Source organism: uncultured Gemella sp., from assembly GCF_963529685.1.
In the GTDB taxonomy this organism is placed as follows: Bacteria; Bacillota; Bacilli; order Staphylococcales; family Gemellaceae; genus Gemella.
Window position 1 is genome coordinate 1 of sequence record NZ_CAUSAI010000003.1, and the last position, 57,671, is coordinate 57,671.

The 57,671-nt window shown below is 28.7% G+C and carries 51 protein-coding genes (1 of these 51 running past the window's edge); 35 read left to right on the forward strand and 16 right to left on the reverse strand.

Going from position 1 to position 57,671, the window contains the following annotated elements:
• The 27 genes from RWS90_RS00865 to RWS90_RS00990 all read left to right on the forward strand — a co-directional run.
• A partial coding sequence (locus RWS90_RS00865; RefSeq protein ID WP_314548021.1) for a mucin-binding protein occupies positions 1-1,790 on the forward strand: 1,790 nt, incomplete at its 5' end.
• A gap of 232 nt (positions 1,791-2,022) precedes the next feature.
• Entirely contained in the window at positions 2,023-3,024 is a 1,002-nt protein-coding gene (locus RWS90_RS00870) for a hypothetical protein (protein ID WP_314548022.1), read from the forward strand.
• A 302-nt stretch (positions 3,025-3,326) separates the two neighbouring features.
• Positions 3,327-3,962 carry a hypothetical protein gene (locus tag RWS90_RS00875; RefSeq protein WP_314548024.1) on the forward strand — a complete coding sequence of 212 codons (636 nt, stop codon included), beginning with the start codon at positions 3,327-3,329 and terminating at the stop codon, positions 3,960-3,962.
• Positions 3,963-4,331: 369 nt separating this feature from the next.
• Entirely contained in the window at positions 4,332-5,516 is a 1,185-nt protein-coding gene (locus tag RWS90_RS00880; RefSeq protein WP_314548025.1) for an acetate kinase, read from the forward strand.
• A gap of 60 nt (positions 5,517-5,576) precedes the next feature.
• Positions 5,577-6,737, forward strand: a complete 1,161-nt coding sequence (locus tag RWS90_RS00885; RefSeq protein ID WP_314548026.1) for a CCA tRNA nucleotidyltransferase — start codon at positions 5,577-5,579, stop codon at positions 6,735-6,737.
• Between the two features lie 28 nt (positions 6,738-6,765).
• Positions 6,766-8,616, forward strand: a complete 1,851-nt coding sequence (locus RWS90_RS00890; protein WP_314548028.1) for a 3'-5' exonuclease — start codon at positions 6,766-6,768, stop codon at positions 8,614-8,616.
• A gap of 98 nt (positions 8,617-8,714) precedes the next feature.
• Positions 8,715-10,025: an asparagine--tRNA ligase gene (gene asnS / locus RWS90_RS00895; RefSeq protein WP_314548029.1), complete on the forward strand. Its 1,311-nt coding sequence runs from the start codon at positions 8,715-8,717 to the stop codon at positions 10,023-10,025.
• Between the two features lie 10 nt (positions 10,026-10,035).
• A complete protein-coding gene (locus RWS90_RS00900) occupies positions 10,036-10,557 on the forward strand; it encodes a hypothetical protein (RefSeq protein WP_314548030.1) in 522 nt (173 codons plus the stop codon).
• Positions 10,538-11,182 carry an endonuclease III gene (gene nth, locus RWS90_RS00905; protein ID WP_314548031.1) on the forward strand — a complete coding sequence of 215 codons (645 nt, stop codon included), beginning with the start codon at positions 10,538-10,540 and terminating at the stop codon, positions 11,180-11,182. Before RWS90_RS00900 ends, nth begins: the two co-directional genes overlap by 20 nt.
• 11 nt (positions 11,183-11,193) lie before the next feature.
• A complete protein-coding gene (gene lspA / locus RWS90_RS00910) occupies positions 11,194-11,646 on the forward strand; it encodes a signal peptidase II (protein WP_314548032.1) in 453 nt (150 codons plus the stop codon).
• A 329-nt stretch (positions 11,647-11,975) separates the two neighbouring features.
• Complete coding sequence (locus tag RWS90_RS00915) at positions 11,976-12,500, forward strand: PBECR4 domain-containing protein (protein WP_314548034.1); 525 nt, start codon at positions 11,976-11,978, stop codon at positions 12,498-12,500.
• Positions 12,501-12,654: 154 nt separating this feature from the next.
• Entirely contained in the window at positions 12,655-13,158 is a 504-nt protein-coding gene (locus RWS90_RS00920) for a methylated-DNA--[protein]-cysteine S-methyltransferase (protein ID WP_314548036.1), read from the forward strand.
• 88 nt (positions 13,159-13,246) lie between these two features.
• Entirely contained in the window at positions 13,247-14,209 is a 963-nt protein-coding gene (gene fmt, locus RWS90_RS00925; protein ID WP_314548038.1) for a methionyl-tRNA formyltransferase, read from the forward strand.
• The gene (rsmB, locus tag RWS90_RS00930; RefSeq protein ID WP_314548040.1) at positions 14,202-15,527 is read left to right on the forward strand and encodes a 16S rRNA (cytosine(967)-C(5))-methyltransferase RsmB; all 1,326 of its coding nucleotides are present in this window, start codon (positions 14,202-14,204) and stop codon (positions 15,525-15,527) included. Before fmt ends, rsmB begins: the two co-directional genes overlap by 8 nt.
• Positions 15,521-16,654 carry a 23S rRNA (adenine(2503)-C(2))-methyltransferase RlmN gene (rlmN, locus tag RWS90_RS00935; RefSeq protein WP_314548043.1) on the forward strand — a complete coding sequence of 378 codons (1,134 nt, stop codon included), beginning with the start codon at positions 15,521-15,523 and terminating at the stop codon, positions 16,652-16,654. Before rsmB ends, rlmN begins: the two co-directional genes overlap by 7 nt.
• A complete protein-coding gene (locus tag RWS90_RS00940; protein WP_314548045.1) occupies positions 16,632-17,378 on the forward strand; it encodes a protein phosphatase 2C domain-containing protein in 747 nt (248 codons plus the stop codon). Before rlmN ends, RWS90_RS00940 begins: the two co-directional genes overlap by 23 nt.
• Complete coding sequence (gene pknB / locus RWS90_RS00945; RefSeq protein WP_314548047.1) at positions 17,368-19,287, forward strand: Stk1 family PASTA domain-containing Ser/Thr kinase; 1,920 nt, start codon at positions 17,368-17,370, stop codon at positions 19,285-19,287. Before RWS90_RS00940 ends, pknB begins: the two co-directional genes overlap by 11 nt.
• A gap of 85 nt (positions 19,288-19,372) precedes the next feature.
• Entirely contained in the window at positions 19,373-21,121 is a 1,749-nt protein-coding gene (gene uvrC / locus RWS90_RS00950; RefSeq protein WP_314548049.1) for an excinuclease ABC subunit UvrC, read from the forward strand.
• Positions 21,122-21,252: 131 nt separating this feature from the next.
• Positions 21,253-22,167, forward strand: coding sequence for a fumarylacetoacetate hydrolase family protein (locus tag RWS90_RS00955; RefSeq protein ID WP_314548051.1), 915 nt, complete (start codon positions 21,253-21,255; stop codon positions 22,165-22,167).
• A 16-nt stretch (positions 22,168-22,183) separates the two neighbouring features.
• Positions 22,184-23,323 (forward strand): recombinase RecA, encoded by a 1,140-nt coding sequence (recA, locus tag RWS90_RS00960; RefSeq protein ID WP_314548053.1) that lies wholly within the window; start codon positions 22,184-22,186, stop codon positions 23,321-23,323.
• A 6-nt stretch (positions 23,324-23,329) separates the two neighbouring features.
• Positions 23,330-23,425 carry a stressosome-associated protein Prli42 gene (gene prli42, locus RWS90_RS07835; RefSeq protein WP_399541398.1) on the forward strand — a complete coding sequence of 32 codons (96 nt, stop codon included), beginning with the start codon at positions 23,330-23,332 and terminating at the stop codon, positions 23,423-23,425.
• A 253-nt stretch (positions 23,426-23,678) separates the two neighbouring features.
• On the forward strand, positions 23,679-25,862 hold the full coding sequence (locus RWS90_RS00965) for a UvrD-helicase domain-containing protein (protein WP_314548056.1): 2,184 nt from the start codon (positions 23,679-23,681) through the stop codon (positions 25,860-25,862).
• Positions 25,863-25,868: 6 nt separating this feature from the next.
• Positions 25,869-27,860, forward strand: coding sequence for an NAD-dependent DNA ligase LigA (gene ligA, locus RWS90_RS00970; protein WP_314548057.1), 1,992 nt, complete (start codon positions 25,869-25,871; stop codon positions 27,858-27,860).
• Positions 27,860-28,135: a LapA family protein gene (locus RWS90_RS00975; protein ID WP_314548058.1), complete on the forward strand. Its 276-nt coding sequence runs from the start codon at positions 27,860-27,862 to the stop codon at positions 28,133-28,135. Before ligA ends, RWS90_RS00975 begins: the two co-directional genes overlap by 1 nt.
• Positions 28,136-28,170: 35 nt before the next feature.
• Positions 28,171-30,432 (forward strand): single-stranded-DNA-specific exonuclease RecJ, encoded by a 2,262-nt coding sequence (gene recJ / locus RWS90_RS00980; protein WP_314548060.1) that lies wholly within the window; start codon positions 28,171-28,173, stop codon positions 30,430-30,432.
• An 18-nt stretch (positions 30,433-30,450) separates the two neighbouring features.
• Positions 30,451-31,068 carry a thioredoxin gene (locus RWS90_RS00985; protein WP_314548062.1) on the forward strand — a complete coding sequence of 206 codons (618 nt, stop codon included), beginning with the start codon at positions 30,451-30,453 and terminating at the stop codon, positions 31,066-31,068.
• Positions 31,069-31,287: 219 nt separating this feature from the next.
• Positions 31,288-35,559 (forward strand): NEAT domain-containing protein, encoded by a 4,272-nt coding sequence (locus RWS90_RS00990; RefSeq protein WP_314548063.1) that lies wholly within the window; start codon positions 31,288-31,290, stop codon positions 35,557-35,559.
• Positions 35,560-35,632: 73 nt separating this feature from the next.
• Here the strand turns inward: RWS90_RS00990 and RWS90_RS00995 are convergent, their stop codons facing one another.
• Positions 35,633-36,163, reverse strand: coding sequence for a VanZ family protein (locus tag RWS90_RS00995; protein WP_314548064.1), 531 nt, complete (start codon positions 36,161-36,163; stop codon positions 35,633-35,635).
• 53 nt (positions 36,164-36,216) lie between these two features.
• Positions 36,217-36,588, reverse strand: coding sequence for an iron-sulfur cluster biosynthesis family protein (locus tag RWS90_RS01000; protein WP_314548065.1), 372 nt, complete (start codon positions 36,586-36,588; stop codon positions 36,217-36,219).
• Positions 36,589-36,756: 168 nt separating this feature from the next.
• Between RWS90_RS01000 and RWS90_RS01005 the strand changes: the two genes are divergently transcribed.
• The 8 genes from RWS90_RS01005 to xerS all read left to right on the forward strand — a co-directional run bounded on the left by RWS90_RS01005 (position 36,757) and on the right by xerS (position 45,428).
• The gene (locus RWS90_RS01005) at positions 36,757-37,269 is read left to right on the forward strand and encodes an adenine phosphoribosyltransferase (protein WP_314548067.1); all 513 of its coding nucleotides are present in this window, start codon (positions 36,757-36,759) and stop codon (positions 37,267-37,269) included.
• A gap of 23 nt (positions 37,270-37,292) precedes the next feature.
• A complete protein-coding gene (locus RWS90_RS01010) occupies positions 37,293-40,160 on the forward strand; it encodes an insulinase family protein (protein ID WP_314548068.1) in 2,868 nt (955 codons plus the stop codon).
• Positions 40,161-40,172: 12 nt separating this feature from the next.
• Positions 40,173-40,814: a tRNA (guanosine(46)-N7)-methyltransferase TrmB gene (trmB, locus tag RWS90_RS01015; RefSeq protein WP_314548069.1), complete on the forward strand. Its 642-nt coding sequence runs from the start codon at positions 40,173-40,175 to the stop codon at positions 40,812-40,814.
• Between the two features lie 156 nt (positions 40,815-40,970).
• Positions 40,971-41,528: an elongation factor P gene (efp, locus tag RWS90_RS01020; RefSeq protein WP_314084269.1), complete on the forward strand. Its 558-nt coding sequence runs from the start codon at positions 40,971-40,973 to the stop codon at positions 41,526-41,528.
• A 68-nt stretch (positions 41,529-41,596) separates the two neighbouring features.
• A complete protein-coding gene (locus RWS90_RS01025) occupies positions 41,597-42,133 on the forward strand; it encodes a DUF1697 domain-containing protein (protein WP_314548070.1) in 537 nt (178 codons plus the stop codon).
• Between the two features lie 87 nt (positions 42,134-42,220).
• Complete coding sequence (locus tag RWS90_RS01030; protein ID WP_314548072.1) at positions 42,221-43,621, forward strand: gluconate:H+ symporter; 1,401 nt, start codon at positions 42,221-42,223, stop codon at positions 43,619-43,621.
• 117 nt (positions 43,622-43,738) lie between these two features.
• A complete protein-coding gene (rpmB, locus tag RWS90_RS01035) occupies positions 43,739-43,927 on the forward strand; it encodes a 50S ribosomal protein L28 (RefSeq protein ID WP_003144993.1) in 189 nt (62 codons plus the stop codon).
• Between the two features lie 454 nt (positions 43,928-44,381).
• Entirely contained in the window at positions 44,382-45,428 is a 1,047-nt protein-coding gene (xerS, locus tag RWS90_RS01040; RefSeq protein ID WP_314548074.1) for a tyrosine recombinase XerS, read from the forward strand.
• Between the two features lie 35 nt (positions 45,429-45,463).
• Here the strand turns inward: xerS and RWS90_RS01045 are convergent, their stop codons facing one another.
• The 14 genes from RWS90_RS01045 to priA all read right to left on the reverse strand — a co-directional run.
• The gene (locus tag RWS90_RS01045) at positions 45,464-46,003 is read right to left on the reverse strand and encodes a GrpB family protein (RefSeq protein WP_314548075.1); all 540 of its coding nucleotides are present in this window, start codon (positions 46,001-46,003) and stop codon (positions 45,464-45,466) included.
• Between the two features lie 59 nt (positions 46,004-46,062).
• Positions 46,063-46,632, reverse strand: a complete 570-nt coding sequence (gene pgsA / locus RWS90_RS01050) for a CDP-diacylglycerol--glycerol-3-phosphate 3-phosphatidyltransferase (RefSeq protein WP_314548076.1) — start codon at positions 46,630-46,632, stop codon at positions 46,063-46,065.
• A gap of 294 nt (positions 46,633-46,926) precedes the next feature.
• Complete coding sequence (locus RWS90_RS01055) at positions 46,927-47,838, reverse strand: hypothetical protein (protein WP_314548077.1); 912 nt, start codon at positions 47,836-47,838, stop codon at positions 46,927-46,929.
• 141 nt (positions 47,839-47,979) lie between these two features.
• Entirely contained in the window at positions 47,980-50,088 is a 2,109-nt protein-coding gene (locus RWS90_RS01060) for a DNA translocase FtsK (RefSeq protein ID WP_399541408.1), read from the reverse strand.
• Between the two features lie 202 nt (positions 50,089-50,290).
• Entirely contained in the window at positions 50,291-50,503 is a 213-nt protein-coding gene (locus tag RWS90_RS01065) for a ferredoxin (RefSeq protein ID WP_314548079.1), read from the reverse strand.
• Positions 50,493-51,077 carry an XTP/dITP diphosphatase gene (locus tag RWS90_RS01070; protein ID WP_314548080.1) on the reverse strand — a complete coding sequence of 195 codons (585 nt, stop codon included), beginning with the start codon at positions 51,075-51,077 and terminating at the stop codon, positions 50,493-50,495. The genes RWS90_RS01065 and RWS90_RS01070 overlap by 11 nt, the downstream gene beginning before the upstream one ends.
• Positions 51,078-51,087: 10 nt before the next feature.
• On the reverse strand, positions 51,088-51,882 hold the full coding sequence (gene racE, locus RWS90_RS01075; protein WP_314548082.1) for a glutamate racemase: 795 nt from the start codon (positions 51,880-51,882) through the stop codon (positions 51,088-51,090).
• 14 nt (positions 51,883-51,896) lie between these two features.
• Positions 51,897-52,628: a DNA repair protein RecO gene (recO, locus tag RWS90_RS01080; RefSeq protein ID WP_314548084.1), complete on the reverse strand. Its 732-nt coding sequence runs from the start codon at positions 52,626-52,628 to the stop codon at positions 51,897-51,899.
• Positions 52,612-53,520, reverse strand: a complete 909-nt coding sequence (era, locus tag RWS90_RS01085; RefSeq protein WP_314548085.1) for a GTPase Era — start codon at positions 53,518-53,520, stop codon at positions 52,612-52,614. Before era ends, recO begins: the two co-directional genes overlap by 17 nt.
• Before the next feature lie 2 nt (positions 53,521-53,522).
• On the reverse strand, positions 53,523-53,996 hold the full coding sequence (gene ybeY / locus RWS90_RS01090; RefSeq protein WP_314548087.1) for an rRNA maturation RNase YbeY: 474 nt from the start codon (positions 53,994-53,996) through the stop codon (positions 53,523-53,525).
• A gap of 196 nt (positions 53,997-54,192) precedes the next feature.
• Positions 54,193-54,666, reverse strand: coding sequence for a tRNA (uridine(34)/cytosine(34)/5-carboxymethylaminomethyluridine(34)-2'-O)-methyltransferase TrmL (trmL, locus tag RWS90_RS01095; protein WP_314548088.1), 474 nt, complete (start codon positions 54,664-54,666; stop codon positions 54,193-54,195).
• An 8-nt stretch (positions 54,667-54,674) separates the two neighbouring features.
• Positions 54,675-56,027: a signal recognition particle protein gene (gene ffh, locus RWS90_RS01100; RefSeq protein WP_314548089.1), complete on the reverse strand. Its 1,353-nt coding sequence runs from the start codon at positions 56,025-56,027 to the stop codon at positions 54,675-54,677.
• Positions 56,028-56,037: 10 nt separating this feature from the next.
• The gene (ylxM, locus tag RWS90_RS01105) at positions 56,038-56,361 is read right to left on the reverse strand and encodes a YlxM family DNA-binding protein (protein ID WP_314084238.1); all 324 of its coding nucleotides are present in this window, start codon (positions 56,359-56,361) and stop codon (positions 56,038-56,040) included.
• 187 nt (positions 56,362-56,548) lie between these two features.
• Positions 56,549-57,671, reverse strand: partial view of a primosomal protein N' gene (gene priA / locus RWS90_RS01110; RefSeq protein WP_314548092.1) — the 3' portion only. 1,241 nt of this gene lie beyond the right edge of the window; the window shows 1,123 of its 2,364 coding nt (coding positions 1,242-2,364); its start codon lies beyond the right edge, outside the window; it ends in the stop codon at positions 56,549-56,551.

Genomic DNA, 57,671 nt, shown 5'->3' on the forward strand with positions numbered 1-57,671 from the left:
AACAAGTAACACGTACAATTAATTATGTTGATGAAGAAGGAAACAAAGTTTCTGAGAAATCAACAGACAAAGTTACATTTACACGTGAAGCTAAGATTAACGTAGTAACAGGTGAGATTACTTATGGAGACTGGAAAGCAGTTGGTGGAGATAGTACATTTGATAAAGTATCATCACCAGTAGTTAAAGGTTACATCCTTAAAGACCCAGCTCAAAAAGAAGTTGCTGAAAGAAAAGGAATAACACCAACTGTTGCAAATCAAACGATTGAAGTGGTTTACAAGAAACTTGGTTCATGGATACCAAGAATTCCAGACGGTGTAACGCCACCAACAGGAACAGATATGACACCAAAACCATATCCAAATAATCCAACAGATCCAACGAAACCAGGAACACCGACAGAAACAGTTCCTCATGTACCAGGACATACTCCGGTAGTACCGAAAGACCCAACGAAACCAGTGAGTCCAGAAAACCCACTAGTACCGTTAACTCCAGTAGATCCAAAAGACCCAACGAAAGGTTATAACATTCCACCGGTACCAGAGAATCCAAGTCTGGATATTCCAATCGAGTATGTAAAAGACGGACAACAAAGAGCGATTGTAAACTTCGTAGATGAAAACGGAAATACAGTAGAAGCATCTATTTTACAAACTGGTAAAGCAGGAGATAAATTCATGAAAGATGCATTAGTGAAAGCTACAATTTCTAAGTTAGAATCTAAAGGCTATGAAGTGAAAACAAATGACTATCCTAAAGAAGGAACAGGGGTATTTGATAATGATACTAAAGTAGATCAAATCTTCACAGTAACAGTTCGTAAGATAGAAGTTCTTCCACCAACACCAAGAGTTGTGGAACGTCCAGGAGGAAATACTGTAGTAGAAGTTGGCGTGCCGAATAAGGATGCGGATACGTTGAACATTTGGTATACAAAACGAAATAATCCAAACGCTCCAAGAGAAGAGATTGTTACTAAGAAAGACAAAGATGGAACATGGAAAATTGAAAAAGCTCCAGAAGGAGTTACAATTAATCCAAGTACCGGAATAGTTTCTATCCCAGGTAATAAAATTCAACCGAAGACATGGATTGATACTCAAACGAAACATGAAACTAAGTTTAGTAAGATTGTATCAGTAATGCCGAACATTCATGACTTAAAAGAATTTGTAGGAACAACAGAATGGATTGACGTTGAAGGTAAAGTCTTGAAACCAAGCGAAGAGGGTATTCATGAAAAAGGAAGATTTGATAATCTTGTTTGGTTAGTAACTATCCTTGAAGGAAATAAAATTACACATATTTTCGGACCAGGAACACCAACGGTTGACAAACCTGAATACAAAGTTACAGTATGGTTTGATGAAAATGGAAATCCAATTAAACCGGACAAACCTGGTACTCATGAATCAGGTAAAATTCCTGGATATAGATTTATTACGACTACAACGAAAGATGGTGTTACTGTTCATAAATTTGAAAAAATAACACCAGTAGATCCTAATAAACCTACACCAGTAGATCCTAATAAACCTACACCAGTAGATCCTAATAAACCTACACCGGAAAATCCGACTACTCCAAATCCGGAAAAACCTGGAACGCCTACACCAGGCTCACCAACAATTCCTAATGCTGTACCTGGTAAGGTAACTGAAAAACAACAAGTTAAACGACTTGCAAATACAGGAGAAACAGAAACTAATACTGGTCTAGCAGGTCTAGGATTAGCAATGTTTGGAATGGCATTAGCAGCGATTAAACGTCGTAAAGATAAATAACACTGAAAGAGAAGCAAAATTTGCTTCTCTTTTGGCTTTTTGTGGCTCATTGCCATGTTCAGTATATGAGAATAGTAAGCGTCCAATAAGGAGGTATCTATCATCCAAACATAAATTCCTTTATAATACAAATATAAATAAGAAATGGGTAATATTTTAATAGAAAATGAAAGTAATTTGTGTTAATATTATTATAAATAGAAACATTTTAGGAAGATACAGGGATATTTATATGGATAAAAATAATAACAATCAAAAGTACTATAATCAAAATAATGAGCATAATAATGATTATCAAGTTGAACAATATCAGGATATGAATTATCATAATGATGATATTAACTATGCTAACGGCAATTATGAACAAAATAATTGGAATTATAATAATTATTCTAATCAAAACATAAATGAAAATTATCAAAATTATAATTACGAAAATGCACAGTATCAGTCGAATAACCAAGAATACTATAATCAAAATTATAATAATCAAGAATTTGAATATGAAGAGTATAAAGAACCTAAGAAAAAAACAGGATTAATGTTTCTTATTAGCTTCTTGATAATAGGATTATTAGCGATATCTGGTTACTTTGGCTATACTAAATATTATTTGAATAGCAAAGCGGTAGTAGATTTAAGTCAATATGAAATTGAATTTAAACCTTATGGTACAGATGGTGATGGAACTGCTTCGGCTGATATTAAGAAAATTCCGACAGTTAAATCTGACGACCCAACTGTTGCGAAATTTTTACAAGAGCCGAGTATTACATATAGCAAAACCAATAATTTACGAAATGGTGAAAAAGTTGAGGTTACTATAAGTTTGAGTAAGGCTTCTGCTGAGGCTAAGAAACTTGAATTAAAAGGTGAGTTTAAACGTTCATATACTGTTAGAGGACTAAATGAAAAATCTAAAGATAGTTTTAGAGATGGAAACTCGTCATCAGAAACAAAAGTTTTAAGAGAAGATAGCTCGATTGATACTAAGGGATTATCAGATGCGCAGGTTGCTGATTGGGCAAGAGCAATGTATATTAAAAATTATTCGAGAAATTCTTCGAATTCTGACTTTTCTTATGATATTTGGTTGGGTAGCGATCATTTAGCGTATGTTAATATAAAACGTGATGGTGATGTTGTTGCTAAATATAGAGTTAACGCTCGTGGTCAACTTGAACATAATGAACACGGAAGTTGGTATGTCGTAAGTAATACTTTCACATCATAAAGATGTAGTGACTAAAATATTTTTATATTCGTTAAAAAATAGTAATAATTAAAAGTCTTGACAATAATTTATTTACAATGTTATAATTATATGTAGAATATATTACTTTGTGGGCTAGTGGATATGGTCTGCACCCGCCTGTGGGCTCAACTATTATATATCGTGATGGGTTGAGAAAAAGAATATCAGGACTACCTACCCTTGAGGAATAGATAGGGCATATCTAGCGTGAGGTGAAACTCAATACGTGAAAGAGAAGGAAGTTCTACAGCTTCCTTCTCTTTTTTTAGGAGAAGATAAAAATGACATATACTTTGAAATGGTTAGAAGAATTCGATGGTGATATTGATATTCTTAATATTGATATGTCCTGTTTAGCAAATACAATAGAGAAATATGTTTCTCAATATAAATATACATATACGACAAATATTAAAGATTGTCCTGATTTGGTATTATCAGTTTCAAACTCTTCAATTCCACATTTACTAGGTCTATCAAAAGAGCATCATTTAAACTTACCAACTAATAATGCTGCTAGCATATTTGAAGGTTTAAAAGATGATTGGACTTTGGAAAGACTTAATAAAGCGGATAATGGTTGGTTTAATGAAAATAAATTCAAACTAATCGGAACATTATTGCTGTATCAAATACTAAACTTAAAGGAATGTAAATTTTATACAGTAGAGACAATTTTAAATAAAAAAGTGGGTTCACGTTTTAAAAGAGATAATATTTATTTTGTAGTATTCAAGTCAGCCAATGGTATCAGTTATACTTTAGAACTATCCAAGGAACAGGGAAAATATTATTTTCCAAGGAGTTTAAAAATTAATGATACATCTATAAAATATTGTAAAGAAATCGAACTACAACTTACAAATAAAATAAGGTTAAAAACTAATAAGGTTAGAAAAGTAAAGTGGTCATCTTAACGATACATATTTTATGATAATTATAAAAATAATTTTTGTTTAGATTTTAAAATTTATCTATACATAATGCTATTTTGTAGTGTTTAAAATTATATTAAAATTATTCACGATTAGATATGAAAACAGTACAATGTATGTCGTAAGTAATACTTTCACATCATAAAGATGTAGTGACTAAAATATTTTTATATTAAATAAAAAACTATACAAAGTTGAAAAACCGATAGTAAGAATATAGATAGCGTATTCTAATTATCGATTTTGTTGTAAATTTTTTTACAAAAAAATATATTTACCTCTTGTAATTAATTATAATTAATGAGATAATAGAGTATATAATGCAAATAGAGTAAGAGGAGATTTATACTTATGACAAAGATATTAGCTATTAACTCAGGAAGTTCATCATTAAAATTTCAATTGTTTGAAATGCCTGAAGAAACAGTTATTACAAAAGGACTAGTTGAAAGAATCGGTATTGATAACAGTGTGTTCACTATCGAGTTCAACGGTGAAAAAAATAAAGAAACATTGGATATTCCTAACCATGATATCGCAATTGAAATGTTACTAGAAAAATTAACTAAATTAGGAATTGTAAAAGATGTTAAAGAAATCGAAGGTGTTGGACACCGTGTAGTTCACGGTGGAGAATTCTACGATGCATCTGTTTTAGTAAATGACGAAGAATTAGCAAAAGTTGATTCAATAGAAGACTTAGCGCCTTTACACAACCCAGCAAATATTAAAGGTGTTCGTTCATTCCAAAAAGAATTACCAGGAGTTCCTAACGTATTAACATTTGATACTGCGTTCCACCAAAGTATGCCTAAATCAACATACATGTACGCTGTACCAAGAGAATTCTATGAAAAATACGGAGTTCGTAAATATGGTGCTCACGGAACAAGTCACAGATATATTGGTGAGAAAGTTGCTGAAATTCTAGGTAAAGATCCAAAAGAATTAAAAACTATTTCTTGTCACATCGGTAACGGTGCTTCAATCTGTGCAATTAAAAATGGAAAATCATTCGATACTTCAATGGGATTCACTCCATTATCTGGATTAGTAATGGGTACTAGAACTGGTGATATCGATCCGGCTACTATTCCTTATATTGCTCAAAAAACTGGACTATCTCTTGAAGAAATCGTTCGTATTTTCAACTTTGAATCTGGACTTAAAGGTGTATCTGCCCTTTCTTCTGACTTACGTGATGTAGAAGGAGCTAGAGATACTAATCCACACTGTGCAGAAGCTATTGATGTTTATATCAACAGAATTAAACAATACGTTGGTGCGTATGCTGCAGCTATGAACGGAGTAGATGCTATCGTATTTACTGCTGGTGTAGGTGAAAATGCTACATGGGTACGTGAAGAAGTATTAGAAGGTTTAACATTCTTAGGTGTACAAGTTGATAAAGAGAAAAATAATGTACGCGGAAAAGTTGCTGAAATTTCAACAGCTGATTCTAAAGTTAAAGCATTTGTAATCCCAACTGACGAAGAGGTTATGATTGCTAGAGATACTTATAACTTATCTAAATAATATCAAAAAACTTTAAAGGGCTGGGTATTGTACCAGTCCTTTTCTATTTGAAAGGATAATATGAATTTAGAAAACTTTAATAATAAATTTAAAGATGCTATAAATATTCTTAAGACTTTTAATAAAAATGGATTTGAGGCTTATTTTGTTGGTGGTTGTGTAAGAGATTTCCTTTTAGATAAAGATTTTTCTGACATCGATATAACAACGAACGCCTTACCTGAACAAGTAAAAAATATATTTCCAAAAAGTATTGATACTGGAATTCAGCATGGAACAGTTACAATATTAGTTAATGGTGAAAGCTACGAAGTCACAACATTTAGAAAAGAAGACGAATATGTCAATCATAGAGCACCGGATAAGGTTGAATTTGTTAGTGATTTAAAAGAGGATCTAGATAGGCGAGATTTCACTATAAATGCTATGGCACTAGATTATAAGGGTAAGTTATTTGATTTCCATAATGGCGAAGTAGATTTAAAAAATAAAATTATTAAAACAGTTAATGATCCAAATGAAAGGTTTTTTGAAGATGCTTTAAGAATGTTAAGGGCTTTTCGTTTTTCTTCAAGATTAGGATTTGACATCGATAGCAATACTTTAGTAGCAATTAAAAGAAATGCCAAACTAATTGAATACGTCTCTATTGAACGTATTGTTAATGAATTTAGAAAGTTATTAGAGGGGAAGGGAAATATAAATAGTATACAACTAATGTTAGATAGTACGCTTAATAGTTATATTCCGTTCTTAAAAGATATCGAAGTGATTGAAGATTTTTCTGAATATACTTTTTGTCAAAGTTTGTATATTTTATCAAAAACGAATAATATTTCTTTTGACGATTTAAAATCATTAAAGTTATCTAATAAGGAACTTAAACAAATAAAAGAATATGAGAAAATTAATACTGATTTTAAGAATGATATACAATTAGAACTTATTTTATATAAGTATGATATTGAAGATGTTAGATTTATTTGCAGTTATTTTAAATATGAAGATGAATCTGAAATTGAGAAAATTAAATTACCTATTACATCATTTAATGATATTGATATTGAGTCTGAAGAAATCATAGCATTTATTAATAGAAAACCTGGGCCATGGATTAAAGAGATTATTGTTTTATTAGAATATGAGATTTTACTAAATGGCTTAGTTAATAATAAGAAAAACATACTAGATTTTTTAACAAAAATGAGAGATAATATATAAATAAGTTGAAAGTGAGGTGAGAGAATTTATGAATAGATTATTTTGTATAGTTGATATTGAGTTAACTGAGGATAAGGAGATTATTCAATTTTCAGCAGTAAAACTTGATGATACATTGAAAGAATTAGAGTCAATTAATTATTATATAAAACCAAAAAAGCAAGTATCTTCTTTTGTAACGGAGCTTACTGGAATAAGTAATGAAATGCTTGCTGATAAGATGCATTTTGAGGATGTAGCTGTAGAACTCTATAATTTTATTAAAGATGATATACTTGTTTGTCATGGATTGCCATCAGATTATGTTATTTTAAAGAAGAGATTTCATGATGTTGGAATTATGTATAAAGCAAAGATGTCTTTAGATACTGTTGAACTTGCTAGATTGTTTATGCCGTCACAAATAAGTTACAAATTATCTGATTTATCAAATTCTCTTAACCTCTATTCAGGAGAAGGATTTCATAATGCGGCTATCGATGTAAAAGTAACAGTTAAATTATTAGAAGCAATCGCATATAAAATAGCAAGTTTAAATGATTTAAATTATAAAAAGATAGAAGAACTTCTTGAAAAAATTGATTTTAATACATATAGCTTTGTAAAATTTTGTCAGGATAATTTTAAATGTAATTTTGTAGAAAATGATGATTTCTTAATTTTTCAAGGTACTTCCTTTAAAAAGGTAGATTATTCTACTAGAATGGAAAATTATAGTAAAAAATATATAATGTTTTCTTCTATCGATGAGACAGAGTATATACGTAATTTTAAGATTTCTAATTATGAAATTCTTAAGAAAAAAAGTGACTATGTTCCTTTGAATATCTTTTCTCTGTTTCCTAAAAAAGAAGATATAAACTTAGATAAATTATTAATTAAATTATATGTTTGGGTATTAGAAACAAAAACCGGAGATTTTTCTGAACTAAACTTGTTGTATTTAGAGAAACAATACATAGAAAGTATAACAAATGCTTTGCTGATAAGTTCAAAATCTTATTACTTTGATGAAAAGAATAAAGTTGCATTAAGTTCAGAAAATATAGTTACCAATTATGATTCTATAGAGTATTTGATGGAAAATGATAATTTTCAAAAACATATTTATATCTTTGAAAATAAGAAAATTTTAGGACGTGAATTAGATTCTAAAAATACTAAAGACTATTTTTATAAAAATGTTATTGTTGAATTAAATATTGCTGTTTCGAAAAATTTAAAAGACAAAAACATAAAAATGTTAAGAAATAACATAGATGGTCTTGTGAAATTTTTACATGAAATGTATATTTCCGAAAGTTTGTTTTTATACAATGATAGTTTATCTTTTATTATTCAAGATGTGGATGTAATTTTAAATGATATTAAAATTTATCATAAAGAATTACCGATTTCATACAAATTTATAAAAAAATTACGTAGTGTATTGACTAATTCTAAAAACACTTATAAGTTTGTAGTTTTAGATCAAGAAAATAGTTTGAAATTAACTGTTGTTGATGATAAAAAGGTGAAAGCATTGATTAATGTAATTCATTCTAAGAAATACCGTTATTTAAATTTGAAATCAAAAACAAAATATATTTATTGTAATGGTGATGAAGAATTGCTTAATACAAAAACTTTTGGGACTGTTTTATATATATTTGAAAGTAATAAATATAAAGATTTATACTTTAATAAACGAGAGAAGAAAAGTTATATTAAATTCTTTAATTTTTCTATAAAAGATAATTTTAAAGAATTATATAACGAGGTTATAAAAAATAATAAGCTATCTTGTAGATGTTATGCAACAAAAGATATACTAGAGTATAGATATTATTTAAAAAATATTTTCGATAATATTGTGATATTTCGTGATTTAGAACATTAACTTTAAAAATAAGTATAGTTAATTAAAAAATTAACAAAATTATGGTATAATATAAGTAGTTTTTATATATAACTATGAACATACCGAATATAATAATTATGAAAATTAGGAGGGACTTCAAGTTGAACATTAACAATTTAAAAGAACAACTAGGTCAAAAAGTAACTCTTGGTGCATGGATTGCTAACAAGAGAAGTAGTGGTAAAATCGCATTTTTCCAATTAAGATATGGGGCTGGCTTTATCCAAGCAATAGCTCTAAAAGAAGCATTAGGTGAAGATAAGTATCAACAATTACGTCATTTACCACAAGAAACTTCATTAAAAGTAACAGGTTTAATTAAAGAAAATGATAGAGAATTATCAGGTATTGAATTAGAAATTGAAGACTTCGAAGTAATTTCTGAAGCAATCGATTATCCAATAACTCCAAAAGAACATGGAGTAGAATTTTTAGCTGATAATCGTCATATATGGATTCGTTCTAAAAAGCAACATGCTATTTTAACAGTTAGAAATCAGATTATCAAATCAACATATGATTTCTTTGAAAAAGAAGGCTTCTTAAAAACAGATCCGCCAATTTTAACGTCATCAGCTCCAGAAGGAACTACAGAATTATTTAATACTAAATATTTCGATGAAGAGGCGTATCTTTCACAATCTGGACAATTGTACTTAGAAGCTACGGCGATGGCTTTTGGAAAAGTATTTTCATTTGGTCCTACATTCAGAGCTGAAAAATCTAAGACTCGTCGTCACTTAATCGAATTCTGGATGATTGAAGCTGAGATGGCTTTTTGTAATCATGATGAAAGTTTAGCTTTACAAGAAGCATTCGTAAATCATTTATTAACTGATGTACTAGAAAAATGTCAAGAACAACTTAAAGTTCTAGGGCGTGATGTAGAAGCTTTAAACAATGCAAGAGGAGAGTTCCCTCGTATTAAATATAAAGATGCTATTAAATTATTAAAAGAAAATGGTTTTGATGATATTGAATATGGGGATGATTTCGGTTCACCGCATGAAACTTTCATCGCTAACAGCTATAATAAACCTGTATTTATTACACACTGGCCGTTAGATATTAAACCGTTTTACATGATTGAAGATCCAAATGAACCTGGTGTTGTATTATGTGCTGACTTAATAGCGCCTGAAGGATATGGAGAAATTATCGGTGGTTCTCAACGTATTGATGATTACGATAAATTATTAGAAAATCTTAAAAAACATGAGCTAAATCTTGATGCATATGGTTGGTATTTAGATTTACGTAAATATGGTTCTGTTGAGCATGCTGGATTCGGTCTTGGATTAGAAAGAACTGTTGCTTGGATTACTGGTAACGGTCATGTTCGAGAGACTGTACCATTCCCTCGTCTTTTAAATAGACTTACACCTTAGGAGTTTCAAAATGATCAATATCAATGTAAAAGGTATTTTAGTTGATGCTGATTTCTTATTGAATTATACTAGTCATAACTTATCTGGAGAAGAAGCCATATTTCTTCTTCAGATAAGTTATTTGACAAATCAAGGGAAAATACCATTTTCTACAGAATTGGTAAAAGAGCATCTTAAAATGACTGAAAAAGAAATTTTCTCAATATTAGATAATCTAATTAATAAAAAATGTATAGCTCTCTCATCAGATAGTAAGCTTAGATTTTATATTTTCAATGATAAAGAGAACTATTATACTTTAAGAGAATTATTAAAACTTGTAGAACGTGTTACTGGAAAAATACTAACTTCAAAAGAGTTAGATATCGTATCGTCATGGTTTGAAAAACAGTATACAAAAAAAGAAATTGATGAAGCATTAACCTTGTCTAAAAATATTAGTTATGTAAATGGAATTTTAAATAATAAGGTTAGTAAGGAAATTGAGACAGAAAGTGGTAGTAGTTTAGGATATGACTGGTTTAACAAATAGACAAAAGAAAATAAAAGCAAAGAAAATAATGGATTACCTCGATAAAGTATTTCCTAATGTTGAATGTGAATTAGATTTTTCTAATAATTTAGAGTTGATTATTGCGGTATTATTATCTGCTCAATGTAAAGATGAATATGTAAATAGGGCTACAGTAGGGTTATTCGAAAATTATAAAACAATTGATGACTACGCGGATGCTAAGGTTGAAGATATTGAAAAATATATTAAAACGCTAGGATTATACAAAGCTAAATCGAAAAATATTGTTGGAATGGCTAATATGTTACGTGATGTTTATAATTATGAAATACCAAAAACTAGGGAAGAATTAGAAAAATTACCTGGTGTTGGTAGAAAAACAGCTAATGTTGTACTTGCTGTAGGTTTTAATATTCCAGCTATTGCGGTTGATACACATGTTGAACGTGTGGCTAAGATGTTTGGTCTTGCAGAAAAAAATGATAGCCCGCTTCAAGTTGAAAAATCACTGATGTCAATCTTTCCCATGGAAAGTTGGGGGAAAATTCACCATCAATTAATACATCTTGGGCGTTACAAACTTCCTGCGAGAGGTGAGAGAACGATTGATCCTGAGTTAGAAAAATTATTATTAAAAAATTAAAGGAGAGCAGTATGTTATTAATATTTATAGCTACATGTTTTTTGATATTATTAGATCAGTTAAGTAAAAATTTCATAGTTAGGCACTTCACTTTAGGAGAGAGTAAAGAAATTATCACAAACTTCTTTAGTATCTCTTCACATAGAAATAGAGGTGCTGCTTGGGGAATTTTACAAGATAGTAGAATCTTTTTCTTAATTATTACAGTTCTTTTTATTGCAGTGTTATCTTATTATTTGTTTAAACAAAAAGAAACTTTAAATAGTTTTGATAAATTAACATTTGCATTAATATACGGTGGATCTATTGGTAATTTTATTGATAGATTAACACGACATGAGGTTGTAGATTTCTTAGATTTTAGAATATTTGGCTATGATTTTCCTATATTTAATTTAGCTGATTGCTTTATTTGCGTAGGGGTAGTCTTCTTATTATTCAAAATTTATAGAGAAGAAGATTAGGAATTTTAAAGAGGAGACATTATGTAGAATGCCGCCTTATTAAGCTAGCTATTCTTGATATATCAGGAATAGTTGACAAAGTAAAGAGTTTGTATTAAAATTAATTATGAGATAAAAAGGAATATTCATCTCCTTTCACGTCTCGTTCTTAACGTAAAAAATAGACGTTAATCTAGTCGACGACATAGTAGGAACACACTATGTTCCCTGGCAGAGGGTTTATATCTGTTCACCGATCTCTATTCGAGATATCTTCGAGTACGTGTTCATTAAAAGATGTTCATTAGAGCATCTTTTTTAATTTGTTGAGTTTATGAAAGGAATGTAAGTTGGAACTTTTAGAAATTTTAAACGATTATAAAATAAATTTTTGTAATAGAATGTGTTGTATAGAAACAACATATAAAGAAATGAAATTTATACATGTCTATTTTTCTAAAACGGACTTACATCATTTATTAGGTTTACATAAAATATTATCTGGGAATGCAACACAAATAATAAGAGGCATAGAAAATGGAAATATAACTAAGAATCAGATAAAAAAACATAAAAATTTTGGAATGATACGCTCTAGAATAGATAATTATAAGTTTATTCATGAAGTATTCTTTAAAAAAAATGTTGAATTATGTATTGTAGAAAAAGATATTACTTCTAATACAATGTTTCTAAATTTAATTATCTACAAGAAAAAAGGGTATGAAATTGTGGTTTTAGGGCTTAAAAAAAGCAATAAGACCGATATTTACTATCTTGCTACATTACATAAGACTTATGAAAACAAATATCAAAACGCTCGTAAAACTAAGATTATTAATATAAAATGGTTAGGGCTGACCCAAAAGCCTTAAAAATCAACAAAGTTCATATAAAAATTTATAGACGCAATGGTTTATTGATATCTAATAAACTATACGGGGATGACTTAACAAAATCATTATTTTTGGAGTCTCCCCATTTTTTGTTATAATATGAATTTTTATGTAATTATTAAAGGAGTTTCAAATGTATTATTGCATTTATAAGAGTAAAATAGGAGTGTTATATATTATTTCTGATGGAGTCAATCTATGTGGATGCTATTTAGAAGGACAAAAAAATTTTCCTAAAGATTTATCGAATTATATCTATAATGATTCACTTGAAATTTTAAATAAGTGTATGGTTTGGTTGGATAAGTACTTTAATGGTGAAGTACCTAATTTAGAAGATATTCCTATAAAGTTTCAAGGAACTCAATTTCGTAAAGATGTTTGGAGTTTGATTATGAAAATACCACATGGTAAATTAGTAACATATAAATATATTTCTGAAAAAATTGCTGAGGATAGGAGACTTAAGACTATGTCCTCTCAAGCGGTTGGTGGGGCAGTTGGACATAATCCTATATTAATATTTATCCCTTGCCATAGAGTAATAGGAACAAACGGAAGTTTAACCGGATATGCAGCAGGTATTGAAGTGAAAAAATTCCTATTAAATTTGGAAAATGATAATAATGGTTATTAATTAGATCGTTATATACCAATGAATAATAGAACAATATTAGAAAATATGGTATAATTATTATGATTAAATTCTTTATTAGGAGAAATAAATGAACAATAAAAAAATAGTATTTATGGGAACGCCAAAGTTTGCTGTTCCGGTATTAGAAATGTTAATAGAAAACTATGGAGTTGATTTAGTAATAACTCAGCCAGATAAAAAAGTAGGAAGAAAAAAAGTATTAACGCCTCCACCTGTAAAAGTAGTAGCTTTAGAAAATAATATAAAAGTGCTACAACCTGAAAAAATATCAACAGATGAGGAGACATATACTATATTAAAAGATTTAAATCCGGATATTATTATTACGGCTGCTTATGGACAATTAGTTCCTGAAAGAATCTTAGAGATTCCACAACATAAATGTATAAACGTTCACGGTTCTTTACTACCTAAATTACGTGGAGGAGCTCCTATTCAATATTCTATTCTTGAAGATCATGAAAAAACAGGTATTACTATCATGTATATGGTTAAAAAACTTGATGCTGGTGATATGATTTCTAAAGTAGAGGTTGATATTCTTGACAGTGATAATTATGAATCTTTACACGATAAACTTTCAATTGCCGGTCGTGATTTATTAAATGAAACTTTACCGAAAATTTTTAGTGGTGATATTGCGCCTGAAAAACAAAATGAGGAAGAAGCTACATTTGCTAGTAATATTTTAAGAGAAGATGAGAAGATTGATTGGAATACTTCAGCTAGAGATGTATTTAATAAAGTTCGTGCATTAGATCCTACGCCAGGGGCATTTACATTTTTAGATGGAAATGTACTTAAGATTTGGTCTAGTGAAGTTGTTAAATTAGATGTTGAATCAAATTTTGATAAAGCAGGAACTATTATTAGCCAAGATAAGAAAAACATTTATGTTTTATGCGGTAATAAAACTGTATTAAAGGTTAATGAACTTCAAGTGTCTGGAAAAAAACGTATGCCTGTAGTTAATTTTCTATCAAATAAGAAAGACTATGTGGGGACAATTTTAGGTGAAGAAAATGAGTAGCATTAATGCTAGAAGTCTTGCATACGAAGTATTATTTACGATCATTCAAGAAGATGGATATAGCAATATTACTTTAAATAAATATTTTAATCAATACAAAGTTGAGGAACAAGATAAAAGATTTATAAGTGAGGTAGTATATGGTACTATTAAAAATAAATTGTATTTAGAACATATACTTAAATCTTATTCTAAAGGAAGAGTTAAACCAAAGGTTAAAATTATTTTATTAATGAGTATTTATCAACTTCTTTATATGGATAAGACTCCAAATTTTGCTATTATTGATGAAGCTGTAAAATTAAGTAAAAAAATTGCTGGAAATATTACGGGTAAATTTGTTAATGGTATATTAAGAAATATTGAAAGAAATGCTAAAAACTTAGAATTAAAATATAAAAATGAAACTGAACAATTTTGTGTGGAAAATAGTTGTCCTAAAGAATTATTTGATATTCTAAACAAACAATATGGTAAAGAAAAAGCACAAAGTATAGTTGTTTCATTTAATCAAAAAAGTAAGAATAGTATTAGATATAATCCACTTAAAACGACAAAATCAGACTTAATAGAAAAATTGGGTAGTGCTGTTAGTGAAAGTGAAATTTGCGAGGATAGCCTTATTTTAAATAAATTAAATATTGATAATTCTTTATTTTCTAATGGTTACTATATTATTCAAGATGAGGCTAGTGCTTTAGTTGCGTCATCAATAGGGTTGCAGGTTGATAAAGAGTATAAAATATTAGATACATGTGCAGCACCTGGTGGGAAAAGTTTACATATTGCAAGCAAGTATTTTAATTCTAGTTTAGTTTCATGTGATAAATATATACATAAGCTAAAATTGATTGAAGATAATACAGCAAAACTTGGTATTTCAAATATTGAAATAAAAGAACAAGATGCAACTATAAATAATTCTTCATTTAATGATAAATTTGATATAGTAATTTGTGATGTTCCTTGTTCAGGTATAGGGGTTATAAAAAATAAACCTGAAATTAAATATAAAATCACAAATTCACATGTAGAAGATATATCAAAACTACAATATCAAATATTAAATAATAGTAAAAAATATGTGAAAAATGATGGGATACTGATGTATTCTACTTGTACTATCGATAAGAGAGAAAATATAGAAAACATTAATAAGTTTTTAAAAGAAAATAAAAACTTTAGATTAGAGAATATTTCTCTAAATAATAGTATAGTTAAAGCAAGAAAAAATGGTGTATTAGAAATACTACCTGATGAATATAGTTGCGATGGTTTTTTTATCGCAAAACTTAGAAAAATGGAGGCAAAATGTTAATTTCAGATTTTAAAGGTTATAAAAAGTCTAGATGGTTAAAAGATTTTGATAAAATGTCTATATATTCTTTAAGGTTAGATCAACTAGAAGAATATATTGTTAGTATAGGTGAAAAGAAGTTCAGAGCTAAGCAAATTTTCGATTGGTTATATAAAAAGAGAATTACAGATTTTTCAGAAATGAAAAATGTTCCTAAGTCTTTACAAGAAAAATTAGCTGAGGAATTTGAAATCACTACTTTAAATACAATTATTAAACAAGAGTCAGCGGATGGTACTATGAAGTTTTTATTTGAACTTCAAGATAAATATACAATTGAAAGTGTACTTATGAAAAATAAATATGGGAATTCGCTTTGTGTAACTACACAAGTAGGTTGTAGAATCGGATGTACTTTCTGTGCTTCCACTTTAGGTGGACTAAAACGTAATTTAGAAGCAGGCGAAATTGTTTCTCAAGTTTTAAAAGTTCAACAAGAATTAGATAAAAGAGGCGAACGCATTTCTAGTATTGTAATTATGGGAATTGGTGAACCATTTGAAAACTATGATGAAATGATGGACTTTATTAGAATTGTCAATAGTGATGAAAGTTTCAATATTGGTGCACGACATATCACAGTTTCTACTTCGGGAATTGTACCGAAAATTTATGATTTTGCTAATGAAAAAGTTCAAATAAATTTTGCTGTATCTTTACATGCTCCAACTAATGAGTTACGTAGTAAGATAATGCCTGTTAACAGAGCATACAATATTGATAAACTAATGGAAGCTCTTAAATATTATCAAAAAACTACGAATCGCCGTATTACTTTTGAATATGGTTTAATGGGGCAGGTGAATGATCAAAGAGAACACGCGGAGAAGTTATCTGAGATAATTAAAGATATTAACTGTCACGTTAACTTGATTCCAATTAACTATGTACCTGAACGTAATTATGTTAGAACAAGTAAGAGTGATATTTTCGCATTCGAAAAAGTTCTTAAGAAAAATAAGGTAAATGTAACGATAAGAAGAACACAAGGTGACGATATAGATGCAGCTTGTGGGCAACTTCGTGCCAAAGAGCGTAAGGATGAGGTAAAAGGAGGAATTCCAGATGCCACTAGTATATTCGTATAATAGTAACAAGGGTAGAAAAGAAAGAAATGAAGATGCAGTTAGTGTTAGTAAAAACAAACAAGGAGAAGTACTTGCCGTTGTTTGTGATGGTGTAGGAAGCCATAGTAAATCAGCTTATTCTAGCAATTATATTGTTTCTACATTAGAGAAGGAATGGCAAGATTTAACGTTTGCTAATTTTAATAATATGAAAAATTGGCTATGTGATAAGATTGAAAAATTAAATCTTGAGTTATTTGAAAAATCTCAAAATAAGAATAAAAAAATGGGAACTACTATTGTGGCTGTAGCAACTTTTGATAATCAAGTAGTTGTATACAATATTGGTGATAGTAGTGCTTATGGTTTAACTAAAGATAATGAAATTGATGTTGTAACAGTTGAAGATTCTTTTGTTGGTGCTTTGATTAGTGCGGGTGCTATTACTGTTGAGGAAGCAAAAACTCATCCTGAAAGACATGTATTAACTCAAGCGTTGGCAACAAAACCAAATATAGAACTACATACATTTATTGACGATTTAAACAAGTATGACTATTTTTTAGTTTGTTCAGATGGATTAACTAATATGATAGAAAATGAAGAAATTCAAGATATTGTACGCAATAATGAATTATCTACAGCGATTGATAATTTAATTGATATTTGTGTAGAGCGCGGTGGAGTAGATAATATTTCAGTAGCTATAATAAATAATCTAGGGGGTGTAAACCATGATAAATAATATTATTTGTAATAGATATAAAATCTTGGATCATCTAGGGACTGGTGGTATGGCTACGGTTTGGCTAGGATATGATACAATTTTAGATAGAAAAGTTGCTATAAAAACTTTCAAAATTGATGCGAATGATGAAGGAGCTGTAAAAAGATTTAATAGAGAAGCGAAAGCAGTAACTAGTCTTTCACATCCTAATATTGTTTCTATATATGATGTTGAGAATGAAGGAGATTTTTATTATTTAATACTTGAATATGTAGAAGGTATGACTTTAAAGGACTATATGATTAAAAATCCTCGTATTCCGATTGAGACTATTGTACATATTGCTAAGCAAATAGCAGCAGGGTTAAGTCATGCGCATCAGAATGGTATTATCCATAGAGATATAAAACCTCAGAATATATTAATGGATGATAATTTAACTTGCAAAATTACGGATTTTGGTATTGCAAGAGCATATGGGGATACAACTCTTACTCAAACTAACCAAATGCTGGGTACTGTATATTATTTATCTCCAGAACAAGCTCGTGGGAATGTCGCTACAGCCCAAAGTGATATTTATTCACTAGGTATTTTAATTTTTGAGATGATAACTGGGCAAATTCCTTTTAAAGGTGAATCAGCTGTAGCTATTGCATTGAAACACTTACAAGAGGAGCTACCTGAAATTGATAAATACAGAGAAAAAGTTCCTCAAAGTGTGAAGAATATTGTTCTTCAAGCAACTATGAAAAATCCAAACGAAAGATATATTAGTTCAAAAGAATTATTTAATGATTTAAGCACTGTTTTAAATCCGGAGCGTTTATATGAAAATAGATATACTGGATTTAAATTAAATACCGAACCCGTTAACAATTATAATCAGACACAATATATTGATACACCTGTTAACGATAATTATTATGATTATAATAATAATAATAATCAAGAAGATGATTATTATGAATATGAGGAAGATAATGGTCAAAACAATAGAAAAAATAATAGACGTTATCAATCTAAAAAGTTACCTAATAATAGTTATAACAATGTAAATAAAAAGCGTGAAAAGGAAGAAACTTCCAAAGCTAAACATATATTTTTAGCAATTTTAGCCATTGTTGCAATAGCTGTTGGTACATTCTTCACTTATAATTATGTAGTAGGAGCTAATAGTGTTTCAGCACCTGATGTTCGTAATAAGACTCTTGATGAAGCTAAGGTGGCTATCGTTAAAGCAGGTCTAGAAGTTGGAGATATTACCGAAGTAGCTAGTGATGATGTTAAAGAAAAGACTGTAATTGATAGTGATCCTAAAGCTGGTAAAAAAGTCAAAAAAGGATCTACTGTAGATTTACGCGTTTCGTCTGGTAAGAAAACAGTCGATATGCCAAACTTTATCGGCATGGATGAAGATACTGTTAAGAGAAACGCATCTAAATTAGGATTTAAGAATATCACTGTTGAAAAAGTAGAGAGTGATAAATACGATACAGGTAAGGTTGTTGCTCAAAATATCACTGCTGGAACTGAGATAGTTCCAAAAGATAAGGAATTAATTATTCAAGTTTCTAATGGTAAAAAGAAAATTACAATGCCTAATCTAGTTGGTGAAGACAGTTCTAACATTGAAAGTATCCTTTCATCATATGGATTTAAGAACGTTTCCTATAGAGAAGAATACTCTGATAAAGATAGTGGTACTATAATTTCACAAAATATCAGAACTGGATCTAGTATAATTCCAAGTGAAGAAAGCTTAGAGATTACTATTTCTAAAGGTAGAGAAAGAAGTTCATCAAGAGATAGTTCAGATAGTGATTCAAGATCTAGTGATAGCAGTTATTCTTATAGTAGTAATAGTAATAGAAGCAACTCTTCTCGATCTAATTCTAATAGCAATAGAAGCAGAAGCAATAGCTAATTATTGAGTACAAAAGCGCAGTAGAGATTTTATATTTCAACTGTGCTTTTTATCAAATTATTAATGTGAACTAATGGAGACTTATATGAATTTAACATTACAAAAAAAATTAGAATTATTACCAGAAAATCCTGGGTGTTATTTATATAAAGATAATATCGGTGAAATAATTTATGTTGGTAAAGCTAAAAACCTTAAAAATAGAGTAAAAAGTTATTTTACAGGAACACATAATAAAAAAACACAGACTCTTGTTTCAAAAATAGAAGATTTAGAGTACATAATTGTTAATTCTGAAAAAGAAGCATTATTACTAGAGAATAACTTAATAAAAAAATATCGTCCATATTTTAACATACGATTAAAAGATGATAAAAGTTATCCTTATTTAATGATTACTAAGGAAGAACATCCTAGATTAATCATGACTAGAAAGTATAAAAAGAACAATAAAAATATATATTTTGGACCTTATGTTGATATTAAGTCTGCTGCAGAAGTTAAGAAAATATTAGATAAAATATACCCTTTAAGAAAATGTAATCCAGTAGAAAAAAGACCTTGTATGTATTATCAAATTGGTGAATGCATAGGCCCTTGTGCGAAAAAAATTACTCCGGAAGATTACAAAATACAAATTTCAAAAATAAAGTCGTTTTTAACTGGTAATACTAAGGAAATATTAACTGATTTAAAAAATAAGATGCAAAATCATATTAAAAATTTAGAGTTTGAAGCGGCTGGTCAGATTCATAGCTTTATAAGATCTATAGAGGTTTCTGTTCAAAATCAAGTAGTATCAGATAGTAACAATGTCGATAGAGATTATATAGGTTTTACATTTAATAACGATTATATTTGCATCCAAATATTTTTATCAAGATTAGGTAATATAATAGAACGAAAAGTAGAATATTTTAATTTATATGATAGTCCTGAGCAGATTTTGTATTCTTATTTAATGCAGTATTATTCAATTAATAAACTTCCAAAAGAAATATATATTGATCAAGTTGATGAAGATTTACTTTCTTATGTTGTTGATTGTAAAGTTATAATCCCTAAAAGAGGTAATCATAGGAAAATTTTAGATACAGTAAAAGAAAATGCTTCGCATTATTTAAATAATAATTTGGCTATTGAAGAGCTTAAAGAAAGAAAATTACAGGTAACACTTAATAATATTGCTGAGAAATTAGGTGTTAACTCAATTAATAGTATCGATGCTTTCGACAATTCAAATATTATGGGAATTGATGCTGTTTCTGTTAAAGTTAATTTTACAAATGGTAAGAAGAACACATATAATTATAGAAAGTTTAAAATTGACGAATCTATAGGTATTAATGATGTTCAAACTATGAAAGAAGTTTTGTATAGAAACTATAAAGATAAAAAGACAAATACAGAGTTGCTTATAGTGGATGGCGGTAAAAATCATCTCAATGTGGCTATAGATGTAGTACACAATACTCTTGGATTGACTCAAATTAAAATAATTGGTTTAGCGAAAAATGATAAACATATAACTGAGTATATTATTACTGATGATTATGAAATTATCGAATTTCCTAAAACTTCATCAGAATATTTATTTTTAAAACAGATTCAAGATGAAGTTCACAGATTCGCTATTACTTACCATAGAGCAACAAAAACTAAAAATATGTTTACTTCTAGTTTAGATAATATACCTGGTATAGGAAAAGCTAGAAAACAACTATTATTAAAATCATTCAATTCTTTAGAAGAGATAAAAAACGCATCGGAAGATAAGCTTTTACAACTAGGAATTCCTAAAAATGCAATACAAAATTTAAAAAATAAACTTTAGAAACTTAAGTTATCCTTATTTTTCAAATAAAAATATACGGATAACTTAATTTTTTTGAATTATTATATAGAAATATTGCTAAAAGTATGGTATAATAACTTAAAGAAATTATAAAAGTCGAGGAGGCAACTATGAAATTTTTATCATTCAGTTATAACGATAAAGAATTATATGGAGTAAAAGTAAAACGTGAAGAAAGTGCATGGGACTTAATTAAAGTACTAGAAGATTTCGATAATAGTGAAAGTATTCCACAAACTTTAAGAGAAGCAATTGAAGTATATGGTGTTTCTTTTATTGAAAAAGTAAGAAAAGTATTAAAATTAGTTGAGGAAAATAGTAACGCTGACAGTTATAAAGTACCATTTGATAAAATAATTTGGCGTTCTCCAATCACAAGAACACCTAAAAATATTCTTTGTGTTGGACATAACTATGAAGCACACGTTAGAGAACTTGGCGATGAGTTAGCGAAGACTCCTAAAGATGTTCTTATCTTTACTAAAGCAACAACAGCTTTAGCTGGTAATAACGAAGTAGTTCCATCTCATAAAAATATTACAGATAGCTTAGACTTTGGAGGAGAGCTTGCAGTAGTAATAGCAAAACCAGGTAAAAATATTCTTAAACCTTTAGTATTAGATTATATTTTTGGATATACAATTATGAATGATATTACAGCTACTGATCTTCAGTATAAACATGGACAATTTTTCTTAGGAAAATCATTAGAAAAATCAGCTGTAGTTGGACCATATCTTGTTACCAAAGATGAAGTTAGTTCACCAGAATCAATGAATATCGTTACAAAAGTAAATGGTGAGATTAAACAAAATGCTATGACTTCTGAAATGTTATTTAGAGTTGATGATGTATTAGCTGAAATTAGTAAAATAGTACCACTAGAAGCTGGAGATATCATTGCAACAGGAACACCTGCAGGGGTAGGATCGGCACAAAATCCACCAAAATTTTTACAAACAGGTGATGAAATCAAAATCACTGTTGAGGGAATTGGTACATTAACTACTGTAATCGGAGACTAAGTAGAAAGGAAAAAAAATGGCAAAAAAATCTAAAGACAAACAAGTTACACATATTGAAAAAGACGATTTAAAAGCACGTCAAGCCGCTATTAACGAAGCCATAAAAATAATCGAAAAAGAATATGGTAAAGGGGCTATCATGGATATTTCTTCTGAAAATCCAATTAAAGTAGAAGCAGTATCATCTGGTTCACTTGCAATTGACTCAGCTTTAGGTATCGGTGGATATCCTAAAGGTCGTATTGTCGAAGTTTATGGACCTGAATCTTCTGGTAAAACAACAATAGCACTTCACGCTATTGCAGAAGTTCAAAAAACAGGAGGAATAGCTGCGTTTATAGATGCTGAAAATGCTCTTGATATTGAGTATGCTAAAGCCTTAGGTGTTGATTTTACACCTGGTAAATTCTTCCTATCACAACCAGATAGCGGAGAGCAGGCACTTGATATTGCCGAAAAGTTAATTTTATCTGGAGCAATTGATATTATTGTTATTGACTCTGTTGCTGCATTAGTTCCAAAAGCAGAAATTGATGGAGTTATGGGAGCAAACCATATCGGACTGCAAGCTAGACTTATGTCTCAAGCTCTACGTAAATTAACAGGTCAAATAAATAAAGCAAATACTATCGCATTATTTATTAACCAACTTCGTGAAAAGGTTGGAGTAATGTTCGGAAGCCCTGAAGTAACAACTGGGGGCCGTGCATTAAAATTCTATTCTACTGTTCGTATAGATGTTCGTAAAGGTGAAGCTATAAAAGGTGCAGATAGTGAAATTCTTGGTAATAGAACTAAGATTAAAATCGTTAAAAATAAAGTAGCACCACCTTTCAAAATTGCTGAAGTCGATATTATGTTCGGTGAAGGGATTTCTAAAATTGGAGAAACTCTTGACTTTGCGGTCGATTTAGACATTATTAACAAATCAGGTTCATGGTTTTCATATAATGGCGAACGCCTAGGCCAAGGTCGCGAAAATGTTAAGAAAATCTTTGAAGAAAATGAAGAACTTTACAACGAAATTTATGGACTTGTAAGGGAAGAAATTATGAACAAAACTGGGAAAAAGAATAGCTCAGTAGATGAAGACGAGTCAAATAATGATATTGATGAACTTGATTTAGGGATAGAGACTTTAGGTGAGGTTGAATAATAATATATGAATAAAAAAGTATTTAAAATTGTATTATGGTTAATGATTTTTTGTATATTAGCAAGTGGATTTATTTCTGCAATTGCTATGTTCTTGAAATAAATATACAAAGTAAATAAAAATAAGGGCTACCCCAAAAGTCCTAAATTTTAAAAAAGTTTATATGAGAACTCATAGACGCAGCGGTTTATTGATATCTAAATTCGAATTATAAAAGCTTTTTAGATATCTAATGAACTTTGCGGGGGTGACTCGACAAAATCTTGTTTCTTAAGAAATCGTGATTTTTGAGTCACTCCCTTTTATTTTGAAAATATGATAAAATATTAATAGACAAAGAATAGGAGAAATAGTAGTGAATTTTGTACAAAACATGAACGATAATCAGTTAAAGGCTATACTAAAAACTGAAGGTGCAGTTATGGTAATAGCGGGTGCTGGTAGTGGAAAAACGCGTGTATTAACAAACAGAATAGCTTATTTAATTGCAGAAAAAAATATTTTAGAAAGTAATATCCTTGCTATTACATTTACAAATAAGGCTGCTAAAGAAATGAAAGAAAGAATCTACGCATTGGTTGGCGAGACTTCAAAATACATTTGGATAAATACCTTTCACTCTATGTGTGTAAGAATCTTGCGACAACACATTGAATTATTAGGTTATAATAAGAATTTTACAATTCTAGATACAAGTGAGCAAAAAACAATAATAAAAAATATAGTAAAAAATCTAAATTTATCTGAGGATTCTTATCAACCTGCAAATGTTTTGAAAATCATATCTAATTCAAAAAATAATATGATTACGGTAAAACAACTTAGAGAACAGTCTCGCTTTGGATTTATGAAAAATGTTGCAGAAATATATGCTCATTACCAAAGCTATTTAAAGAAAAATAGTGTTCTTGACTTTGATGATCTTATGCTTAAGACAATAACTTTATTTACAAAACATCCAGAAGTTCTTGCAATTTATCAAAATAAATTTGAATACATCCATGTTGATGAGTATCAAGATACCAACGTCATTCAATATAAACTAATAAAAATGTTGTCAGAAATACATAAAAATGTCTGTGTAGTTGGTGATGATGATCAAAGTATTTATAGCTGGCGCGGAGCGTGTAGTGATAATATTATAAATTTTGAAAAAGACTACGATAATGTTGAATTAATCTTCTTGGATCAAAACTATCGTTCTAATTCAACGATATTAGATGCTGCTAATGCTGTTATTAAAAATAACACAGATAGAAAAGAAAAAGCATTATGGTCAGAAAATAAAGGTGGTGGCAAGATTTCTGTATATGCTGCATCTAATGATAAAGATGAAACAGATGACATCGCTAGAAAAATTTCGGAACTAAAAAAAGAAGGTATTTCATATAAGGATATAGCAATATTATACCGTGCTAACTATCTTTCTCGTCAGATGGAAAATTCATGTTTAGCATTTGGTATTCCATACAAACTTATAGGTTCCCTTAAGTTCTTACAACGTCAGGAAGTTAGAGATTTACTAGCTTATTTAAATGTAATAGTTAATAGAGATGATGAATTCAGCCTAAGAAGAATTATTAATGTTCCAAAACGTGGAATTGGTGCTAGTTCAATGGATAAAATCGATAACTATGCTTCACAATATGGTATTACTCTATTTGAGGCACTTAAAAATATTGAAGATATAGGTGTTTCAAAAAAAATAGTAACTAATATTCATTTATTAATAAATCTTATTGACAAATACTCAGAGATTGACAAATACTCAATTGATGAACTTATAATTGGTATTTATAAAGATTCTGGTTATGAAAATATGCTAAAAGAATCAAACGATGCTTATGCTGAGAGTAGAATAGAAAATATTTCTGAGTTAGTATCTTCAGCTAAACAGTTTTCTAGTATGAATGATAGTCTTATTGATTTTATTTCTGAGATGTCACTTACTTCTGATGCTGACGATGAAAATGAAGATGATTCTGTTGTATTATCTACTATTCATGCTTCTAAAGGTTTAGAATATAAAGTAGTATTCATTATGGGATTAGAAGAAAATCTTTTCCCTTCTATACGAGATGCTGAGAGTAGCGCTGATGAGAAAAACAAAATGGAAGAAGAACGTCGTCTTGCCTATGTTGCTATAACACGTGCAAAAGAAAAATTATTCATGTCTTACGCTAATCGACGAATGCAGTTTGGATCTATTAAGATGAACAAGCGATCTAGATTTTTAGATGAAGTTCCGAATAAACTTATGCACTTTGAATCTGCTTTTGGCGGAAGTTTTGAATCGACTGAGTCTAGCTTAGAACAGGCTAATAAATTTATAAGCAACTTGAGTCCAAAAATTAAAATAGCAGATAAACCAAAGACTTCTGTAAGTACAAATTACGATATTAATGATATTGTTGTTCATAAAAAATTCGGAGAAGGCACTGTCCTTGATATTACCGATGACAATGTTAAAGTGGAATTTAGTGAAGTTGGTACTAAAACTCTATTAATAGAATATGCTAACCTTACTAGAAAGGAATAATTATTTATGATACAAATTAAAGAAGAAATTTCTAAACTGGTTTCTTTATTAAACAAGTACTCTTATGATTACTATGTTGAAGATAATCCTCAAATTTCTGATACCGAGTATGATACGTTATATAAACAATTAGAAAAGCTTGAAGAAAAACATCCTGAATTTATCTTAGAAAATTCTCCTACGCAAAGAGTAGGGGATAAGGTTCTAGACGAGTTTGAAAAAATTACTCATAAAGTTCCAATGTTAAGTTTATCAAATACATTCTCTACTGAAGAATTAAGAGAGTTTGATTCTAGGGTAAAAAAATTAGTACCAAATGATAAAGTTGAGTATATTTGTGAATTGAAAATTGATGGTCTTGCTATCTCTATTAATTATGAAAATGGGAAACTTGTTAGTGCAGCTACTCGTGGAGATGGCACAGTTGGAGAAGATGTTACTGAAAATATAAAAACTATATTTTCTATTCCGAAGGTACTAAAAGAAAAGAGATCATTTGAAGTTAGAGGTGAGGTGTATTTACCTAGAAAGTCTTTTGAATTATTAAATAAAGAAAGAGAAAATAATAACGAAGTATTATTTGCAAATCCTCGAAATGCTGCAGCAGGTTCCTTAAGACAATTAGATTCAAAAATTACTGCAAAAAGAAGATTATCTGCATTTATTTATTCAATAGTAGGTGATGATAGTATTATGTCTCAAGAACACGCCTTAAATATTGCTGAAGATTATGAACTTCCGGTTAATCCAAATTTTAAATTATGTAAAGATATCGACGAAGTAATTAGCTATATTAACTATTGGACTGAAAATAAAAAGGATTTACCTTATGATATCGATGGTATAGTTATTAAAGTAAATTCATATTCTACCCAAGAAGAAATAGGTTATACGCAAAAAAGTCCAAGATGGGCTACTGCATACAAGTTCCCAGAAGAAGAACTTGCAACAAAACTACTAGATGTAGAACTTAGTGTTGGTAGAACTGGGATTATTACTCCTGTAGCTATTCTAGATCCTATAATTATATCTGGTTCTACAGTTTCTAAGGCATCTTTACATAATAAAGATATAATTAACGAACTTGATATTCATATTGGAGATATGGTAGTAGTAAAAAAAGCTGGTGAGATAATTCCTAAAGTGGTTAGAGTAATTAAAGAATTGAGAACTGAAGGAACTAATAAATACATAATGCCAACAATTTGCCCATCTTGTAAAGAACAAACATATGTTAAAGAAAACGATCCTTTTACAAGATGCAAAAATCCAGACTGTCCTGATCAAAATATTAGAAAAATAATTCATTTTGCTTCTAGAGAAGCGCTGAATATCGAAGGACTAGGTGATAAAGTAGTTGCAACACTATACGAGCAAGGTATAATTTCTCACACTATAGATTTATTCTCATTAGATAGAACTAGATTAATATCATTAGATCGTATGGGAGAAAAATCGGTTGATAATCTATTAAATGCAATTGAAAATGCCAAACAGAGTTCATTAGATAAAGTAATATTTGCTCTTGGAATTCTTAATGTTGGAAAAAAAGCTAGTAAAATATTAGCTGAAAAATATTTAAATCTTACGAATTTCATGAATGCAACGTTAGATGAACTTATAAACCTAGATGATGTGGGTCAAATAACTGCTGATTCTATTTTAGATTATTTATCAGATGAAAATAATATTAGATTTATTAACGATTTAATTAGTATTGGAATGAATCCTCAATATGAAATTAAGGAAGTTAATACAGATAATATATTTGCAGGTAAAACCGTTGTTTTAACGGGAAAATTAGTTGAATTAACTAGAAATGAAGCTAAAGAGTACTTAGAGAAAAATGGTGCGAAAGTTACCGGTAGTGTTACTTCAAAAACTGATTTAGTAATTGCAGGTGAGAAAGCAGGTTCTAAACTGGCAAAAGCGGAGCAGTTAGGAATTGAAGTAATTAATGAAGAACAATTCGCAATCATGGTTAGAGAGGTGCAATAATGGATAATAAATTACCATATAAAGTATTTGGTATTGTTATTGTATTCGTATCAATAATTACATTTTTCATTATGAATTACAATTCAGTACCTGTATCATTTATATTTTTCACGGTTAAATTACCGTTAACTATATTGTTTTTTGTTTGTTTCTTTATGGGAATAATAGCCGCAAGTTTTTATTGGTATCAAAAATATAAAACTTTGGTGAGGAAATACGAAAGAACTGAAAAATTATTATTTACAAAAGAAAAATTAGAAGACACAAATGAATAATAGGATAGAAATTAGTATAGAAATGAGGTGAAAAAATGGGAATAAAGTATAATTGGATTTATCCAAATTATGATGAGAATTTTATAAAAGAACTTGAGTCTTATAATATTTCTAAAAATATATCAAAAATCCTTAATGCTAGAAATATTACAGATATGTCATCGGTAAAAAAATATTTTTCTGATGAATATGAAGAAGGTTACGATCCATTTTTAATGTTCGATATGCAGAAAGCTGTGGATAGAATTAATGAAGCTATTGAAAATGAGGAAAAAATTCTTGTTTATGGAGATTATGATGCCGATGGTATCACATCAACAGTTTTATTGGTTGAAACATTACTATCCCTAGGAGCAAATGTTTCTTCGTATATTCCGAATCGATTCGATGAAGGATATGGTCCTAATAAAGATGCATTTACTAAAATTATTGATTCTGGTATAAGTTTAATTATAACTGTTGATAATGGCATTGCAGGAGTTGAAGAAGTTGATTTAGCGAACGACCTTGGCTGTGATGTTATTATAACAGATCACCATAAGATTCAAGATACAATACCAAATGCATACGCTATTATTCATCCTGAGCATCCTGAGGGAAATTATCCTTTCAAAAAATTAGCTGGAGTGGGTGTCGCGTTTAAACTTGCTCATGCATTGTTAGAAATTTTTCCAGATTTCCTGCTAGATTTAGTTGCTATTGGAACGATAGCTGATATGGTATCTCTTACTGATGAGAATAGAATATTTGTAAAACAAGGTTTAGAATTATTAAATGAAGATCCTCGTATTGGTCTTAAAATGCTTCTTGAATTATCTAGTATAGATACTAAAATAGATGAGCAAACAATAGGTTTTTATATAGCACCTAAATTAAATTCAATAGGTAGAATGGATAGTGCAAAATTAGGATTAGCTTTCTTAATGGCTGAGGATGCTACTAATGCTCGTAATCTTGCTGAACAAATTGAAAAATTTAATATAGAACGCAAGCAAGTTACAGAAGAGATAGTTAAAGATGTAATAACTACTATTGAAAGCTCTGAAAAAAAAGATAAGAATGTTATTATGATATCAGGAGATTACCACGAGGGAGTATTGGGGATTGTCGCTTCTAACATAGTTGAGAGATATCAAAAACCTGTATTAATAATGAATTATAAAGACGGTATATTAAAAGGGTCAGCGCGTAGTATTTTCGACTTTAACATCTATACAGCGATGAATAAGATATCTGATTTATTTGTTGCATTTGGAGGACATACATTAGCTGCAGGGTTTTCTTTTGAAGAAAAAAACTTTGATAAAATCGAAGACTTTCTCCATAAGGAATATGAAGAATACAAACAAAATAATGAATTAAAATCAACAAAAAATATAGATATCGTCACTTCTTTAGAAGAGATTAGTTATCAGTTTCTTAGTTCTTTAGAAGTATTAAAACCTTACGGTATGGATTTTGAAAAACCTACTATTTTACTAGAGAATGCAATGGTTCTAAATAAAACTTATTTTGGTTCTGAGAAACAATACTTAAGATTAACAATTGCAGATGAAGTAGGTAATTTAGAGTGTATTAGTTTTAAAGATAACAAGGCATTTGATAAAGTAGAAAAAAATGATATAATCGACTTATTATGTACTCTAGACAAAAATAATTTCAATGGACGTACTAAACTACAAGCACATATAGTTGATATTGAAATAAAAGAATTCTTATTTGAAGATTTAAGATTTATAAACTATGATATTAGCAAAATAGATAGTAATTGTTTAAAACTTTCAAAAACAATCGATGATAATGCTAATAATTTCTATTTATACAAAAATATTGATAATATAGGTGAAAATTTTGATTATATTTATTTATTAGATATACCAAATAGTATGGACTATATAGAAAAAATAGTTGAATGCAAACCTAAAAAGATTTATTTAGTCTGTGAGGAAAAACATATACTTTCGGAAAAATATCAAATTGATAAAGATAGACTAATTAAGTTGTTTAATATTATTTTATCGACTACGAATAAACAAATTAACATTGCCCAACAACTAGATAAGTTATTAGTAGCATTAAACACAAATGTTGATAGTCTAAAAATAATGATTCAAATTTTTCAAGAATTAAACTTAGTTAACTTTGAAAATAATACTATAATTTTAAATAAAAATTATAAAACTGTCGATCTAAAACAATCGGCAAGCTTTGTTAGAATGGAGAGTATATTTGAAACAGAAAAGATACTCTTAAAAGAGAGCATAGCTAACATTAATAAATTATTTAAAAATAAATAAAATTTTAAGGAGAAATAAATGAAAATATTATATTTTTGGGACGCATATTGCGGATGGTGTTATGGATTTAATAAATTGTTTACAGAATTTTATAAAAATCACACTGATGTAGAAATTGAGATAGTTTCGGGTGGACTGTTTATATCACAAAATAGTAAAAAAATTTCTGAATATACATTTAATAATAAAGAAATAGTAGATATGTATAAAGTTGAATTTGGAGAAGCATACAATAAGGTAGTAGAAGAAGGTGAACTTGTTCTAAATTCTGTACAACCTGCAATAGCACTAAATACAGTTAAAGAATTACTTCCAAATTCAAAACTACTTGATTTTGCTTATGATATGCAAAAAAAATTTTTTATTGAAGGAAAGAGTCTAAGTGAAGTTGGTACTTATCTAGAGTTATGTGAAAAATACAATTTAGATTATTCAGAACTTGCACTTAAACTTACAATAGCATTTAAAGATACAAATCCAATACAACAAGACTTTTTAAAAACTCTAAATCTTGGTATAGAATCTTATCCTACTGCGGTTATCGAAAAAAATGGCGAATACTTTGATTTAGTAGGATATGCAACAGAAGCAGAAGATATAGAAATCCATTATAATTTAATAACTACAAGGCTCTAAGACCATGCATTAATTAATTTTCATTGTGGCAAATTTATGAACAAAAATTTTAGAGAGAAATCCTATGAATTCAGCGTTTTTATAACTTTATTCGTGGATTTTCTCTCTAATTTTTTTTTATTTTGATGATTTTACTTGTATATCCTTTTCTGTTGTAGTATAATATGTTTATAATTAAACGATACTTATTATCAGTACTAAATTTATTGGAGGCATTCTATGACAAAAAAATATAATAGCAAATTCATAGCTGGATTAGCAGTTCCTATCTGTTTAACAATAACTACTACGGGGATATCTAATCCTATATTAAATACAAAGTTAAATATCGCTTATGCTCAAGGTGAACAAAGTGAAGGTTTTAAAATCTATGAAGCTGAAATAGGAGGAAGTGGTTCTTTAGAATTTACTGTCGAAGGTAATGATATATTTAATAAATACTGGAAAAATGTTGATAAACTATTAATCGATGGAAAAGATTTTGGTTTTAATAGTGAGTCATCTGCTTCTAAAAATTATACATTATATGGTAATACTGTATATATTAGTAATAAAGATATAGAAGCTCATTATAATAAACAAAAGAAACACAAAATTGAATTTATATTTAAAGATGGTTCAAAAGCAGCATATGAAGATGAAGGGTATGTAGATCCAACTGCTAAACCAAAGTTAATTAATGAAGGTTTAAAAATAACAGAACCACAATTAGATAATAATTCACTAATATTCTTCTTAGAAGGATCTGATATTTATAAGAATTACTGGTCAAAAGTTTCTAAACTTACAGTAGATGGGAAAGATTTTGGTTTCGATAAACAAAACACAAATAGTAAATTTTATAAACTTTATGATGGTCAAGTAACTGCAATAGATAAGGCTATAACAGATCATTATAAAAAACAAGACAAGCATAAAATTGAATTTACATTTGAAGACGGTTCTAAAACAACATTTGAAGATACTGGGTATGTTGAACCAAGTACTGAGTCAAAAGAAAATGAAACTGATTCTAACAAACCTGCTTCAAATGCTAAATATACTATAGTCAAATTAGAAAAAGGTGAAAATTGGCAACACAATAAACACTTAACATTAGAGTTATCTGACACTTCAGTTTATGATAATTTTGTAGATGAAATAGCTAGTGTAAATCTAAACGGAACAACTGTAAACAAGGATGTTTTCAAGGATAAGGTAGAAACATCAAAATATCTTGGGATCAGAATTTTTAACGAAGATTTAGTGAATGCTTTAAAAGATGCAGACAATAAATTAGAGATTACACTTACTGATGGAACTATAATTTCTTATCCAACTTCAACTGATAAAAAAGAAGATTCAAAACCTACAGAACCAAAACCAGATACACCAGCTACTAGCGCATCATATGCTCAAAAAGATTTAGTTACTAAAGTAGAAAAGAATAGCTATGGGGATGAATTAAACATTACTCTTGCAGATGGATTTAAAGCAGAAGATGTTCTTAAAAATACTAAAGAAGTTATTATCAATGGAAAAACTTTCAACATATCACTGTTTAGTAAAAACTGGAAAGGTCAAATCGTTACTTTCGATGATGGTGGAGAAAGCCTTAAAGCATTTAAAGCATGGAACTTTGATGGAGAAAATACCATCGTATTTAAAGCAAATGACAATAGTGAAAGTAAAGCATATACAACTGGAAACAAGGTAGCTGAAGAAAAACCAACAGAAAATAAAACTTCTGAAAAACAAGGGGAAAAAACTTATTCGCTTACTGATAAATTAGAAGATGGTGAATACACTTTAGGATTTAACGCTTTATACGCTGATGGAAGACAAGGAACTTCTATGTTAGAAGGATTCTTTGATAAAAATGTAAAATTAGTAGTTAAAGATGGAAAAATGAGTATAACTATGTTAAACACTTTATTTGCTCATGGATTATACGATTTTGCTATTCAGAATAAAGGAAACTGGGCATCTGGTGTCAAAGAGAACTTTGGTGAAAAGAACTCTGCAGGTCAATATGACAGAGCGTTATTTACTCTACCGGTAGAAGATTTAGATCAAATACATTTAGGTGGTGTTATAGTTTCTTATATGGGTTCTTTAGAAAGTGATAAAGGAAACTTCGATAAATACACTAATGTTAAACTAAAATTCAAACCTGAAATTAAAAAAGGATGGAATGGATTTGAATTAATCGAAAAGGATAACAAGGCTCGTAAACAAAGTGAATCCCTTCTTCAGAAAAAATTAATCGCTAATGGTGTGGATACTAATAAAGATGGTGTTGTAACTGAAGATGAACTAAAAAACTTCACTGGAGATATTAACCTTGGATCATTCGAAATTGATGGAAAAGTAGATAAAGGTGCAATTTATAATTTAGATTTATTAAAACATATGGGGGCTGGTGTTAAATCATTCTCATCTGACAGTAATAACTTTGGAGAAATTCCAGAAGACTTATTTAAAAATGCAGTTAATATTGAGCGTATAAATCTAGGTGGAAATGGAATTACTAAACTTCCTGAAAAATTATTTGCTAACAATAGTAAATTAAAAACTTTAAACTTATCAGCCAATAATTTAGGAAATGTACCTGAGAATATTTTCGAGAACAATCCTAATTTAGAATCTGTAGAATTTAGTCAATCTTGGCTATCTACTTTACCAGCTAATGTATTCGCTCATAATAATAAATTAAAAACAGTAAGTTTATCTAACAATAAAATAGTATCATTACCAGATGATTTATTTAAAAATAACCCTCAATTAACGTTCTTAGCTGTAACAGATAACGAACTTACAAAATTACCTTCAAGTGTTGCAAGTTTAGCAAATCTTACTCAACTTTATGCTGCTGACAATAGACTAACTGCATTACCTGAAAATGGTATTAATCTTACTAAATTAAGTACATTAGTTTTAAATAATAACAATATCACAACTTTATCGGATGAATTATGGAAAACTCTAGCTAAAAATAAAGCAACTGTTAGATTGGTAAATAACCAAATTAGTAATATTCCGTTAGAATTAATAAAAGCTAATGGTAGTCTTCAAATTCTAGATATAGCAAATAATAATCTACCTGCTACTTTACCATTCAACGAAACGGATACAAAATTATTAGGTATCTCTCCTAATGTCACTCAAGGATACTATCCACAAAAACAAGCTATTGAATTAAATGTTGTAGCAAAAGATAATAAGATTACAATTGAACCTAAAGATGAAAAATTAACTATTCTTAACTTGTTGCACTGGTACAGAGGACGATCAGAATTCTACGGTGGAGAAGGTATCTTACAAGGATTGGAAAAATATAAAGAATTCTTAGCAAAACAAAATAAAACTATGGCTGAACTTCTTAAGAGCGACGATTACGGACGAAATTGGTATATCGTAACAAAAGTTGAGCGTTTACGTGGAAACGAAGTTAAAGAACTGAGTTCTACAAGTGTTTCAAATGAAGATGATAAGAAATTAGAAATCTCAGATAATGACATGAAAGCTGGAGATAAATATCTTATCACTAAAGTTCTTTACGAAAAAAATGCAACTAATATAGATGATAAGATTATAGAGATTCATGCTGTAGTAGATGCTCAAATGAAAACAGAAGAACCTAAAGTTGAAGATAAAAAAGAAACTCCTAAACCAGTAGAGACTACTGATCCTAAAACATCTGAAAATAAATCAAAAGATGATAACAAAGTAGAAGAGCATCCAGAAATTAAACTACCTGAAAATGACGAGAAAGGTAAGGTTAGTGATACAGAGTTTGACTTATTAAGAAAAGAGACTCTAACAAATATTGATAATGATAATAAACTAAGTGGATTAGAAAAAGACCAATTGGTATCTATCGTTAAGAATGCTATTTCGACTGATACTCTTGTTGATACATTATCAGATGGAATCGAAGTTAAAGTTCAATTTGATAATTCTACTGTTAACGCCAAAAAATTCGTAGCTAAACAATCTGATGAAGCTACTTCACTAAAAGCTGAGCAATTAGTAAAACAACTAGACGGAAATCGTAGCGTTGTTAAAACTATAGATCTACACTTCACTGATGCTGAAGATAACATAATTGATAAACAAGGCGGTACAAGAGCAGTTACTCTAACTGTTGTCGCAAACGAGAATGAAGAATTAGAAGTATACTATGTAAATGGAGATAAATTAGAGAAAGTTCCAAGTATTTACAAAGATGGAAAACTAACATTCTATACAAGTCACTTTAGTACATATACTATCGTGAAAAAATCAAATAACCAAACAGGAAATAATTCTAATGGAAAACTTACTATTAATGACCTAAGAGGAGATAATAGCGGAAATACAACAGCTAACGGAGGATCAGAAGTAGCTCCTAAACAAGGATTAACTGGATTACTACCTAAAACCGGATTAACAACAAGTAGTATACCAACAATTGCATTGTTAATGTTAGGTGCAGTAGTAGCAAGATTAAGATTTAGAAAAAATAAATAGTATATAATAAAAAAGATAGCGGTGATCAATAAATAACATGATCCGCTATCTTTTTTAGCAATAACTATTAAATTTATAATAAATAAAAAATATCATAGATAATATAGCCTGTAATAATAATCAAAAGAATATTCATATATATTCGTAGTTTTTCTCTAAAAAATAGAGAAACGCTATTTATAATAATTACACCGATAATTGCTCCAACTGTATTATCAATTACATCAGTTATATCAGGAAACCCTATAGTTAAAACATACTGAGTAGTTTCGTAAAATAAACTTAGCATAAATGCTAAAATAATAGCTCTTAAGCCTGAAGAATTTGGAAATATCATTTTCACATAAAAACTAAAAGGAATAAAAAATAAAATGTTTAATATGACCTCTGTTATATCGAAATTCCCATTTTTATATGGAATTATATTTATAGTTCTCCAAGTAATTCCAGGATGTAATAAAACACGTGGATTAGCCATCCAGCTAAAATTACTTTTATATAATAAAGAAATATCCATTTTAGCGATAATTATCCATGATAAAATGAGTAAATATATCATAAATAGTATCATTGTCAATGTTCTGCTGTTTAATATTGTTTTCAAAACATCCTCCTTTATTTATGTAGAATAATATTATAGTAACAAAGCAGCTTAAATTATAATTTAATAATTAACTTAACTTGTTCAGAAATAATTCCCGCTTCACTTTTTAAAAATAGATTAAAATTATTAAAATCAAAGACGTTATTTTCATTGAACATCATTTCATAAAATTCAGGATAGAATGCTTTTCCTAAATTTGTATATAAAGATTTATTATATTTTTCATATTTAATATTCGTGTCATTTTTTCTAACTATTAAAATTCGATATTTATTATAAACTTCACAATGACAAGCAGAGCTTCCATCACTATAAGGGCTGCTTCCATCAACATAATCAATTATAATGTTATATGAGTCTTGATTCATTCCATTTAGTTCATTTAAAACATAATTAATAGCTTCATTTGTAAAAGTAAATTTCATTTCTATTACTCCTTTTTTGTTTATATAAGATATTCTATCACACATTCTTTAAAGTTAACAATATTACACTGTAAAAATAAAAGAATATTAGTGATAAAAATTGCTAATTTTGGCATTTTATAGTATAATGATTGAGTTAAGAAAACATTTAGGAGAAAAGAAAAATAAATGAATTTAGAAAAATACATTTCAATCGTAGAAAATTGGCCAAAAGAAGGAATCAGTTTTAAGGATATTACAACTTTAATGGTGGATGGCGAAGCATATAAATATGCTACTGATCAAATCGTTAACTATGCAAAAGAGAAAAAAGTTGATGTAGTAGTAGGACCAGAGGCTCGTGGTTTCATTATCGGATGCCCTGTATCTTATTCACTAGGAATTGGTTTTGTACCAGTTAGAAAACCTAATAAATTGCCTCGTGAAGTTATTTCTTACCAATATGATTTAGAATATGGTAGCAACACTCTAACAATGCACAAAGATGCGATTAAACCAGGTCAACGTGTTTTAATTACTGATGATTTATTAGCTACTGGCGGAACAATTGAAGCAACTATTAAATTAGTAGAAGAATTAGGAGGAATCGTAGTAGGTATTGCGTTCTTAATCGAGTTAGATGGTCTAAACGGAATAGACAAACTACAAGGTTATGATGTTCTTACATTACTTAAAATGTAATCTACTATGAGTAATTAAATAATATGACATTTGAACTTATAGAAAAGAAATATCTAAAAAATATAAATACAACTGCTTATCTTTATGAGCATACTAAAACTCGTGCTAGATTAGTATTCTTTCAAAACGATGATATAAATAAAAGTTTCAGCATTAGTTTTAAAACTATTCCTTATAATGATAATGGTATTTTTCATGTTTTAGAACATTCTGTTTTATGTGGTTCAGCGAAATATCCAGTAAAAGAACCTTTTGTAGAACTACTTAAAGGTTCTTTTAATACATTTTTAAATGCAATGACATTTCCTGATAAAACTATGTATCCAGTATCGTCTAAAAATGAGAAAGATTTAGAAATTTTGATGGATATATACTTAGATGCAGTATTTAATCCAAACTTAAAAATCAATTCAAATATATTAGCTCAAGAAGGATGGCACTATCACCTTGAAGATATAGATGATGAACTTATATATAAAGGTGTTGTTTACAATGAAATGAAAGGTGCTTATTCATCGGTTGATGAAGTACTAGATCAGTATGTAAGTGAACATTTATTTAGTGACACACCATATAAATATTCTTCTGGAGGGAAACCAGAAGCTATACCTTCAATTACTCATGAAGAGTTTTTGGAAACTTATAATTACAATTATCACCCAAGCAACAGCTATATCTTTTTATATGGTGATTTAAACATCGAAGAATATTTAAATCATATAGATAGTTATCTAAATAACTATGAATATAAAGATTACAGCAACTACCAATTAGTTCGACAAGAAAAATTCTCATCAGAGATCGTCAAACATACATATTTCAATGAAGATACTAAGAATAGAGCGTATGTTGCATATAATTATATTCTTGGGAATAGCAATGAATTTAGTAAAATTGAGAATATAGATATTATAGATGATATTCTTCTTGGAAGTAGTAATACTGAATTTAGAAAGTATTTCATTGATAATAATATTTGTGAAGATGTATATAGCTATATTCAAAAAGATAGAAAAGAAGCAGTCTATTCAATTATTTTCAAGTATGTAAGTGATGATAAGTTAAAAAGTCTTGATACTGAATATAAAGAATTATTACAAGGTATTATTAACAAAGGATTTGATTATGAGCAAGTACAAGCCTCAATTAATAAAAAGAATTTTTCTATTAAAGAGGAAGTCAATAAAACATCTTCACCAAAAGGTGTATCATATGCTATTAGACTATTAAGAACATGGTTATATAGTGAAAATAATATATTCGATGCCTTTGATTTAGATAATGTAATCTCACACTTACAAGAAAATTGTGCTAATAAACAATATGAAGCTTTTGCTAGACAGTTTCTTGTTGAAAATAGTAAACAGGCTGTATTACACTTAATTCCGACATTAGAAAAAGAAAATAAAGAGAAGGATTTAGTTAAATATAAATCTGCTTTATCTGTAAGCGAATTAGAAAACATAGTAAAAAGTACTAAGTCTTTACAAGAATGGCAGAGTAGTACAGATAAGAAAGAAGATTTGGAAAAAATTAAATGTGTTGATGCTAAAGAAGTCGAATTAAAAAATCCATTCGAAGAAACTTTCTTTGAAAATTATAAAGAAATTAAGTTTTCTCATTTTAATACTGTAACTAATGGTATTTCATATTCTAAATTACTATTCGATATAAGTGATTTTGAAATTGAACAGCTTCAATATGCTTCAGTTTTATCTTACTTGTTATTTAACTTTAATACTAAGAATAAATCAGAAGCAGAAATTATTAAAGAGATTGGAGCTAATCTTGGTGGATTAAGTTCTTATGTTGATGTCTTTAGAAAACATAAAAGTGAAGAATGTGAAGTGAAATTTATAATCAGTGCCAAGAACTTAGTAGAGAAAGTAAGAGAATTGGCTAATATTCTTGAAGAAGCTACAATTAACGCTGATTTTGAGGACAAAGAAGCGCTGTACAATGTTCTTCTAGAAATTAAACTTATGTTAGAAAATAAATTTAAAAATTCGGGACATGCGTTTGTCTCACGCCGTATTAGTGGATATTACAATCCTCAAAGCAAATTAGCTTCGTATCACGGTGAATATGATTTTTATGTGTTTATAAGTGAATTAGTAAATAATTATGAACAAAATAGCGACAAAATTAAAGAACAACTATATAATGTTGTAAAATTAATATTTAACCAAGAAAGAGTATTAGTTAACTTTGTTGGTAATACAGAAGAATACACTAATTTCAAAGAAAATATATCTTCATGTTTAATTAAATATCCTAGTAAATTAGATAAACAAAAAGGATTTGAAATTAAATTAGAAGATCAAGGTTATTCTGAAGGCTTTTACTTTGATTCATTAGTTCAATATGTTGGAGTCGGGTACAATATAAATGATTACACTGGTACACATCTAGTCTTACGTCATATTCTAAGCCTAGATTATTTATGGAATAATGTGCGTGTGAAAAACGGTGCCTATGGTTCTGGTGTGATTTTTAATACTTTTGGAGATTTTAATTTATGGTCATACCGTGATCCAAACTTAACTGAAACATTGGATATTTACTATAATGTTGATAAGTTCGTAGCTAATGTAGAAGCTGATTCTAAAGATCTTAACAAGTATATAATCGGTACTTTGAATTCGTTGGATGTATTGATGTCACAAAGTGCGCAAGCTGCATATTCTTTAAACAAATACATCACTAATTCTCCATTTGAAGTTTATGATAAACTTGTAAATGAGATAAAAAATACAACAGTAGAAGATTTACGAAAATTAGCAACAGAATTTGAAAATATGAAATCTAAAGCATATACTTGTGTACTAGGTTCAAAAGAAAAAGTATTAGAAAACAAGCAATTATTCAATAAAACGATAGAATTAAAATAGAAAGGTGCATGAATGAGAGTTCGAAATAGAGCAGATGCTAGAGAGCGTCTAGAAAATAGTCCAGTTGTATTTTTACAACCTAAGGATAATAAGGGAAAATGGAAAGAAGTATTTGGAAATGAAAATCCAATTCATCTAGAAATAGGGAGTGGAAAAGGTAAGTTTATTCATACACTTGCTGAAAGACACCCAGACATTAATTTTATAGCTATGGAGGCACAACCAACTGTCTTAACATTTCTATTAGATAAAGTTGAAGAAACTCATAGAGAGAATTTAAAGTTAATCTCAGGAAATGCTGAAGATCTACTAGAGTATTTTGCTGAAGGTGAAGTTGATCAATTATATCTAAACTTTTCTGATCCATGGCCTAAAACAAGACATGAGAAAAGACGCTTAACATTCCATACGTTCTTAGCTCGTTATGAAACTATCTTAAATGGAAATAAAACAATAGTTCAAAAAACTGATAACCAAGGTTTATTCGAATACAGTTTAATGAGCTATGCTAAATACGGATTTACTTTTAATAGACTTTCTTTAGATTTAACTAATAGCGTCTATGAAGAAGAGAACGTTCATACTGAGTATGAAGATAAGTTTATTAAAAAAGGTAATAGAATCTACATGGTAGAAGCTGTAAAAGAAAAATAAATAATCATAGTTTACGTAAATAACATTATGTAAACTATGATAGGTATTAATGTTTCTTTTACTATAATTTACACTAAAATTATTAGTTTATACCTTGATTTTAAAAAAAAATTTATTTATAATATTATTAATACAATTTAAAGGAGAAATACAATAATGATATCAGTTAATGATTTTAAAACTGGAGTTACTATCGAAGTTGACGGAAACATTTGGAAAGTAATGGAATTCCAACATGTTAAACCTGGTAAAGGAGCTGCTTTCGTACGTTCTAAATTAAGAAATATGCGTACTGGAGCAGTAAACGATAAAACTTTCAGAGCTGGTGAAAAAGTAGCAAAAGCACAAATCAATAACCAAAAAATGTCATACCTTTACTCAACTGGTGAAGCATATGTATTCATGGATAACGCTACTTACGAGCAAATCGAAGTGCCTGAAGCACAATTAAAATATGAATTAAACTTCTTAAAAGAAAACATGGAAGTTTCAATCTTAATGTTTGGTGATGAAATCTTAGGTATTGACTTACCAACAACAGTAGAACTTACTGTAACTGAAACAGAACCTGGTGTTAAAGGTGATACTGCACAAGGAGCTACTAAAGCTGCAACAGTAGAAACTGGATACACTTTACAAGTACCTCTATTCGTTAAAGAAGGAGACGTATTAGTTATTAATACAGCTGAAGGTTCTTACGTATCAAGAGCGTAATTTAAGAAAAATTATAAAACTCTCTATTATTTCGATGATAGGGAGTTTTCTTTTAAAGGAGAATATATATGAGATACTTACTTTTACTTCGTGGAATAAATGTTGGTGGGAAGAATAAAGTATCCATGGCTGAATTGAAAGATTTGATTTCACGTTTAGGATACGAAAATGTTATTACTTATATTAACAGCGGCAATATAATATTTGATGCTAATGATAATAAAGAAACTGTTAGAGAAAAGATATCACATATGTTAGAGACTTTCCCTTTTTCTATAAATAAAGTAATACTGACACAAGAAGAATATTTGGACGAGATATCTAATTTACCTGAATGGTGGTCAGAGGAACTTTTTAGAAGAGATGTTCTTTTTTATAGTGATGCAGTTAATTATTCTGTAATGAAAGAGCGAATAAAGATGATGCCATTAAACGACGAAATGGTTCACTTTGGAAAAAGAGCTGTCTTTTGGGATAAATACAATGAGAAAAACTATTTATCAACTTCATATCATAAATTACTTATGAAAGAGAGTTTTTATAAATCTATTACTATAAGGAATGCTAGAACATTTGAAAAAATTTCAGAATTGCTTAAACATTAATTTCTAAATATATTAAAAGTTGTATATCTTTACTTAAGTTGGCTAATAATGATATAATTACCTAGTGAAAAAATTAAGGAGAATATAATGAAATTAGATAAATTATTAATTAGCTTAGGATTAGTTGTCTATTGTTCTTTAGCAGTTTTTTTAGGATTTTACTCTTATAAATTGTTATTAGTTTTTATTGGTATTAGTGCTCTGATATTTCTTATTACAAAGTTGCATTTTGAGCCATTCTTATCAATATTAATAGTTGCAATTATTCTAGGTTTATTTTTAGGACTTTCCCCTAATACTTTAATCGATTCTATAGAGAAGGGGACCGGATCACTACTAGGACATCTTTCTTTGATTTTAGGATTGGGAGCAATGTTCGGTCGAATATTAGAAGAATTGGGTGCTGTTGAAATAACAGCTAAAAAGATGATAAGTACATTTGGAATCAAAAGAATACAATTAGGGTTACTTATTGCTGGAATGTGTATTAGTTTTTCTTTATTTTTCGATGTTGCTTTTATATTGGTTATACCTATTATATTAGCTGTAGCAAAGGAGCTTAAAATTGATAAAATTTACTTGGCATTACCAGCAAGTATCGGTGTCTTAACTATTCATGCGTTATTTCCACCACATCCAAGTCCTAGTATCATAACTAAGACATTTCATCTTAATATGGCAGAAGTATTTTTCTATGGATTAATAGTTGCAATTCCTACAGCAATAATTGGTGGTCTATTATTAACTAATTCAAAACTAGTTAAAACAATACCTATCACAAAAAATTCAACTAACACTATAAATGTGCTTAAAATTGAAAATCAGATTATGAGTTCATCCTTTGCAATACTATTAATGCTGCTACCTGTTATACTAATTACAATTCCTACAATTTTTTTAGGTATTCCAAATTTACCAACAAATATTAAAGGAATATTATCAATTATAAGTAATCCGGTTACTGCATTAATAATAAGTTTATTAATTGCTATAATTAAATTAATGCAAGTTAAAAGCCTAAGAGCTAGTAGTGTTGTTCCATTGTTAAGTCAATCAATTAAGACAATTGCTGTTGTTCTTTTAATTAATGGAGCTGCTGGAGGTCTTAAACAAGTCCTAGTAGACTCAAAGGTTACAGATGAAATTGTTAGTTTAACAAATGGTTTGAATCTATCTCCAATAGTGATAAGTTTTATAGTAGCAGCAATACTTAGAATATCACTTGGTAGTGCAACTATCGCCGCTATAACAACACTTGCCATAGTAGAGCCACTTGTTCCAACCATTAGTTATTCACCGGTATTTATAATGCTAAGTATCACTGCTGGAAGTATGTTTTGCTCACATGTAAATGATCCTGGGTTTTGGTTGTTTAAACAGTACTTAAATCTGGATTTTAAAACGACATTTAAGACATGGACACTAGGAACAACAGTTTCAGCACTTATTGCTTTTGTTATAATTTTAATAATAACGTCGCTTACATAAATATTTTTTAAATAATTAGTGTTTTTCGCTTGCTATTTATATTTAGTTATGTTATATTATTACTTGTGTATGTAGTAAATGTTATGAATAAACTATTTCCAAAAGGAGGATTAATTCATGGCAAAAGTTTGTTACGTAACTGGACGTAAAGCTCGTTCAGGAAATACTCGTTCACACGCGATGAACGCAAATAAAAGAAAATTCAAAGCTAATCTACAAAAAGTAACAATTTTAGTAGACGGACAACCTAAAAAAGTTTGGGTTTCTGCTAGAGCTTTAAAATCTGGAAAAGTTGAGCGTGTATAATTAAGCGATAAACTTTAAGCTATCTAAGGAAACTTAGGTAGCTTTTTACATTATATTCATTAAAATAATAGAAAAAAACTTCAAAATCAGCTAAATATACTAAATTTTATATAAATAGCCATTTAAATCAATTCTGAGCATTAAAATAAGTTTTTGGAGTAATTATATTATTTTAAATTTTAGAAGGCTCATACGACGTTTAAATAGGTCAGATTTTTGAAAAAGTATAAAATCATAAAAGAATTCTAAATTTCTAAAATTAGGATAAAAAATATAAATAAAATATTGCACTAAAATAGAATAGTACATTTCAGATAAAAATAATTTCTCTTTTAAATATACAAGGGGGGTTAATGATATTGAAAGAAGTATATAAATATGATATAATATATTTGTTCGTATAATACATATTATATGTATAATTTATAAATTCAAGGAGAATGTAGTAATACCAATGAATCAACGTGATTATTATAAACAAAAAATTAACAAAATACTTCCAGAATTTCCTGACTACATAGAAGATTTTATTGACACATATTATGACAATTTATCTCCATTAACTTTGCATAGATATTTAGAAACCTATAAGAACTTTTTAAATTGGACTATCAGAGAAACTATATCTGATGCTGAACTTATTAAAGATGTCAGCCTTTCTACTCTTGAAAATATTTCTAAAAAAGAAATGGAAAGTTATTTCAAGAGTCTATCTCGTGAGCAAGTTAATGGTAAATACCGTAGTCAAACTACTATAAATAACTATAAAGCTGCTATGAGATCACTCTACAAGTTTCTTACTGTAACAAGTGAAACCGAGCAAGGACGTGCTTATTTTGAACGAAATGTAATGCTTAAAATACCTATTAATCGTGTTAAAGAAACATTATCTTCAAGATCAAAGAAAATATCAGAAAAGATATTCCTAGATTCGCAAGATGAAGAATTTTTACAGTATGTTGAATTTGAATATGAACAAACATTATCTAATCATGGAAAATCATTTTTTCTTCGAGATAAAGCAAGAGATTTAGCTATATTAACTCTATTTCTAAAAAGCGGTATCCGTGTCAACGAACTTGCTAATTTAAAAATAAAAGACATAGATTTTTTAAATAGTGAAATTAATGTAGTTAGAAAAGGGAATAAAGTTGATACAGTCATAATTACTAAATCTGCTCTTGATAGACTTAATGAATACATTACTTCCCTACCTTTTACACTTAATAGAGAAGATTACGTATTTATTAGTAAAAACAAAACGGGACTGTCGATAAGAGCCATTCAGAAATTGGTAATGAAATATACAGATGCATTTAATGTTCCAATGTCACCACACAAATTAAGACACAGTTACGGGACAAAATTAGCTCTTAAAACAAATGGTAATATACCAATAATTATGACGCAAATGGGACATTCTAACAGTGATACATCAATGCTATACATTAATGAATCAAAAAAGATTATTAAGCAAAATATTAATAAACTTGATGATTAGTAATAAAGTAAAATAAAAATATAGTTTACATATATTTAATTATGTAAACTATATTTTTCTATAGTATTTCTTATAAATTTCGTTTTACCAGCAGTATATCCCTCTCTATCGTACCTGTATGTTAGTTCTAAATCTAATTTTAATCTTTCATATTGTTTTGCTATTTTTGGATTTTTTATTAAAATATCTCTAAACTTAACTTCCTCAATATCACCTTTTCTTCTTACATGAAGATGGTAGACTTTATCTTGAAAACCATCAATCCCATATCCTTTGACTAGAAAAGCTCTATCGTCTTCTTTCCAACGTAGTTCCCATTCTACATTCAAAATATCCATTATACTATCAAAATCATTACTTTCATTTATTTCTAAAATTATATCTATTATGTCCTTTGAATATATATTTGGAATAGCTGTACTACCTATGTGATATAAACTTATATTGTATTTATTTAGTTTATCCAGTAAATTTGTCTTTTCATCTTCATACAAGTTTGTCCATTCGCTATTATGTTTAACAAGTTTTATAGGGAATTTTCTTTTAAAATCCTCATCTTTTAATATATTATCCATTTACAAAACACCTCTCAAAAAATAAAATTGCTAGGATAGGATAAATCCTAGCAATAACATTATTTAAATACATGTAATGAATTCTTAAAGTACTCTATACCTGATAGAATTGTTAGAATCACTGAAATCCATAATAGTATATAGTCTAATTGGAAACCAATTGTGTTAAATATAGGATTTCCTAATAATATCAAGATAATAGCAATAAGTTGGCTAATAGTTTTAAGTTTTCCTAAAATACCGGCAGGTATCACTTCTCCTCTTTCAACTGCAAGTAACCTAAGACCTGTAACAGCAAATTCTCTTGCAATTACAACAACTACCATCCAGCTATGCATTAAACCTAATTCAACCATAACTATGAAGGCACTTCCTACTAAAAGTTTATCGGCCAAAGGATCTAAGAATTTCCCCATATTAGTTACTAAATTATACTTTCTTGCCAAATATCCATCTATAAAATCAGTCAATGAAGCAAAGATAAATATTAAAGCAGCTATGAAAATATTTATAGTTATTTCTCTTCCTCCAAAAATAGAAATACTTCCTCCCATGTCTACAAGTAAAAAGATTATAAATACAGGTATTAATATTGTTCTAAATAAAGTTATTTTATTTGGTAGATTCATTATTATTACTTACCCTTCTTACATAAATATAAAATTAATTCACTTATAATTATATCATATTCTACAATAAGCTACAATAAAAAATACGGGAGTGACTAGACAAAATCGATTTCTTCGAAATCACGATTTTTGAGTCACTCCCGCAAAAGTTTATTAGATATCTAAAAAGCTTTTATAAAGAGTATTTAGATATCAATAAGCCACTGCGTCCATGAGTTATCATATATACTTTTTTAAAATTCAGGACTTTTGCGTCCGCTCTGTATTTTAAATTTTGTGAATTTATCTTTTTAATTATGCGCCTGTTGGATTAGGCGTTGCTGCTGGGGCAGGAGTTGCAGTAGGATTTGGTGTTTCTGCTGCTGGGGCAGGTGCTGGTGCAGCTGGTGTTTCTGCTGGCGCAGGGGTTGGCGTTGGATTTGCCGGTGTAGCTGGTGTTTCTGCTGGCGCAGGGGTTGGTGCTGGATTTGAGTTACTATTCGTATTCGTATTACTTGTATTCGTATTAGTATTCGTATTACTGTTATTAGAATTAGAATTACTATTATTGCTATTAGTATTAGTATTTGCATTATCTCGTCTATTACTATTTGTAGCATTAGAATTACTATTGTTGTTATTTGCATTAGCAACTGGTGCATTATTATCAGTTCTAGCACGATTAATATTCTGCTTAGTTTCTTGAGAAACTTGACTTCCAACATTAGTTAAAGCTTTTGTTAATAATTCTAAAATCTCATTTAAATCTCTTTGTTTTTCAAATAATACATTTTTATTTTCATTGATTAAAGATTGTAAATCAGATAATTCTTTTTTAGCTTTCTCAACTTTTTCATTATCTTTTTTATCTGTATCATTTAATGTTAACTTATTAATTTTATCTTTCAAATCATTACTAAGTTTTTCTCGCATTTCTTTAACTGTCTTTTCAAAATCATTTCTTACTTTATCTTTATTTTCAGCTGCAATTTCATCTTTATAACCTTGTAATTCTTTAAGTACATTTAGTTTTTTATTAAAATCATTTTCTTTATCAAACTTACTTTTAGCTTCACTAATAACTTTTTCAAATTTCGATTTACTCTTATTCATTATAAATTTATTTGGTGAAATTTGATATTTTTGGTATGCATATGCTGATAAACCAGCAACTGCAATTAAAACTACTGATAGTAGTGCACTTAATAATTTTTTATTCTTTTTCAATTTATTTACCTCTTTCATAAAAAATATTTTTATTTATGTTTACATAAATTATTTTACGTAAACATATAAGTGTTTAAATCTTTTTTTATTATTTTTCAAAATCTTATTATATTTATAATCTGCTACACAAACTTTAATATTTTATTCATAATCTTCTGCGAATTCTTTTTCTAGAAATACTTTTCTAGGTTTACTTCCATCAACTGGTCCGATATAGCCATCTTCTTCTAACATATCTATTATTCGTGCAGCTCTATTATACCCTATCTTAAATCTTCTTTGCAATAAAGAGGCGGATGCTTTTTGAGTTTTTGCAATAAATAATAATACTTCTTTATATATTGGATCTACTTCATCATCTGATGAAACTCCTCCTTGTGAACTTACTTCACTTGGAGTCATATTCGGATCATATTGTGCTTCTGATTGGTTTTTAACATAATCAACAACTTTTTCTACTTCCTCATCTGAAAGGAACGCACCTTGAATACGTACCGGTTTACTTGAATCAGCAGATAAATAAAGCATATCCCCTTTTCCTAATAATGTTTCCGCACCTGATTTATCTAATATTGTTCTTGAGTCAATACTTGAACTTACAGCAAATGCTATTCTTGATGGAATATTGGTTTTAATTACTCCTGTTATTACATCTACTGATGGTCTTTGTGTGGCTATAATCATATGTATTCCTGCTGCACGAGCTTTTTGTGCTATACGAGCAATTGATTCTTCAACTTCTTTAGATGATACCATCATTAAATCAGCTAACTCATCAATTATAACAACTATGTACGGCAGTTCTTTATAATCAGAATCTTTTGCTGCAATTTTGTTATAACCTTCCATATTTCTAACACGAGCTCTAGCAAACTCTCTATACCTATTTTCCATCTCTAACACTACTTTATGAAGTACATCTGCCGCTTTTATTGGATCTGTAACTACCGAAGTAAGAAGATGTGGTATACCATCATAAATAGATAATTCTACCATTTTTGGATCAATCATAATTAATTTAACTTTATCTGGTTTATTTTTTAATAAAATACTAGTAATAATAGTATTTACACACACAGATTTACCACTTCCTGTAGATCCAGCTATTAGTAAATGTGGTGTTTTATCGATTCTTGTAAATATTGATTCTCCTGATACATCCTTACCTAATGTGACAGATAAAGGAGAATTATCTTCATCATTTACAAATACTTCTTTCATTGTAACTAATTCATTAACAGTATTAGGAATTTCAATACCAATTAATGACTTACCTGGTATCGGAGCTTCTATACGTACATCTTTAGCTGCTAAATTCAATGCAATATCATTACTTAAATTTACAATTTTACTTACCTTTGTTCCAGGAGTTGGTAATATTTGGAATTGAGTAATTGATGGTCCTACAATCGCCTTAACAATCTTGACTTCTATACCAAAGTTATTAAAAGTACTTTGAAGGATTTTTGATTTCTTAACTACATCGCCTTTTGTAATAGTTTGTTTTTTCACTGGATTATTTAGCAATGTAACCGGTGGAAGTTGGTAATTATCATAAGATTCTTCTGATTTTAAATCATTTACAACTTCTTCAATTTCACTATTATTTACTCTAGATTTCTTTTGTTTTCTTGTAGATTTTTGGATGAATTGCTCATCATCATTTACTTCGTCTTCTTTAAATTCTCTAATATCAACTACTAAATCTTTGTCTTTAATATTATTATATCTTTTCTCATTTGAATTTTCTTGTTCAATATCTACAGTAGAATATTCATCATAGGTAATATCGTCTTCATAATACTCTGTTGTATCTTCTACATATTCATTTTTATCAAAAGCATTAACAATATAATACTTCAGTTTTAAAACAAATGTTCTATGATTTATATTGAAGTATAAGAAAATCATAGTTATTATCGCTGAAATAATAACAAGTAACGATCCATAATATGATAATAAATAAATTAAAAGTTTCACCGGATAATAGGCTACTATTCCTCCGCCATATCTAGAAATACTATTAGTATATATATCATTAAAAGTTATAAAACTATTACTACTTACAAAAGTTAATTGAAATAAGAAGTCTATAAGTATCAATAAAATACTAACAACAATAGGACTTTTTAACTTTTTATTAATAATATAATATATCGGAGTTGCTATTATAATTATATAAAGAATATAGCTAAAACTACCAAATAAATATTTAAATAGTGAATCAAAAAATTTTCCAATAAAGCCCATTTGTAAAATAGATAATATTACTATAAGAACAGAAATTACAAAATATAAGCCTCTATATGTTTCCTTAGTAAATATAGGAATTACATTATTTTTTGAAGATTTTTTTGATGGAGACTTCTTACTAATGTCTTTATTACTTTTTTTATTTTTTGTAGTTTTTTTAGTGCTTTTTGATTTTTTATTGCTCAACCTTCTCTCCTTTCTAGTCTTCTTCTACATAAACTGCCTCTGTAGGACAGTTTTCTTGTGCTTCGAGAACTAAACTATAATACTTTTCTAAAATTTCATCTTTCATTTCATTATTATCTACAATACAATAAGCAATTCCATCCTCATCATAATCATAGACATCTGGACATATCGCATTACAATTACCGCATGCAATACAATCTTCTCGAATTATTTTAGTTTTCATAATTTTCTTCTTTCAAATACTTTGAAAATTTTTCTAAAGACTCTTTCCTATGGCTAATGCTATTTTTTTGTTCTGGAGTTAATTCAGCAAAAGTTTTTTCTAAACTTGGTACATAAAAGATAGGATCATAACCGAATCCATTATTTCCTCTTTTTTCAAATATTATTTCACCGTGACATTCACCTCTAAAAGTTATTTCACTACCGTCTGGTCTAACAAGAGCTATTACAGAAACGAATTTAGCCTCAGACTTCTCACCATTTAGTTCCAATAAAACTTTTTCAATATTTTTTTCATCAGTTTGTTCTTTGGAATATCTTGCAGAATAAACACCCGGTCTGCCATCTAAAAGAGCTACACTCAGTCCACTATCATCAGCAATTGCAGCTTTACCAGAGTATTCTGCAATTGTTCTTGCTTTTATTAAAGCATTTTCCTCAAATGTAGTACCATCTTCAATTATATCTTCATAATAGCCGATATCTTTAAGCGTTAAAATTTTATAATCATCTAAAATACTTTTAATTTCTTCAACTTTATGAGCATTATTAGATGCTAATATTAGTTCTTTCATTTATTTTCTCCTATATTTCAATAACTTCTGCATTGATTTCTTTATTTAACCACTTAGAAGCAATATTATTAAAATTATCACTATGTTGTGAGATGAAAAATTTATGATCTTTTTTATTAAACTTCTTCTGATGAAGTTTTGCATATCCTAATACTGTACTTACTTCTCGCGCTGCTTCTCTACCAGAAGATATAACCTTAATGTTATTTCCATAGTATTCTTCAATATCTTTTTTTAATATAGGATAGTGTGTACAGCCTAAAACTACAGTATCAACACCTAAAGTATTCGTATTTTCTAATGTTTCTTTAATCATTCGTCGTGTTGCCTCTTTATCAAGATTACCTTCTGTCTCTATAAATGGGACAAACATTGGACAAGCTTTATCAAAGACAATAATATCAGAATTTATGTTTTCTATTTCTAGATCATAAACTTTTGAATTTGCTGTAAATTTAGTTCCTAAAACAAGTACTTTTTTATTTTCTGTTGCTTGAATAGCACGTCTTGCACCTGGTTGAACAACTCCTATTATTGGTACATCATATTTACCTTGTAAATATTCTAACGCAGCGGCTGTGGCTGTATTACACGCTAGGACTATCATCTTAACACCTTTATTTATCAAGAATTTCACTGCTCTATCCGTATTTACTATTATCTCTTCCTTATTTTTATCTCCATATGGACAGTTTTTAACATCTCCGAAATAATAAATAGTTTCGTTAGGTAATTGTCTCATAATTTCACGAGCAACTGTTAAACCACCTACTCCACTATCAAATACTCCTATTGCATTATTCATATAAAGCCTCTTTCTTAATTAGAACTAAGCATTTCTTCAAGTTCTAATATTTTAGTATAAGATTTAGTTTCTATTCCTATGAATTCTTTAAATAAAATATTTAAGAAAGAAAATAGGCGAAGTAAATCTTTATTATCAATTTCTAAACCTTCTAAAAAGTTTATATTTTTAACAGTCATATAATATGTCAGTTTTACTAAAGAATCATTTAATCCATATACACTTTGATCTATGTTAAATTTATCCACAAAACTACTCTTAAAAAAACTATAACCAATATAACTATACTCTGTTTTTTGATATTTAAACATGAATCCTTGTTCTTTTAATATTTGACATAAATAATAATTTAAAACTAGCTTTTCCGAAATATCATCTTCTATTTTTTCTAAACATAGTTTTAGTAACTTATACATATTAATAGAACTATCATTAATTAAGTTAACATACTCTAACATATTCGATACATAACTATTTTTCAAAATATCATAAACTATATTAGTATATGTATTTTCAATTTCTAAATTTGTTATTTTATTCATACCATTTGTAGGAAAGAAATTTATTGATACTTCATAAGGTGTGCTAACTTTTATTTTCTTTTTACTTTTATGTACATTCTCATAAAAGAAACTCTCTATATTTCCATGTTTTGTCAATACATGTAGTATTTCATGATAATCTTTATATCTTATTTTTTTTATTATAATTCCTGTTACGTAGTTTCTATTAGTCAAAGATATCATCCCTATAACCTAAATCACGAATTTGATTTGGTTTTGATCTCCAATTATCAATCACTTTGACCCAAAGTTCTAAAAATACTTTTTCCCCAAGAAGAACTTCAATATCTTTTCTTGCTCTTGAGCCTATTTCTTTAATCATTTTACCTTGTTTACCAATAATCATACCTTTTTGTGATTTTCTTTCAACAACAATAGTAGCGATGATATTTTTCTTTTTGCCTGGTTGTTTTTCAATTCTATCAATAACAACGGCAATTGAATGTGGAATTTCTTGTTCTGTTAATTGTAATACTTTTTCTCGTATAAATTCCGAAATTACAAAATATTCAGGTGAATCAGTTATCACGTCATCAGGATACATTTTATAACTTGGTTGTAAGTATTTTTTAGTTGTATTTAATAGATTATCAACATTTATTGATTTAAGCGCAGAAATCGGAACTATTTCCACAAAGTCATACAAATCTTTGTAAAATTCAATTATTTGAATTAATTGTTCAGGTGAAATTAAATCGATTTTATTAATCAATAGAAACGTTGGAACTTTTAACTCTTTAACAATATTAATCAGATGTTGATCTCCAGGTCCAAATTTTTCACTAGCATTAATGATTAGATATACTATCTCTGACTCCTGTATTGCACTACTAGCAAGTTTCATCATATAGTCACCTAGTCTATGTTTTGGTTTATGAATACCAGGTGTATCTATAAATACGATTTGAGAATCATTGTCTGTATAAACACCATTAATAATATTTCTAGTAGTTTGTGGTTTATCAGACATAATTGCAATTTTTTGTTGTAATATGTTGTTTAATAGCGTTGATTTACCGGCATTAGGTCTACCTATAATTGTGACAAAACCCGTTTTAATTTGTTCTTCAAACATGCTTATCTCCTTAAACCAAATTTCTCTAAGATTTCATCTTGTTTAGCAAACATTTCTTTTTCATCTTCTTCAGTCATGTGATCATATCCTAATAGGTGTAGAAATCCATGGACAGCAAGAAAACCTATTTCTCTATCGAAACTATGTTCATACTCTTTAGCCTGTTCATGTGCAATGTCAACACAGATAATTACATCTCCAATTGAATTAATTTCATCTTCAAGACCAATAATATCAATTTCATCTTCGACTTCATCGTTTAATGCAAAAGAAATAACATCAGTAGGAACATCTTTTCCTCTATAATCACGATTAATTTCTTGTATTTCATCTTTACTTACAAAAGACAATGACATCTCAGTAATTTCAGTATCAACATTTTCATACTCGGCAGCACATTCCAATAATTTTAGTAACATCTCTTTAGTACTGTCTTCAACTAAGTTATTATCATCTATAATATCAACAAATGTCATGTTTATCTCCTTTTATATTCTTGTAAATAGGTAGTGACTTATATATCGTGTTTTCGAAGAAATCGATGTCGAGTCACACCTCAGAAAATTTATTAGATATCTAAAAACCTTTTTTTGAAAAAATTAGATATCAATAAATCACGGTATCTATATGTTCTTAATATATTTTTGGGGATAACCCAAAATAATCCGCATATTACTGTAATTTATTAAAATTTTGTTGTCTTAATGCTTCATAAATTACTAAAGCAGCAGTATTCGACAAGTTTAATGAACGAACATTTTCACTCATTGGAATACGTAATGCTTGTTCACTATATTTTTCTCTAAAATCTTTGGGTAGTCCTTTTGTTTCTCTTCCAAAAATAAAGTAAATATCTTCATTATTTTCATTTGAAAAATCAAAATCACAGTAATTTTTTGAACCAAATTTAGTGATTAAAAAATAATTCTTATCATTTGTAGCTTCCAAAAATTCATCAAAACTATCCCACACAACTAAATCTAAATTATCCCAATAATCTAAACCGGCTCTTTTAACATGCTTATCATCAATTGAAAAACCCAATGGTCTTATTAAGTGTAATCTTGTATTAGTTCCCACGCACGTACGAGCAATATTTCCAGTATTAGCCGGGATTTCTGGTTGGAATAAAACTATATTATTCATAAAATATTCTAGAACGGAAGTTTGCCGCCAAACATTCTTCCTAGACCCTTTCTCTTAGATTTGTCATTCATAAGCCCACCAAATTGCTTCATCATTTTTCTCATTTCCTCAAACTGTTTAATAAGTTTATGAACTTCATTTATAGGACGTCCACTACCTTGGGCAATACGTTTTCTACGTGGAACACTAATAATATCAGGATTTTGTCTTTCTTCAATAGTCATCGATTTAATAATTGCCTCAATATAGACAAATTGTCTTTCGTCAACTGCATCTAAATTCATATTTTTAAGTTTACCCATACCTGGAATCATCCCAAGTATATCTTTAAGACTTCCTAGTTTTTTTACTTGTTCTAACTGAGTCAGAAAATCCTCAAAAGTAAAACTTTGATTTAGAATTTTTTCTTGCATTTTTTTTGCTTCATCTTCATCTATTGACGCTTGAGCTTTTTCAATTAGTGTAAGTACATCACCCATACCTAAGATACGAGATGCCATACGTTCAGGGTGGAACAACTCTAAGTCATTCATTTTTTCACCCATACCCACTAATTTAATAGGTTTTCCTGTGATAGATTTAATAGATAATGCAGCCCCACCACGTGTGTCTCCGTCTAATTTAGTAAGTACTAATCCTGTTATATCAAGTTGTTCGTCAAATGATGTAGCAATATTAACCGCTTCTTGTCCTATCATTGCATCAACAACAAGTAAAATTTCATCTGGCGTTGTAGCAGCTTTAATATTTTTCAACTCATCCATTAATAATTCATCAATGTGAAGACGCCCTGCAGTATCAATAATTACATAGTTAAAATAATTTTCTTTTGCAAATTCTAACCCATCTTTAACAATATCCACTGGATCTTTATCAACATAAAAAACTTCAATATCAAGCTGCTTCCCTAATGTTTTTAATTGTTGAACCGCAGCTGGTCTATATACGTCTGCAGCAATAAGAAGCGGTTTTTTCTTCATAGTTTTTTTCACTTTTAACGCTAGTTTCCCTGCAGTAGTAGTTTTACCAGCCCCTTGAAGACCAACCATCATCACAGTTGTAATTTTACCGCCTTGATTTAATTCAACATTAGAACCACCCAGTAATTCAACAAGTTCTTCATTAACAATTTTTACTATTTGTTGTGCTGGAGTTAATGATTTCATAACTTCAGTTCCAACAGCTCTTTCGCTAATTTTCTTTACGAATTCTTTTACTACTTTAAAGTTAACGTCCGCTTCTAATAAAGCTAATCTAACCTCACGCATCATCTCTTTAACATCTGCTTCAGAGACTTTACCTTTCCCAGTAAGTTTAGCTATTGTATTTTGTAATCTTTCCGATAAATTCTCAAATGCCATACAAGCTCTCCTAATTTTCTAGTTTTATCAATTCCTCAACATACGTTAATACTTCTGTATCTACGGTTGATTTTTTTATTTCATTAAGTAAAAACAATCTTTGATTGTTTAATTTTATTAAATTTAACTTTTCTTCAAACTGCTCTAATTCTACTATCGTTCTCTTAATATTATTTGATACAGCTTGTTTTGATATATTATAATTCTCAGAAATCTCTGTAAGTGATAGATCATTGAAATAATAATCATCTAAATATTGCTTTTGTTTATCACTTAGTAATTCAGAGTAAAAATCATAGAGTTGTGAAATTTTTATAACTTGTTCTATTTCCACAATCTTCCTCCAGTCATTTAAGTATAATTCTACATCTCTTTATTATACGATAAAATCGCGTTTTTTTCAAATTTTTATCGCTTTTTTCAAAAATAAAATCAACTCACATAGCTATACTAGTAAGTTGATTTCATTAGTACATAATATTCTTTTTTAATGAAATATCCGTACAATTAAATTTGAAAATTTACATATAATCTAAGGCTGCATTATCTATTGTTATCGATATTTTTTCTCTCGAAAAACTTTCAGCAAAATAATCATTTATATATTTTAAAATTGGATATAATTGTTTATAATTTTCATCCTTATATCTAATCGCAATATTAAATTTATATTCTTTATTTATCTTATAAAACAAACTCTTGTTTGGCCCTAGTATAGATAAACCTTTCTGCTTCCCATTAATAAAACTATATATCATCTTAGCGACTTGTTCTGTTTTTTTCTCTTCATAACCTTTGATTGTTATAAATGATATTTTACAAAACGGGGGATAATCAATTAGTTTTCGACGATTTAATTCGTACTTATAAAACTTTTCATAACTATGTTCAATTGCATAATCTATTATATTACTTGCGATGTTTGTTTGAAAAACAACTTCTCCTTCTTTCTTACTACGTCCTGCTCTTCCTGCAGTTTGAACTAATAATTGGAATAGTTTTTCATTAGCTTTAAAACTAGGTAATGCAATCATACTATCAATTGATAATACCCCTACTAAAGTAATGTTTGGAAAATCTAAACCTTTTGAAATCATTTGAGTACCTAATAAAATATCAGATTTATGATTTTTAAAATCAGTTAAGAGTTTTTCGTACGCACCTTTTTTGCTTGTTGTATCAGAATCCATCCTTGTTATTCTAATACCTGGAATATTTTGATATAAAAACTCTTCTACACGTTGAATACCATAATTACCAGATACTAATTCAGGGTATTCACAGCATTTAGAAATACTTGTGATTTTTTTTTGATACCCACAAAAATGACAACGTAATGAGTTATCATGTTTATGATAGTTTAAACTTATATCACAATTTTCACACTTGTATAAATGCCCACAAGAAAAACAACGAATAAAATTAGTATAACCCCGTTTGTTCATTAATAATAAGACTTGTTCATTTTTTTCTATTTTTTCTTTAATTCTAATTAATAATTCAGTTGCAATAACGTCTTCTTTATCATCAATGTGAACAACACTAATTTTTGGTAATTTATTATTGAATCTATGCGATAATTTTAATAAATTATTAGGATTATTATTTTCAAAATTATAATACAAATCTACAGAAGGTGTTGCA

What these genes read in the sequence shown, in the direction of transcription:
- RWS90_RS00870 (WP_314548022.1), top strand. Translation starts at nt 2,023, where the DNA reads ATGGATAAAAATAATAACAATCAAAAGTACTATAATCAAAATAATGAG.
- RWS90_RS00875 (WP_314548024.1), top strand. Translation starts at nt 3,327, where the DNA reads ATGACATATACTTTGAAATGGTTAGAAGAATTCGATGGTGATATTGAT.
- RWS90_RS00880 (WP_314548025.1), top strand. Translation starts at nt 4,332, where the DNA reads ATGACAAAGATATTAGCTATTAACTCAGGAAGTTCATCATTAAAATTT.
- RWS90_RS00885 (WP_314548026.1), top strand. Translation starts at nt 5,577, where the DNA reads ATGAATTTAGAAAACTTTAATAATAAATTTAAAGATGCTATAAATATT.
- RWS90_RS00890 (WP_314548028.1), top strand. Translation starts at nt 6,766, where the DNA reads ATGAATAGATTATTTTGTATAGTTGATATTGAGTTAACTGAGGATAAG.
- asnS (WP_314548029.1), top strand. Translation starts at nt 8,715, where the DNA reads ATGAAAATTAGGAGGGACTTCAAGTTGAACATTAACAATTTAAAAGAA.
- RWS90_RS00900 (WP_314548030.1), top strand. Translation starts at nt 10,036, where the DNA reads ATGATCAATATCAATGTAAAAGGTATTTTAGTTGATGCTGATTTCTTA.
- nth (WP_314548031.1), top strand. Translation starts at nt 10,538, where the DNA reads ATGACTGGTTTAACAAATAGACAAAAGAAAATAAAAGCAAAGAAAATA.
- lspA (WP_314548032.1), top strand. Translation starts at nt 11,194, where the DNA reads ATGTTATTAATATTTATAGCTACATGTTTTTTGATATTATTAGATCAG.
- RWS90_RS00920 (WP_314548036.1), top strand. Translation starts at nt 12,655, where the DNA reads ATGTATTATTGCATTTATAAGAGTAAAATAGGAGTGTTATATATTATT.
- fmt (WP_314548038.1), top strand. Translation starts at nt 13,247, where the DNA reads ATGAACAATAAAAAAATAGTATTTATGGGAACGCCAAAGTTTGCTGTT.
- rsmB (WP_314548040.1), top strand. Translation starts at nt 14,202, where the DNA reads ATGAGTAGCATTAATGCTAGAAGTCTTGCATACGAAGTATTATTTACG.
- rlmN (WP_314548043.1), top strand. Translation starts at nt 15,521, where the DNA reads ATGTTAATTTCAGATTTTAAAGGTTATAAAAAGTCTAGATGGTTAAAA.
- RWS90_RS00940 (WP_314548045.1), top strand. Translation starts at nt 16,632, where the DNA reads ATGCCACTAGTATATTCGTATAATAGTAACAAGGGTAGAAAAGAAAGA.
- pknB (WP_314548047.1), top strand. Translation starts at nt 17,368, where the DNA reads ATGATAAATAATATTATTTGTAATAGATATAAAATCTTGGATCATCTA.
- uvrC (WP_314548049.1), top strand. Translation starts at nt 19,373, where the DNA reads ATGAATTTAACATTACAAAAAAAATTAGAATTATTACCAGAAAATCCT.
- RWS90_RS00955 (WP_314548051.1), top strand. Translation starts at nt 21,253, where the DNA reads ATGAAATTTTTATCATTCAGTTATAACGATAAAGAATTATATGGAGTA.
- recA (WP_314548053.1), top strand. Translation starts at nt 22,184, where the DNA reads ATGGCAAAAAAATCTAAAGACAAACAAGTTACACATATTGAAAAAGAC.
- prli42 (WP_399541398.1), top strand. Translation starts at nt 23,330, where the DNA reads ATGAATAAAAAAGTATTTAAAATTGTATTATGGTTAATGATTTTTTGT.
- ligA (WP_314548057.1), top strand. Translation starts at nt 25,869, where the DNA reads ATGATACAAATTAAAGAAGAAATTTCTAAACTGGTTTCTTTATTAAAC.
- RWS90_RS00975 (WP_314548058.1), top strand. Translation starts at nt 27,860, where the DNA reads ATGGATAATAAATTACCATATAAAGTATTTGGTATTGTTATTGTATTC.
- recJ (WP_314548060.1), top strand. Translation starts at nt 28,171, where the DNA reads ATGGGAATAAAGTATAATTGGATTTATCCAAATTATGATGAGAATTTT.
- RWS90_RS00985 (WP_314548062.1), top strand. Translation starts at nt 30,451, where the DNA reads ATGAAAATATTATATTTTTGGGACGCATATTGCGGATGGTGTTATGGA.
- RWS90_RS00990 (WP_314548063.1), top strand. Translation starts at nt 31,288, where the DNA reads ATGACAAAAAAATATAATAGCAAATTCATAGCTGGATTAGCAGTTCCT.
- RWS90_RS01000 (WP_314548065.1), bottom strand. Translation starts at nt 36,588, where the DNA reads ATGAAATTTACTTTTACAAATGAAGCTATTAATTATGTTTTAAATGAA.
- RWS90_RS01005 (WP_314548067.1), top strand. Translation starts at nt 36,757, where the DNA reads ATGAATTTAGAAAAATACATTTCAATCGTAGAAAATTGGCCAAAAGAA.
- RWS90_RS01010 (WP_314548068.1), top strand. Translation starts at nt 37,293, where the DNA reads ATGACATTTGAACTTATAGAAAAGAAATATCTAAAAAATATAAATACA.
- trmB (WP_314548069.1), top strand. Translation starts at nt 40,173, where the DNA reads ATGAGAGTTCGAAATAGAGCAGATGCTAGAGAGCGTCTAGAAAATAGT.
- efp (WP_314084269.1), top strand. Translation starts at nt 40,971, where the DNA reads ATGATATCAGTTAATGATTTTAAAACTGGAGTTACTATCGAAGTTGAC.
- RWS90_RS01025 (WP_314548070.1), top strand. Translation starts at nt 41,597, where the DNA reads ATGAGATACTTACTTTTACTTCGTGGAATAAATGTTGGTGGGAAGAAT.
- RWS90_RS01030 (WP_314548072.1), top strand. Translation starts at nt 42,221, where the DNA reads ATGAAATTAGATAAATTATTAATTAGCTTAGGATTAGTTGTCTATTGT.
- rpmB (WP_003144993.1), top strand. Translation starts at nt 43,739, where the DNA reads ATGGCAAAAGTTTGTTACGTAACTGGACGTAAAGCTCGTTCAGGAAAT.
- xerS (WP_314548074.1), top strand. Translation starts at nt 44,382, where the DNA reads ATGAATCAACGTGATTATTATAAACAAAAAATTAACAAAATACTTCCA.
- RWS90_RS01045 (WP_314548075.1), bottom strand. Translation starts at nt 46,003, where the DNA reads ATGGATAATATATTAAAAGATGAGGATTTTAAAAGAAAATTCCCTATA.
- pgsA (WP_314548076.1), bottom strand. Translation starts at nt 46,632, where the DNA reads ATGAATCTACCAAATAAAATAACTTTATTTAGAACAATATTAATACCT.
- RWS90_RS01060 (WP_399541408.1), bottom strand. Translation starts at nt 50,088, where the DNA reads ATGGGCTTTATTGGAAAATTTTTTGATTCACTATTTAAATATTTATTT.
- RWS90_RS01065 (WP_314548079.1), bottom strand. Translation starts at nt 50,503, where the DNA reads ATGAAAACTAAAATAATTCGAGAAGATTGTATTGCATGCGGTAATTGT.
- RWS90_RS01070 (WP_314548080.1), bottom strand. Translation starts at nt 51,077, where the DNA reads ATGAAAGAACTAATATTAGCATCTAATAATGCTCATAAAGTTGAAGAA.
- racE (WP_314548082.1), bottom strand. Translation starts at nt 51,882, where the DNA reads ATGAATAATGCAATAGGAGTATTTGATAGTGGAGTAGGTGGTTTAACA.
- recO (WP_314548084.1), bottom strand. Translation starts at nt 52,628, where the DNA reads ATGATATCTTTGACTAATAGAAACTACGTAACAGGAATTATAATAAAA.
- era (WP_314548085.1), bottom strand. Translation starts at nt 53,520, where the DNA reads ATGTTTGAAGAACAAATTAAAACGGGTTTTGTCACAATTATAGGTAGA.
- ybeY (WP_314548087.1), bottom strand. Translation starts at nt 53,996, where the DNA reads ATGACATTTGTTGATATTATAGATGATAATAACTTAGTTGAAGACAGT.
- trmL (WP_314548088.1), bottom strand. Translation starts at nt 54,666, where the DNA reads ATGAATAATATAGTTTTATTCCAACCAGAAATCCCGGCTAATACTGGA.
- ffh (WP_314548089.1), bottom strand. Translation starts at nt 56,027, where the DNA reads ATGGCATTTGAGAATTTATCGGAAAGATTACAAAATACAATAGCTAAA.